The organism is Trabulsiella odontotermitis (genome assembly GCF_001188485.1).
In the GTDB taxonomy this organism is placed as follows: domain Bacteria; phylum Pseudomonadota; class Gammaproteobacteria; order Enterobacterales; family Enterobacteriaceae; genus Trabulsiella; species Trabulsiella odontotermitis_A.
This window is the reverse complement of record NZ_JNGH01000073.1, coordinates 1-57,671: the sequence shown is the minus strand read 5'-3', so window position 1 is coordinate 57,671 and position 57,671 is coordinate 1. Positions and strand designations below refer to the sequence as shown.

At 56.1% G+C, this 57,671-nt stretch carries 44 protein-coding genes, 6 tRNA genes and 9 pseudogenes (1 of these 59 running past the window's edge); 45 read left to right on the top strand and 14 right to left on the bottom strand.

Features of this window, described 5'->3' with window-relative positions:
- The 6 genes and pseudogenes from pxpC to GM30_RS07625 all read right to left on the bottom strand — a co-directional run.
- Positions 1 to 314: pseudogene (gene pxpC, locus GM30_RS07650) on the bottom strand (5-oxoprolinase subunit PxpC) (it extends 588 nt beyond the left edge of the window).
- On the bottom strand, positions 308 to 925 hold the full coding sequence (pxpB, locus tag GM30_RS07645) for a 5-oxoprolinase subunit PxpB (RefSeq protein WP_049848131.1): 618 nt from the start codon (positions 923 to 925) through the stop codon (positions 308 to 310). The pseudogene pxpC and the gene pxpB overlap by 7 nt, the downstream one beginning before the upstream one ends.
- A 13-nt stretch (positions 926 to 938) precedes the next feature.
- Positions 939 to 1,666, bottom strand: a pseudogene (locus GM30_RS07640) (type 2 GTP cyclohydrolase I).
- 64 nt (positions 1,667 to 1,730) lie between these two features.
- Positions 1,731 to 3,112, bottom strand: a pseudogene (phrB, locus tag GM30_RS07635) (deoxyribodipyrimidine photo-lyase).
- 12 nt (positions 3,113 to 3,124) lie between these two features.
- Positions 3,125 to 3,579, bottom strand: a pseudogene (locus tag GM30_RS07630) (DUF1722 domain-containing protein); the annotation flags it as partial.
- A gap of 94 nt (positions 3,580 to 3,673) precedes the next feature.
- Complete coding sequence (locus GM30_RS07625) at positions 3,674 to 3,880, bottom strand: YbfA family protein (RefSeq protein WP_049848130.1); 207 nt, start codon at positions 3,878 to 3,880, stop codon at positions 3,674 to 3,676.
- Between the two features lie 309 nt (positions 3,881 to 4,189).
- Here GM30_RS07625 and kdpF point away from each other — a divergent pair, with 309 nt between their 5' ends.
- From kdpF to GM30_RS07575, 10 genes and pseudogenes are all read left to right on the top strand, one after another.
- Positions 4,190 to 4,279, top strand: coding sequence for a K(+)-transporting ATPase subunit F (gene kdpF / locus GM30_RS25465; protein ID WP_080993401.1), 90 nt, complete (start codon positions 4,190 to 4,192; stop codon positions 4,277 to 4,279).
- On the top strand, positions 4,279 to 5,958 hold the full coding sequence (gene kdpA / locus GM30_RS07615; RefSeq protein WP_049848128.1) for a potassium-transporting ATPase subunit KdpA: 1,680 nt from the start codon (positions 4,279 to 4,281) through the stop codon (positions 5,956 to 5,958). The genes kdpF and kdpA overlap by 1 nt, the downstream gene beginning before the upstream one ends.
- 20 nt (positions 5,959 to 5,978) lie before the next feature.
- A pseudogene (gene kdpB, locus GM30_RS07605) lies at positions 5,979 to 8,028 on the top strand (potassium-transporting ATPase subunit KdpB).
- The gene (kdpC, locus tag GM30_RS07600; RefSeq protein ID WP_049848125.1) at positions 8,025 to 8,564 is read left to right on the top strand and encodes a potassium-transporting ATPase subunit KdpC; all 540 of its coding nucleotides are present in this window, start codon (positions 8,025 to 8,027) and stop codon (positions 8,562 to 8,564) included. Before kdpB ends, kdpC begins: the two are co-directional and overlap by 4 nt.
- Position 8,565: 1 nt before the next feature.
- A pseudogene (gene kdpD, locus GM30_RS07595) lies at positions 8,566 to 11,206 on the top strand (two-component system sensor histidine kinase KdpD).
- Positions 11,203 to 11,880, top strand: coding sequence for a two-component system response regulator KdpE (gene kdpE, locus GM30_RS07590; protein WP_049848124.1), 678 nt, complete (start codon positions 11,203 to 11,205; stop codon positions 11,878 to 11,880). Before kdpD ends, kdpE begins: the two are co-directional and overlap by 4 nt.
- Before the next feature lie 280 nt (positions 11,881 to 12,160).
- Positions 12,161 to 12,265, top strand: a complete 105-nt coding sequence (gene speFL, locus GM30_RS26055; RefSeq protein ID WP_006819052.1) for a leader peptide SpeFL — start codon at positions 12,161 to 12,163, stop codon at positions 12,263 to 12,265.
- Positions 12,266 to 12,525: 260 nt separating this feature from the next.
- Positions 12,526 to 14,709 carry an ornithine decarboxylase SpeF gene (speF, locus tag GM30_RS07585; protein ID WP_049848123.1) on the top strand — a complete coding sequence of 728 codons (2,184 nt, stop codon included), beginning with the start codon at positions 12,526 to 12,528 and terminating at the stop codon, positions 14,707 to 14,709.
- On the top strand, positions 14,703 to 16,022 hold the full coding sequence (gene potE, locus GM30_RS07580; protein WP_124965811.1) for a putrescine-ornithine antiporter: 1,320 nt from the start codon (positions 14,703 to 14,705) through the stop codon (positions 16,020 to 16,022). The genes speF and potE overlap by 7 nt, the downstream gene beginning before the upstream one ends.
- Before the next feature lie 57 nt (positions 16,023 to 16,079).
- The gene (locus tag GM30_RS07575; RefSeq protein ID WP_049848121.1) at positions 16,080 to 16,556 is read left to right on the top strand and encodes a pyridoxamine 5'-phosphate oxidase family protein; all 477 of its coding nucleotides are present in this window, start codon (positions 16,080 to 16,082) and stop codon (positions 16,554 to 16,556) included.
- Positions 16,557 to 16,588: 32 nt separating this feature from the next.
- Here the strand turns inward: GM30_RS07575 and pgm are convergent.
- Positions 16,589 to 18,222: pseudogene (gene pgm / locus GM30_RS07570) on the bottom strand (phosphoglucomutase (alpha-D-glucose-1,6-bisphosphate-dependent)).
- Between the two features lie 24 nt (positions 18,223 to 18,246).
- A complete protein-coding gene (gene seqA / locus GM30_RS07565) occupies positions 18,247 to 18,801 on the bottom strand; it encodes a replication initiation negative regulator SeqA (RefSeq protein WP_049848120.1) in 555 nt (184 codons plus the stop codon).
- 183 nt (positions 18,802 to 18,984) lie between these two features.
- On the opposite strand from seqA, the pseudogene GM30_RS07560 reads away from it, so the two are divergent.
- The 4 genes and pseudogenes from GM30_RS07560 (at position 18,985) to fur (ending at position 21,501) form a co-directional block, all read left to right on the top strand.
- Positions 18,985 to 19,646 (top strand): annotated as a pseudogene (locus tag GM30_RS07560) (alpha/beta fold hydrolase).
- A 133-nt stretch (positions 19,647 to 19,779) separates the two neighbouring features.
- Positions 19,780 to 20,073, top strand: a complete 294-nt coding sequence (ybfE, locus tag GM30_RS07555; RefSeq protein WP_049848119.1) for a LexA regulated protein — start codon at positions 19,780 to 19,782, stop codon at positions 20,071 to 20,073.
- A gap of 150 nt (positions 20,074 to 20,223) precedes the next feature.
- A complete protein-coding gene (gene fldA, locus GM30_RS07550) occupies positions 20,224 to 20,754 on the top strand; it encodes a flavodoxin FldA (protein ID WP_049848118.1) in 531 nt (176 codons plus the stop codon).
- A 294-nt stretch (positions 20,755 to 21,048) separates the two neighbouring features.
- On the top strand, positions 21,049 to 21,501 hold the full coding sequence (fur, locus tag GM30_RS07545; protein ID WP_004885952.1) for a ferric iron uptake transcriptional regulator: 453 nt from the start codon (positions 21,049 to 21,051) through the stop codon (positions 21,499 to 21,501).
- A 101-nt stretch (positions 21,502 to 21,602) separates the two neighbouring features.
- Here fur and GM30_RS07540 read toward each other — a convergent pair whose 3' ends face one another.
- The 4 genes from GM30_RS07540 to nagE all read right to left on the bottom strand — a co-directional run bounded on the left by GM30_RS07540 (position 21,603) and on the right by nagE (position 27,685).
- Positions 21,603 to 21,938, bottom strand: coding sequence for a ChiQ/YbfN family lipoprotein (locus tag GM30_RS07540; protein WP_049848117.1), 336 nt, complete (start codon positions 21,936 to 21,938; stop codon positions 21,603 to 21,605).
- Positions 21,939 to 21,984: 46 nt separating this feature from the next.
- Positions 21,985 to 23,397 (bottom strand): chitoporin ChiP, encoded by a 1,413-nt coding sequence (gene chiP / locus GM30_RS07535; RefSeq protein ID WP_049848116.1) that lies wholly within the window; start codon positions 23,395 to 23,397, stop codon positions 21,985 to 21,987.
- 420 nt (positions 23,398 to 23,817) lie between these two features.
- Positions 23,818 to 25,485 carry a glutamine--tRNA ligase gene (gene glnS / locus GM30_RS07530; protein ID WP_049848115.1) on the bottom strand — a complete coding sequence of 556 codons (1,668 nt, stop codon included), beginning with the start codon at positions 25,483 to 25,485 and terminating at the stop codon, positions 23,818 to 23,820.
- 184 nt (positions 25,486 to 25,669) lie between these two features.
- Positions 25,670 to 27,685 (bottom strand): N-acetylglucosamine-specific PTS transporter subunit IIBC, encoded by a 2,016-nt coding sequence (gene nagE / locus GM30_RS07525; RefSeq protein WP_072094067.1) that lies wholly within the window; start codon positions 27,683 to 27,685, stop codon positions 25,670 to 25,672.
- A 326-nt stretch (positions 27,686 to 28,011) separates the two neighbouring features.
- Between nagE and nagB the strand changes: the two genes are divergently transcribed.
- The 11 genes from nagB (at position 28,012) to GM30_RS07465 (ending at position 34,928) form a co-directional block, all read left to right on the top strand.
- Entirely contained in the window at positions 28,012 to 28,812 is an 801-nt protein-coding gene (nagB, locus tag GM30_RS07520; protein WP_049848114.1) for a glucosamine-6-phosphate deaminase, read from the top strand.
- A 57-nt stretch (positions 28,813 to 28,869) separates the two neighbouring features.
- Positions 28,870 to 30,018: an N-acetylglucosamine-6-phosphate deacetylase gene (gene nagA / locus GM30_RS07515; RefSeq protein ID WP_049848113.1), complete on the top strand. Its 1,149-nt coding sequence runs from the start codon at positions 28,870 to 28,872 to the stop codon at positions 30,016 to 30,018.
- An 8-nt stretch (positions 30,019 to 30,026) separates the two neighbouring features.
- A complete protein-coding gene (gene nagC / locus GM30_RS07510) occupies positions 30,027 to 31,247 on the top strand; it encodes a DNA-binding transcriptional regulator NagC (protein WP_049848112.1) in 1,221 nt (406 codons plus the stop codon).
- A gap of 50 nt (positions 31,248 to 31,297) precedes the next feature.
- The gene (locus tag GM30_RS07505) at positions 31,298 to 32,050 is read left to right on the top strand and encodes an HAD-IIA family hydrolase (protein WP_049848111.1); all 753 of its coding nucleotides are present in this window, start codon (positions 31,298 to 31,300) and stop codon (positions 32,048 to 32,050) included.
- A gap of 248 nt (positions 32,051 to 32,298) precedes the next feature.
- Positions 32,299 to 33,963 carry an asparagine synthase B gene (gene asnB / locus GM30_RS07500; protein WP_049848110.1) on the top strand — a complete coding sequence of 555 codons (1,665 nt, stop codon included), beginning with the start codon at positions 32,299 to 32,301 and terminating at the stop codon, positions 33,961 to 33,963.
- A gap of 218 nt (positions 33,964 to 34,181) precedes the next feature.
- A tRNA-Met gene (locus GM30_RS07495) sits at positions 34,182 to 34,258 on the top strand.
- A gap of 7 nt (positions 34,259 to 34,265) precedes the next feature.
- Positions 34,266 to 34,350, top strand: a tRNA-Leu gene (locus GM30_RS07490).
- A gap of 23 nt (positions 34,351 to 34,373) precedes the next feature.
- A tRNA-Gln gene (locus tag GM30_RS07485) sits at positions 34,374 to 34,448 on the top strand.
- Between the two features lie 31 nt (positions 34,449 to 34,479).
- Positions 34,480 to 34,554 (top strand) — tRNA-Gln (locus GM30_RS07480).
- 189 nt (positions 34,555 to 34,743) lie between these two features.
- Positions 34,744 to 34,812, top strand: a tRNA-Met gene (locus GM30_RS07470).
- Between the two features lie 41 nt (positions 34,813 to 34,853).
- A tRNA-Gln gene (locus GM30_RS07465) sits at positions 34,854 to 34,928 on the top strand.
- An 81-nt stretch (positions 34,929 to 35,009) separates the two neighbouring features.
- Here GM30_RS07465 and ubiF read toward each other — a convergent pair.
- A complete protein-coding gene (gene ubiF / locus GM30_RS07460; RefSeq protein WP_049848109.1) occupies positions 35,010 to 36,185 on the bottom strand; it encodes a 3-demethoxyubiquinol 3-hydroxylase in 1,176 nt (391 codons plus the stop codon).
- A 137-nt stretch (positions 36,186 to 36,322) separates the two neighbouring features.
- Between ubiF and miaB the strand changes: the two genes are divergently transcribed.
- The 10 genes and pseudogenes from miaB (at position 36,323) to rihA (ending at position 46,608) form a co-directional block, all read left to right on the top strand.
- A complete protein-coding gene (gene miaB, locus GM30_RS07455; RefSeq protein WP_049848108.1) occupies positions 36,323 to 37,747 on the top strand; it encodes a tRNA (N6-isopentenyl adenosine(37)-C2)-methylthiotransferase MiaB in 1,425 nt (474 codons plus the stop codon).
- A gap of 171 nt (positions 37,748 to 37,918) precedes the next feature.
- Positions 37,919 to 38,883: pseudogene (locus GM30_RS07450) on the top strand (PhoH family protein).
- The gene (gene ybeY / locus GM30_RS07445; protein WP_049848107.1) at positions 38,880 to 39,347 is read left to right on the top strand and encodes an rRNA maturation RNase YbeY; all 468 of its coding nucleotides are present in this window, start codon (positions 38,880 to 38,882) and stop codon (positions 39,345 to 39,347) included. Before GM30_RS07450 ends, ybeY begins: the two are co-directional and overlap by 4 nt.
- Positions 39,348 to 39,420: 73 nt before the next feature.
- Positions 39,421 to 40,299 carry a CNNM family magnesium/cobalt transport protein CorC gene (gene corC / locus GM30_RS07440; protein WP_049848106.1) on the top strand — a complete coding sequence of 293 codons (879 nt, stop codon included), beginning with the start codon at positions 39,421 to 39,423 and terminating at the stop codon, positions 40,297 to 40,299.
- Between the two features lie 22 nt (positions 40,300 to 40,321).
- Positions 40,322 to 41,860, top strand: coding sequence for an apolipoprotein N-acyltransferase (lnt, locus tag GM30_RS07435; RefSeq protein ID WP_049848105.1), 1,539 nt, complete (start codon positions 40,322 to 40,324; stop codon positions 41,858 to 41,860).
- 364 nt (positions 41,861 to 42,224) lie between these two features.
- Positions 42,225 to 43,130: an amino acid ABC transporter substrate-binding protein gene (locus GM30_RS07430; protein WP_049848104.1), complete on the top strand. Its 906-nt coding sequence runs from the start codon at positions 42,225 to 42,227 to the stop codon at positions 43,128 to 43,130.
- A gap of 282 nt (positions 43,131 to 43,412) precedes the next feature.
- Positions 43,413 to 44,153, top strand: coding sequence for an amino acid ABC transporter permease (locus tag GM30_RS07425; RefSeq protein ID WP_049848103.1), 741 nt, complete (start codon positions 43,413 to 43,415; stop codon positions 44,151 to 44,153).
- The gene (gene gltK / locus GM30_RS07420) at positions 44,153 to 44,827 is read left to right on the top strand and encodes a glutamate/aspartate ABC transporter permease GltK (protein ID WP_049848102.1); all 675 of its coding nucleotides are present in this window, start codon (positions 44,153 to 44,155) and stop codon (positions 44,825 to 44,827) included. Before GM30_RS07425 ends, gltK begins: the two co-directional genes overlap by 1 nt.
- Positions 44,827 to 45,552, top strand: coding sequence for an amino acid ABC transporter ATP-binding protein (locus GM30_RS07415; RefSeq protein ID WP_049848101.1), 726 nt, complete (start codon positions 44,827 to 44,829; stop codon positions 45,550 to 45,552). Before gltK ends, GM30_RS07415 begins: the two co-directional genes overlap by 1 nt.
- Positions 45,553 to 45,672: 120 nt before the next feature.
- Positions 45,673 to 46,608 carry a pyrimidine-specific ribonucleoside hydrolase RihA gene (gene rihA, locus GM30_RS07410; protein WP_049848100.1) on the top strand — a complete coding sequence of 312 codons (936 nt, stop codon included), beginning with the start codon at positions 45,673 to 45,675 and terminating at the stop codon, positions 46,606 to 46,608.
- Here rihA and GM30_RS07405 read toward each other — a convergent pair.
- Positions 46,605 to 47,087: a zinc ribbon-containing protein gene (locus tag GM30_RS07405; protein WP_049848099.1), complete on the bottom strand. Its 483-nt coding sequence runs from the start codon at positions 47,085 to 47,087 to the stop codon at positions 46,605 to 46,607. The genes rihA and GM30_RS07405 overlap by 4 nt on opposite strands.
- 214 nt (positions 47,088 to 47,301) lie before the next feature.
- On the opposite strand from GM30_RS07405, the gene leuS reads away from it, so the two are divergent.
- From leuS to rlpA, 10 genes are all read left to right on the top strand, one after another.
- Positions 47,302 to 49,884 (top strand): leucine--tRNA ligase, encoded by a 2,583-nt coding sequence (leuS, locus tag GM30_RS07400; protein WP_155483941.1) that lies wholly within the window; start codon positions 47,302 to 47,304, stop codon positions 49,882 to 49,884.
- Between the two features lie 14 nt (positions 49,885 to 49,898).
- A complete protein-coding gene (gene lptE / locus GM30_RS07395; RefSeq protein WP_049848097.1) occupies positions 49,899 to 50,486 on the top strand; it encodes an LPS assembly lipoprotein LptE in 588 nt (195 codons plus the stop codon).
- Positions 50,486 to 51,517, top strand: coding sequence for a DNA polymerase III subunit delta (gene holA / locus GM30_RS07390; protein ID WP_049848096.1), 1,032 nt, complete (start codon positions 50,486 to 50,488; stop codon positions 51,515 to 51,517). Before lptE ends, holA begins: the two co-directional genes overlap by 1 nt.
- Entirely contained in the window at positions 51,510 to 52,166 is a 657-nt protein-coding gene (gene nadD / locus GM30_RS07385; RefSeq protein WP_049848095.1) for a nicotinate-nucleotide adenylyltransferase, read from the top strand. Before holA ends, nadD begins: the two co-directional genes overlap by 8 nt.
- A gap of 2 nt (positions 52,167 to 52,168) precedes the next feature.
- Complete coding sequence (locus GM30_RS07380) at positions 52,169 to 52,783, top strand: adenosylcobalamin/alpha-ribazole phosphatase (RefSeq protein ID WP_049848094.1); 615 nt, start codon at positions 52,169 to 52,171, stop codon at positions 52,781 to 52,783.
- Between the two features lie 255 nt (positions 52,784 to 53,038).
- A complete protein-coding gene (rsfS, locus tag GM30_RS07375) occupies positions 53,039 to 53,356 on the top strand; it encodes a ribosome silencing factor (protein ID WP_049848093.1) in 318 nt (105 codons plus the stop codon).
- Positions 53,357 to 53,359: 3 nt separating this feature from the next.
- Complete coding sequence (rlmH, locus tag GM30_RS07370) at positions 53,360 to 53,827, top strand: 23S rRNA (pseudouridine(1915)-N(3))-methyltransferase RlmH (protein ID WP_038159501.1); 468 nt, start codon at positions 53,360 to 53,362, stop codon at positions 53,825 to 53,827.
- Positions 53,828 to 53,854: 27 nt separating this feature from the next.
- Positions 53,855 to 55,756, top strand: coding sequence for a peptidoglycan DD-transpeptidase MrdA (mrdA, locus tag GM30_RS07365; protein WP_049848092.1), 1,902 nt, complete (start codon positions 53,855 to 53,857; stop codon positions 55,754 to 55,756).
- Positions 55,757 to 55,758: 2 nt separating this feature from the next.
- A complete protein-coding gene (mrdB, locus tag GM30_RS07360) occupies positions 55,759 to 56,871 on the top strand; it encodes a peptidoglycan glycosyltransferase MrdB (RefSeq protein ID WP_049848091.1) in 1,113 nt (370 codons plus the stop codon).
- A gap of 10 nt (positions 56,872 to 56,881) precedes the next feature.
- The coding region (gene rlpA, locus GM30_RS07355; protein WP_049848090.1) for an endolytic peptidoglycan transglycosylase RlpA at positions 56,882 to 57,671 on the top strand (790 nt) is incomplete at its 3' end.

The window sequence follows — 57,671 nt, the reverse complement described above, 5'->3', positions numbered from 1 at the left end:
ATGCCATGAATCGGGCGTTTAAGCACCAGCCGCTGCCCGGCACGCGCCGGTTGCCGCCAGCCGCTCCACACCGGGCTGCCATCAAGCTGCGCGTCACACCCTGCCCCGGTCAACGCAAACCAGACGTCGCGTTCGAACTCCACGGTCATCTGNNCGTTGCCCGCCGCATCCGGCGCGTTCCCCACCAGCAGATTGGCGGTGATAAGCGCAGGTTTATCCAGCGCGCCACAATGGCTGACGCCAGACTGGCGCAGACCGTAGCGCCCGATATCCTGAATGGAGGCATACAGCCCGGCGCGAATAATCTTCAGCATACGCCCTCCCGCTGCGGGATAAAGCGCACCACGTCGCCGGGGCGCAATAGCGCCGGTTCGGCACGGTCAGGATCAAATAATCGTTGTGACGTGTGGCCAATAAGCTGCCAGCCACCCGGCGTTTCCAGCGGGTAAATGCCGGTCTGCGCGCCGCCAATGCCCACCGTTCCGGCGGGTACGCTCAGGCGTGGCTCCGCACGACGTGGGGTGATGAGTGGCTCCGGCAGTCCGCCGAGGTACGGAAACCCTGGCTGAAAGCCAAGAAACCACACCACATACTCCACCGAGGCATGCAGCTCGACCACCTGTTTTTCCGTGAGCCCGCTGTGCTGCGCCACGACGCCGAGATCCGGCCCGGCGTTGCCGCCATACACCACCGGGATCTCCACGTAGCGGGACTCCGGCTGCAGCGCCTCGCTCTCTTCCCACCAGCGCTGAAGACGCTCGATGGCATCCAGCGCCAGCGCCTGCGGATTTCGCAACACCACGGTGATGTTATTCATGCCCGGAATGGCTTCCACCACCTNTTTCTGACTTTCCAGCGTCACCGGCGGCTCCAGTTCCAGCACGACGGCGGTTTCGCCTAACAGATAACAACGCGCTCGCTGCACTTTACGTCTCCACTCAGGCAGGGTTCGGAATATCGATAAAGGTGACGTCCAGATCGGTGGTCTCATTCAGCCACTCGCTGAGCGCCCTGATCCCGCCGCGCTCGGTGGCATGATGCCCGGCCGCATAAAAATGCAGCCCCTGCTCACGCGCCGAGTGAATGGTTTGCTCGGAAACTTCACCGGTAATAAACGCGTCGACGCCAAAACGCGCCGCGCTGTCGATAAAGCCCTGACCGCCGCCGGTACACCAGGCGATGCGGGTCACTTTCTCCGGCCCGGTATCGCCGCTCCACAGCGGTTTGCGGCCAAGACGAGCTTCGATNGCCCGGGCCCCGCCATAGAAAGCTCGCCCCACGGCACCAGCGGCTCGATTTCGCCCATGATGTTAATGCCCAGCAGCGACGCGAGCTGGACGTTGTTGCCTAACTCCGGGTGTGCATCCAGCGGCAGATGCCAGCCATACAAATTGATATCGTTTTCCAGCAGCGTTTTCAGGCGGCGGCGCTTCATGCCGCTGATCACCGGCGATTCCCCTTTCCAGAAATAGCCGTGGTGGACGATGACCGCGTCCGCCTGCAGACGCACCGCTTCGTCCAGCAGCGCCTGGCTTGCCGTCACGCCGGTCACAATCTTGCTGACCGTCTCACGCCCTTCCACTTGCAGACCGTTAGGTGCGTAATCGCTGAACGCCCCGCTGTTAAGCTTTTCGTTAATCAGTTGCTCAAGCTCGGTGTTTTTCATCGTTACTCCTCTATCCACAAAACGATCCAAAATAAAAAAGATTCACAGGCACACCATAGCGATCTCAGCCGCCCGCGACAACGGATCGCGTTCCCTTTCTGGCGGCGTCATAGGCCGCGAGGGTCGCCTCGCGCGCCCGTTTGTGATCAACAAGGGGATGCGGATAATCCAGCCTGATGTTCGCCTTCTCCGCCCATTGCCACGGCGTATGGATCGATGCCGCCGGAACCGCTGACAGTTCAGGGATCCAGTGGCGAATAAATTCACCCGCTTTATCGAATTTCTCACCCTGGGTGGTGGGATTAAAAATACGAAAATAGGGTGCGGCGTCGGTACCGGTTGACGCCGCCCACTGCCAGCCGCCGTTGTTGGCCGCCAGATCGCCGTCGATCAGCTGCGACATAAAATAGTGTTCTCCTTCACGCCAGTCGATCAGCAGGTCTTTCACCAGAAAACTGGCGACGATCATTCGCAGGCGGTTATGCATCCACCCCGTCGCATTGAGTTGTCGCATAGCGGCATCGACAATCGGAAAACCGGTGTTGCCGTTTTGCCACGCGGTAAACGCCGCGTCGGGCGTTTTCCACTGCACGTTGTCCGTCCAGCCGATAAACGGCTTGTGCTTACACAATTCAGGATAACGGGTCATCAGGTGACGGTAGAACTCGCGCCAGATCAGTTCGCTCAGCCAGACCGCGCCCGTTCCTCCGTTCAGCGCCTCGGGGTGCGTTTTCAGCAGGCGATGCAGACACTGGCGCGGCGACAGGACGCCCAGCGTCAGGCAGGGGGAAAGCCGACTGGTGCCGTCGATGGCCGGAAAATCGCGATCGGCGTCGTAGCGCGCCAGGTCGTGCTGGCAGAAATCGCGCAACCGGGTCAGGGCGCTCTGCTCATCGGCAGGAAAACGTTCCGCATCGAACGGCTGCTGCGGGTAATCGACGGTCACTGGTGAACCCGGCTCGCTCAGCGCCCCACTCTGCCGCATTGCCGGGGCGCGGTGGCATTCCGGGAGGTCTTCGCGCAAACGGCGCAGAAAGGCGTTTTTGAACGGCGTAAACACTTTATACATCTCGTTATTGCCGGTGGTGACGCTGCCGGGCGCAAGCAGCACGCTGTCATCAAAGCCCTGACAAATGACATCACTCAGCGCGCGCTCCACGGCGACATCGCGCTGCCGTTCGTTAAATTCGTACTGATAATTATAGAAAAGCGCGCGGTTTGCACCAACAGCGGAATGCCTCGTGCCGCCAGCGCCTGCTGTAACGCGTTCAAATGGCTGACCAGAAACGCGGCCTGTCGCGGTGCCATCTGATGCTGCCGCCACTGTTCCGGCGTGGCGATATACAGCGCCAGCACTCTCGCATTCGGTTGACGACAGGCGGCGGTGAGCGCCAGATTGTCATGCACGCGCAGATCCGTGCGAAACCAGACCAGATGGGTGGTCATACTGCTCCTGAATTAAGGTTTATCGTGTAAAGGCGACGTCTCAGACCAGAACTCAAAATAGCGCTGGCTGCTCAGATAAGCGTCAGGAAATTCAGTCATATAGTGTTTGATGAGGGTGACGGGCGCNCCGCCGCCAGCGCCTGACGCTGTGGCGATGAAAGGTGCGGGCGAAAATACCCCTGCACGTGCATCAGCACGTTGGTGTGGTCGTTGCGGCTGGCAGGCTGTGACAGCAGATCGGCCAGGCGTTTGCGGTATTCGGCATAAAAATCCTCCAGCGAAGACCACTGCGCAATGTCCGCCATAAAGCGCCCCAGTGCGCGATATTCTGGTTGTGAATGGGCGAGCAGCACCAACTTGTAGCGGCTGTGAAAAGCCACCAGCGCGCCGCGCGTTAATCCCTGTTCATGCAGGTCGTTAAGTTCCTGAAGCGCATAAGTACGCGCATAAAAATTCTCACACATAGCGGCTCCCTTTCAGTGGTTACCCTAAGTGTAAACCGGGAGATAAAAAAAGCCGCCACAGGGGTGACGGCTTTTGTATTGCTGTGTGTATCTTCGTTTAGTAAAAATCGCAGGTCACTTTTTCGGCCTGATCCATCCACACCGGTTTATCGCTGGTTTTTGACCAGACGCGATGCAGATAGCTATAAAAACGGGCGCGGTCTTTCCAGAACAGCATGACCGGCAGCGCGGCAATCCCCGCCACCACGGCGAAAGCGCGACGCAGAAAAACAATATGTGCAGGATACGCTTTGTAAAGCTCCATGATTCTCTCCCCTTTAGTCGCCGGTAATATTCACCGGTAAAATAGTTAAATGGTATCTGGTTAAAATAGTACCGCCTTGCCTGTAATTTTACTACTCATCCGACCACTTTTTTTCATCTGTTTTGCCGTTATTTACATTCATTGCGTAATTAAGTTACATAAAAGTTAAATTAATACTAAACATTAGTTAAATTGTGGCTATTAGCCATTTTTATACTTTTTTTACACCCTCCCCGACGATTTTTGCGAAATCTTTGCGCCGCGATTTCTACCATCCGGGTAATAACTCAACTCCCCCGGAGGTGGACTGTGACTGCAGGTGTGTTAGCCGGCGTTGTGCTGGTTTTCCTGTTACTGGCGTATCTGGTTTATGCCTTGATTAATGCGGAGGCATTCTGATGGCCGCGCAGGGATTTTTACTGATCGCCGGTTTTTTACTGGTGCTGTTTATACTGTCGCGCCCGCTCGGGACTGTGCTCGCGCGCATGATTAACGATACCCCGCTGCCGGGACTGGCGGGTGTGGAACGCGGGATCTGGCGCCTTCTCGGTGTTCGCCCACAGGAGATGGGCTGGTGTCAGTATCTGGTGGCCCTGTTGTTGCTCAATATCTTTGGCCTGATTGTATTATTCGCCCTGTTGATGTTTCAGGGCGTGCTGCCGCTGAACCCGCAGAACCTGCCAGGCCTCTCCTGGCATCTGGCGCTGAATACCGCCGTCAGCTTTGTGGCGAACACCAACTGGCAGTCCTATGCCGGTGAAACCACCATGAGCTATCTGAGCCAGATGGCGGGGCTGACGGTACAGAACTTTCTTTCTGCCGCCACCGGCATCGCGGTGATCTTCGCCCTGACGCGCGCCTTCGCCCGCCAGAGCGTCACCACGCTCGGCAACGCCTGGGTGGATTTAACCCGCATCACGTTATGGGTGCTGCTGCCGCTGGCACTGATTATCGCGCTGTTCTTTATTCAGCAGGGCGTGCTGCAAAACGTGCTGCCGTATCAGCCTTTTACTTCCCTCGAAGGAGTAAAACAGCTGCTGCCAATGGGACCGGTGGCCTCGCAGGAAGCGATCAAAATGCTCGGCACCAACGGCGGCGGTTTCTTTAATGCCAACTCATCGCACCCGTTCGAAAACCCCACGGCGCTGACCAATTTCGTTCAGATGCTGGCGATTTTCCTGATCCCTGCCGCGCTGTGCTTCGCGTTTGGCGATGCCGTTGGCGACCGTCGTCAGGGACGCACCCTGCTGTGGGCGATGTCGATTATCTTCGTCGTGGCCGTGGCGGTGGTGATGTGGGCGGAAACCCAGGGCAATCCGCATCTGATGGCGTTGGGCGCAGACAGTAACATCAATATGGAAGGCAAAGAGAGCCGCTTCGGCATTCTCGCCAGCAGCCTGTTTGCGGTGGTAACGACCGCGGCCTCCTGCGGCGCGGTGAACGCCATGCACGACTCCTTTACCGCGCTCGGCGGCATGGTGCCACTGTGGCTGATGCAGATTGGTGAGGTGGTGTTCGGCGGCGTTGGCTCTGGCCTGTACGGCATGCTGTTGTTCGTGCTGCTGGCGGTGTTTATTGCCGGGCTGATGATCGGCCGTACGCCGGAATACCTCGGTAAAAAAATCGACGTGCGCGAAATGAAGATGACCGCCCTGGCGATTCTGGTCACCCCGGCGCTGGTGCTGCTCGGCACGGCGCTGGCGATGATGACCGACACGGGTCGCAGCGGCATGCTCAACCCCGGTGCCCACGGTTTCAGCGAAGCGCTGTACGCCGTCTCCTCTGCCGCTAACAACAACGGCAGCGCCTTTGCCGGCCTGAGCGCCAACACGCCGTTCTGGAACTGCCTGCTGGCTTTCTGCATGTTCTTCGGCCGTTTCGCGGTCATTGTGCCGGTAATGGCGATCGCCGGTTCGCTGGTGAATAAAAAAATACAGCCCGCCAGCATCGGGACGCTCCCGACCCACGGCGCGCTTTTTGTCGGGTTGTTGATCGGCACCGTGCTGTTAGTCGGCGCGCTGACCTTCATTCCCGCACTGGCGCTGGGGCCGGTGGCTGAACATCTCTCGTTATTTTGAGTCGTACGGAGCCTTATTTTATGAGTCGCAAACCTATGGCCCTGTTTGAACCCTCGCTGGTTCGCCAGGCGCTGATCGATTCTGTCAAAAAACTGAGCCCTGCTATCCAGTGGCGCAATCCGGTGATGTTTATCGTCTGGATCGGCAGCGTACTGACCACCGTGCTGGCCATCGCGATGGCCACCGGGCATCTCACCGGCAACGCCGGATTCACCGCCGCCATCAGCGTGTGGCTGTGGTTTACCGTGCTGTTCGCCAACGTTGCGGAAGCGATGGCGGAAGGCCGCAGCAAGGCGCAGGCCAACAGCCTGCGCGGGGTGAAGAAAACGGCGTTCGCCCGCAAACTGCGTGCGCCGCATCATGGCGCTCAGGTCGATCATGTTCCGGCAAGCGAGCTGCGTAAAGGCGACGTGGTGCTGGTCGAAGCCGGGGATATTATCCCCTGCGACGGTGAAGTGATCGAAGGGGGCGCGTCCGTGGACGAAAGCGCCATCACCGGGNGAATCGGCACCGGTGATCCGCGAGTCCGGCGGTGACTTTGCCTCTGTGACTGGCGGCACGCGTATTCTCTCCGACTGGCTGGTGGTGCAGTGCAGCGTCAACCCAGGAGAAACCTTCCTCGACAGAATGATCGCCATGGTCGAAGGTGCGCAGCGTCGCAAAACGCCGAACGAGATCGCATTGACCATTCTGCTGGTGGCGCTGACCATCGTCTTCCTGCTCGCCACCGCCACCATCTGGCCGTTCTCCATCTGGGGCGGTGCGGCGGTCAGCGTGACCGTGTTGGTAGCGCTGCTGGTCTGTCTGATCCCGACCACCATTGGCGGCCTGCTGTCAGCGATTGGCGTCGCCGGGATGAGTCGGATGCTCGGCGCTAACGTGATCGCCACCAGCGGTCGCGCCGTGGAAGCCGCGGGTGATGTGGACGTACTGCTGCTGGATAAAACCGGCACCATCACCCTCGGTAACCGTCAGGCGTCTGATTTCCTGCCCGCGAAAGGCATTGATGAACGCACCCTGGCCGATGCCGCCCAGCTGGCGTCACTGGCGGATGAAACGCCGGAAGGCCGTAGCATTGTGGTGCTCGCCAAACAGCGTTTTAATCTGCGCGAGCGCGACGTGCAACAGCTGCACGCCACCTTTGTCCCCTTCACTGCCCAGACGCGCATGAGCGGTATTAACATCGACAACCGCATGATCCGTAAAGGCTCTGTCGATGCTATTCGTCGCCACGTTGAGGCCAACAACGGCCACTTCCCGGCGGATGTCGATCAACGAGTGGAAAACGTGGCCCGTCAGGGCGCCACGCCGCTGGTGGTGGTGGAAGGCGCGAATGTGCTCGGCGTCATCGCCCTGAAGGATATCGTCAAAGGCGGTATTAAAGAGCGTTTTGCTCAGCTGCGCAAAATGGGCATTAAGACAGTGATGATCACCGGCGATAACCGGCTGACCGCTGCGGCGATTGCCGCCGAAGCCGGGGTGGACGATTTCCTCGCCGAAGCGACGCCGGAAGCCAAGCTGGCGCTGATCCGTCAGTATCAGGCGGAAGGTCGTCTGGTGGCGATGACCGGCGACGGCACCAACGATGCGCCCGCGCTGGCGCAGGCTGACGTGGCGGTGGCGATGAACTCCGGGACCCAGGCGGCGAAAGAAGCGGGCAACATGGTGGATCTTGATTCCAACCCCACCAAGCTGATTGAAGTGGTGCACATCGGTAAACAAATGCTGATGACGCGCGGTTCGCTCACCACCTTCAGTATCGCCAACGACGTGGCGAAATACTTCGCCATTATTCCGGCGGCGTTCGCGGTGACCTATCCACAACTGGGCGTGCTGAACGTGATGCATCTGCACTCCCCGGCGTCGGCGATTTTAAGCGCGGTGATCTTCAACGCGCTGATCATCGTGTTTCTGATCCCGCTGGCGCTGAAAGGCGTGAGTTACAAACCGCTGACTGCCTCGGCGATGCTGCGCCGCAACCTGTGGATTTACGGCCTCGGCGGCCTGCTGGTGCCGTTTGTCGGCATCAAGCTGATTGATCTTTTGTTAACCCTGCTGGGTCTGGTGTGAGGAAAGGCGCCCTCTACCCGCTACTGACCACCGCGCTAGGTCAGTGGTGGTTTCAGGATCAAGCCACCGGCTCCTTGATTCGCGAGGGTGATACCATTCGCGGATCGCGTCTGATTGGCCAGAACTTTACCGTGCCGGGCTATTTTCACGGCCGTCCGTCTGCTACCGCTGAGACGCCTGACAATCCGATGGCCTCTGGCGGCAGCAATCTGGCGGTGAGCAACCCGGCGCAGGACAGCGCCATTGCCGACCGCGTGAAAGCACTGCGTCTCGCGAACCCGGACGCGCCGGATCAGGTGCCGGTGGNNCGGGTGGAACTGGTACCCGCCTCCGCCAGCGGACTGGACAGTCAGCTCACCCCGGAAGCGGTGCTGTGGCAGGTACCGCGCGTCGCGCGCGCGCGTCATCTGTCCGCAGAGCAGATCACGCAACTGGTGAATAGCCTGACCGAGAAACCGCTGGTCAGCGTGCTCGGGCAATCTGTGGTAAATATTAATGAGCTGAATATGGCACTGGATGCCCTGAAGGAAGAGTGAAATGACCGAAGAGCCACTGCGCCCGGATCCTGACCGGTTACTGGAACAGACCGCCTCCCCCCATCGCGGTAAGCTGAAAATCTTTTTTGGCGCCTGCGCCGGGGTGGGGAAAACCTACGCCATGCTGGCGGAAGCGCAACGACTGCGGGCGCAGGGGCTTGATATTTTAATTGGCGTCGTGGAGACCCATGGCCGCAAGGAAACCGCGGCCATGCTGAAAGGCCTGGCGACACAGCCGCTAAAACGTATCGCCCATCGCGGGCGCTATGTGCTTGAGTTCGATCTCGACGCCGCCCTTGCGCGGCGTCCGGCGTTGATTCTGATGGATGAGCTGGCGCACAGCAACGCGCAGGGCTCCCGCCATCCCAAACGCTGGCAGGATGTGGAAGAGCTGCTGGAAGCCGGGATCGACGTCTTTACAACCGTTAACGTGCAGCACCTGGAAAGCCTCAACGATGTGGTCAGCGGCGTCACCGGCATTCAGGTGCGCGAAACGGTACCCGACCCGTTCTTTGATGCCGCCGATGAGGTAGTACTGGTCGATTTGCCCCCAGACGATCTGCGTCAGCGCCTGAACGAAGGCAAAGTGTATATCGGCGGTCAGGCCGAACGGGCAATTGAAAATTTCTTTCGCAAAGGCAACCTGATTGCCCTGCGCGAACTGGCGCTGCGCCGTACCGCCGATCGCGTTGACGATCAGATGCGTGCCTGGCGCGACCGGCAGGGACAGGAAAAAGTCTGGCATACCCGCGACGCCATTCTGCTGTGCATCGGCCATAACACCGGCAGTGAAAAACTGGTGCGCACGGCGGCACGGCTGGCAGCGAAACTCGGCAGCGTCTGGCATGCGGTGTATGTGGAAACCCCTGCCCTGCACCGCCTCCCTGAAGAACAGCGACGGGCAATCCTTGGCGCCCTGACGCTGGCGCAGGAGTTGGGCGCGGAAACCGCCACGCTCTCTGATCCTTCGGAAGATCGCGCCATTCTGCGTTACGCCCGCGAACACAACCTCGGCAAAATCGTCATTGGCCGCCACAGCAAACGGCGCTGGTTCAGCCGCAACAGCTTTGCCGACCGGCTCGCCGCGCACGCGCCCGATCTTGATCTGATGGTCGTCGCCCTGGACGAAAAACCGGCGAACGTACCGGCACGCACCAGCGACACCCGTCCATGGCGGGAGAAATGGCGGGTTCAGCTGCGCGGCTGCGCGGTGGCAGTGGCGCTCTGTGCCCTTATTACGCTGGTGGCGTCGCAGTGGCTGGGGGCGTTTGATGCCACCAACCTGGTGATGATCTACCTGCTCGGCGTGGTGATTGTCGCGCTGTTTTACGGTCGCTGGCCGTCGGTACTGGCGACGTTCATTAACGTCATGAGCTTTGACCTCTTTTTTATTGCGCCCAGAGGCACGCTGGCGGTGTCGGATGTGCAGTANTGCTGACTTTTGGTGTGATGCTGACCGTCGGGCTGGTGATCGGCAACCTGACGGCGGGCGTCCGCTATCAGGCGCGCGTCGCCCGCTATCGAGAACAGCGCACGCGCCATCTGTATGAAATGTCGAAAGCGCTCGCCGTCGGGCGCAGCGTGACCGATATCGCCATCACCAGCGAGCGGTTTATTCAGTCCACTTTCGATGCCCGCAGCCAGGTGCTACTGCCTGACGCGAACGGCAAAATCGTGCCATTGACGCCGCAACAGGGCATGACGCCCTGGGACGACGCCATTGCGCGTTGGAGCTTTGATAAAGGGCTACCCGCCGGGGCCGGTACCGATACCCTGCCCGGCGTGCCCTATCAGATTTTACCGCTCATTAGCGCCGACAAAACTCACGGGCACAGCAGCGGCTGCTGGAAACCTTTACCCTGCTGGTGGCGAACGCGCTTGAGCGGCTGACGCTCACTGCCAGCGAAGAGCAGGCGCGCCTTGCCAGCGAGCGCGAAAGCATCCGAAATTCGCTGCTGGCGGCGCTGTCGCACGACTTGCGCACTCCGTTGACCGTGCTGTTTGGTCAGGCGGAGATCCTGACGCTGGATCTCGCCAGCGAAGGGTCAAAACATGCTCCGCAGGCCAATGAAATCCGTCAGCACGTGCTGAACACCACCCGGCTGGTGAACAATTTGCTCGATATGGCGCGTATTCAGTCCGGCGGGTTTAATTTGCGTAAAGAGTGGCTAACGCTGGAAGAGGTGGTGGGCAGCGCGCTAAAAACGCTGGAGCCGGGGCTCGGCGGGCGGCATATCGCCCTCTCCCTGCCCGATCCGCTGATGCTGGTTCATGTCGACGGACCGCTGTTTGAGCGCGTGCTGATCAACCTGCTGGAAAACGCGGTGAAGTACGCCGGGCATCATTCGCAGATTGGCATTACGGCTAAAACCGGGAGCGACCATCTGCTGCTGGATGTCTGGGATGATGGTCCCGGCATTCCCGACGGTCAGGAACAGGCCATTTTTGGCAAGTTTGCCCGCGGTACGAAGGAGTCGGCGATCCCCGGTGTCGGGCTTGGGCTGGCGATTTGTCAGGCGATTGTGGAAGTGCATGGTGGCACGATTTCGGCGTGGAACCGCCCTGAAGGTGGTGCCTGTTTTCGTGTTACACTGCCGCTGACGTCTCCGCCCGAACTGGACGATTTTCAGGAAGAACTGTGATTAACGTACTGATTGTTGAAGATGAACAGGCTATCCGTCGCTTTCTGCGCACCGCGCTGGAAGCCGAAAACATGCGCGTGTTCGAGGCCGACACCTTACAGCGGGGTTTGATTGAAGCGGCCACCCGCAAACCCGACCTGGTGATCCTCGATCTCGGCCTGCCGGATGGCGACGGCATCGATTTTATTCGCGATTTTCGTCAGTGGAGCCAGACACCGGTGATTGTTCTATCCGCCCGGGTGGAAGAGACGGATAAAATCGCCGCGCTGGATGCCGGTGCGGATGATTATCTCAGCAAGCCGTTTGGTGTCGGCGAACTGCAGGCGCGTCTGCGCGTGGCGCTGCGTCGCCATGCCGGGAGCCAGCAGAACGATCCGCTGATTCATTTTGCTGATGTCGAGGTTGATCTCGTCTCGCGGCATATCGTCCGGGGCGGCGAGGAAATTCACCTCACCCCCATTGAATTTCGTCTGCTTGCGGTTTTACTCAATAACGCGGGAAAAGTACTGACCCAGCGCCAGCTGTTAAATCAGGTCTGGGGACCGAATGCGATTGAACACAGCCATTATTTGCGTATTTATATGGGTCACCTCAGACAGAAACTGGAAGCCGATCCCGCGCGACCACAGCATTTATTAACCGAAACGGGCATTGGTTATCGTTTTATATTTTGAATAACTATTCATTTTACTAAACGTCTGCCCTCCCTTTATTTTCATGTAAATAAACTCGCCGCTAAAAATTAATTCCTCGCGCGGAGAGTTAATATATTAAATAAAGGAAAAACATTCTATTTACATAAAAGTCACAATACAGCATATTGACCTGTGATATGCATAAGAACTGACTAATTATTTCTGCGATGATCGATATTTATTGATCTTCTTCACAGAATAAGCCGCCATCCTGGATAAAATGACCATACCTTCAGTTAATCAGTGAAAGGTACATATCATGGAAAACAATAACCGAATGATGCCACACATAAGGCGGACAACACATATTATGATGTTTGCCCACCGCAACAGCTTTGATTTTCACTTCTTTAATGCCCGGTAGTCATCCGACTACGACGGGCGCTTCAGCATACAGGTCATCCTGAATCCTCGTTAATGCAGGCTCACGCCTGTAGCTCACTGCGCTCATCCGAATAGATCCTTTATTTCCAGCAACCGGGCTGGCGGGATTTATTGCATCTAAAAAAAGCAACCTACTGATATTTATTCATCAGCGGAGTGGTATTGCTTTTTTCCGGAATAATCAGTTTCTCATCAGGGAAATTGAGGACCTGTTATTACCTGAAATTAAAGAGATTAAAAATGACTGAATTAAAGATCGCTGTTAGCCGTGCTTGCCCTGACTGTTTTTCAACTCAGCGCAACATTGTAAATACCTCTGAAACCGATTTTATCGACGTTGCCGCCGTGGTCATGACCATCGAAGACGTTGAGTGCGGGATGCTCGATAAATTAAACTCCACCGGCTATAACATCCCGGTATTTATCTCTATTAATAAAGACGAAGTGGTCCCGTCAGAATATCTGGCACGCGTCCAGGGGGTATTCGAACACGACGAGACCCGCAACGAGTTCTACGGTCGTCAGTTGGAAGCGGCGGCACACAAATATGAAACTCAGCTGCGCCCACCGTTCTTCCGTGCGCTGGTCGATTACGTAAAACAGGGCAACAGCGCGTTTGACTGCCCGGGGCACCAGGGCGGTGAATTTTTCCGCCGTCACCCTGCCGGTAACCAGTTCGTTGAATTCTTCGGCGAAACCCTGTTCCGCTCTGACCTGTGCAACGCCGACGTCGCTATGGGCGACCTGCTGATCCACGAAGGCGCGCCATGCACCGCACAACAGCATGCGGCGAAAGTGTTTAACGCAGATAAAACCTACTTCGTTCTGAACGGCACATCGTCCTCTAACAAAGTGGTGCTGAACGCGCTGCTGACCCCGGGCGACCTGGTGCTGTTTGACCGTAACAACCACAAATCCAACCACCACGGTGCGCTGCTGCAGGCAGGCGCGACGCCGGTGTACCTGGAAACCGCACGTAACCCGTACGGCTTCATCGGCGGTATCGATGCGCACTGCTTCGAAGAAGAGTATCTGCGTAATCTGATCACCGAAGTGGCACCGAAACGTGCGCACGATGCGCGTCCGTTCCGCCTGGCGGTCATTCAGTTAGGCACCTACGACGGCACCATTTATAACGCCCGTCAGGTAGTGGATAAGATTGGTCACCTCTGCGATTACATCCTGTTTGACTCTGCGTGGGTGGGCTACGAGCAGTTCATTCCGATGATGGCGGATTGTTCCCCGCTGCTGCTCGAACTGAACGAAAACGATCCGGGTATCCTGGTCACGCAATCCGTTCATAAGCAGCAGGCTGGCTTCTCTCAGACCTCGCAGATCCATAAAAAAGACAGCCATATTAAAGGCCAGTCTCGCTACGTTCCACATAAGCGTCTTAACAACGCCTTTATGATGCACGCCTCCACCAGCCCGTTCTACCCGCTGTTTGCTGCCCTGGACATCAACGCCAAAATGCACGAAGGCGAAAGCGGCCGCAACATGTGGATGGATTGCGTGGTGAACGGCGTCAACGCCCGTAAGATGATCCTCGACAGCTGTAAACACATTCGCCCGTTCGTTCCGGCGATGGTCGACGGCAAACCGTGGCAGTCTTACGATGCGGCCACCATTTCCAGCGACCTGCGTTTCTTCCAGTTTGGTCCTGGTGAACACTGGCATGCCTTTGAAGGTTATGCCGCAAATCAGTACTTCGTTGACCCATGCAAACTGCTGCTTACTACCCCTGGCATTAATACCGCCAGCGGCGAATATGAGTCGTTTGGCGTTCCGGCGACTATCCTTGCCAACTTCCTGCGTGAAAATGGCGTGGTTCCGGAAAAATGCGACCTTAACTCCATCCTGTTCCTGCTGACCCCGGCTGAAGATATGGCCAAGCTGCAGCAACTGGTGGCGCATCTGGTGCGTTTCGAAAAACTGCTCGAAACCGATGCGCCGCTGAAGGATGTTCTTCCATCCATCTACAATCAACATAAAGCGCGTTACGCCGGCTATACGCTGCGCCAGCTGTGCCAGGAGATGCACGATCTGTACGCCCGCAACAACGTTAAGCAGTTGCAAAAAGAGATGTTCCGTAAATCACACTTCCCACGCGTCAGCATGAATCCGCAGGAAGCCAACTACGCCTACCTTCGTGGCGAAGTTGACCTCGTGCCGCTGCCGCAGGCCGAAGGCCGCATTGCCGCTGAAGGCGCACTTCCTTACCCGCCAGGCGTGCTGTGTGTAGTTCCAGGCGAAATCTGGGGTGGTGCCGTTCTGAAGTATTTCACAGCACTGGAAGAAGGTATCAACCTGCTGCCTGGTTTCGCGCCAGAGCTGCAAGGGGTCTACATCCAGGAACATGAAGGTCGCAAAGAAGTGTGGTGCTACGTCATCACACCTCGCGATACCAAAGGGGAAAAATTATGAGCAGCAAATCCAATAAGATGGGCGTTGTTCAGCTCACCATCCTGACGATAGTGAACATGATGGGCTCCGGCATCATCATGTTGCCCACCAAGCTGGCGGAAGTGGGGACCATCTCCATTATCTCCTGGCTGGTCACTGCGGTAGGATCGACGGCGCTGGCGTACGCTTTCGCGAAATGCGGGATGTTCAGCCGCAAATCAGGCGGTATGGGCGGCTATGCTGAATATGCGTTCGGCAAATCCGGCAACTTTATGGCGAACTACACCTACGGCGTATCACTGCTGATCGCCAACGTGGCTATCGCCATCTCCGCGGTCGGTTACGGCACCGAATTACTCGGTGCCACCCTGTCGCCGGTGCAGATTGCGCTGGCAACTATCGGGGTACTGTGGCTGTGTACCGTTGCTAACTTCGGTGGCGCGCGTATCACCGGTCAGATCAGTAGCGTGACTGTGTGGGGCGTGATTATTCCGGTTGTGGGTCTGTGCATTATCGGCTGGTTCTGGTTCAGCCCGACCCTGTACGCCAACTCCTGGAACCCGCATCACGTACCGTTCTTCAGCGCAGTGGGCTCGTCTATCGCCATGACGCTGTGGGCCTTCCTCGGTCTGGAATCCGCCTGCGCCAACATGGACGTGGTGGAAAACCCGGAACGTAACGTACCGATCGCTGTACTGGGCGGTACGCTGGGCGCGGCGGTGATCTACATCGTCTCCACGAACGTGATTGCCGGTATCGTGCCAAACATGGATCTGGCGAACTCTACTGCACCGTTCGGTCTGGCGTTTGCGCAGATGTTCACTCCGGAAGTTGGTAAAGTGATCATGGCGCTGATGGTCATGTCCTGCTGCGGCTCGCTGCTCGGCTGGCAGTTCACCATCGCACAGGTCTTTAAATCCTCAGCGGACGAAGGCTATTTCCCGAAAGTCTTCTCCCATGTCTCTAAAGCGAATGCACCGCTGAAGGGGATGCTGACCATCGTGATTCTGCAGTCTGTCCTGTCGCTGATGACCATTAGCCCGTCGTTGAACAGTCAGTTCAACGTGCTGGTTAACCTGGCGGTGGTGACCAACATCATTCCTTACATTCTGTCGATGGCCGCGCTGGTCATTATTCAGAAAGTGGCGAATGTGGATGCAGGCAAAGCCCGTGTCGCGAACGTGGTGGCGTTCATCGGTGCCCTGTACAGCTTCTATGCGCTCTACTCTTCCGGGGAAGAAGCAATGCTGTGGGGCGCACTGGCGACCTTCCTCGGCTGGACGCTGTACGGACTGGTATCTCCGCGCTTTGAACTGAAAAACAAACACAGTTAATCTGTTCCCCCGGTGGCGGCATTGCCCGCTGCCGGGGCCTTTCTGAAGATAATCCCCATGAGTCATACAGAACGAGACGTTGAAGCGCTCGCCGATATTCTCGCCATTATCCAGCGCCATCAGGTTTGTCGGTTAGCGATAAACGATGACGTGGCCCCGTACATTGTGCCGGTCAATTATGGCTATGAATGTGAAGACGGACGCTGGTTTATCTATTTTCACGGCGCAAGAACCGGGAAAAAGATGCGCCTGCTGCGACGGAACCCGGCGGTGAGTGTAGAAATCGATGGCGATCATGGACTGATTACGGCCGACGAGGCCTGCGACCACAGCTACGCCTTTACCAGCATTATCGCCAGCGGGCGCGCCGACATCCTGCGCGAGCGCGAGGCGATGCAGCATGGACTGGACGTTATCATGCGGCAGGTCAGGCCTGGCGAACGGTTTAGCTACCAGGAAAAAATGATGAAAGCGGTGTGTGTGGTGCGGATTGCGTGTGATTCGTTAACCTGCCGACGGCACCCGGCACCGTAACGTAAAACAGGCTCCTTGCGGAGCCTGTTTTTTTACGCGTTTTTCAGCACTTCGCTGACAATTTCTACCGCTTCTTTTTCAATCTTGCGGCGATGTTCTTCGCCGAGGAAACTTTCACAGTAGATTTTGTACGCATCTTCCGTGCCTGACGGACGTGCGGCAAACCAGCCGTTGTCGGTCATCACTTNCCGATGGACGCGCCGTTGCCCGGAGCGGCCGTCAGACGGGCGGTGATCGGGTCACCCGCCAGCGTGCTGGCGCTCACCATTTCTGGCGAAAGCTTAGACAGCGCGGCTTTCTGCGCGGACGTTGCCGCGGCCTGCAGACGGTTGTAGCTCGGTGCGCCGAAGCGCTGCGCTAGCTCATCGTAGTGCTGCTGCGGGTTCTTGCCGGTGACCGCGGTGATTTCTGCGGCCAGCAGGCACATGATGATGCCGTCTTTATCCGTTGACCACGGCGTACCGTCGAAACGCAGGAAAGACGCCCCCGCACTCTCTTCGCCGCCGAAGCCGAAGCTGCCGTCGAACAGACCATCAACAAACCATTTGAAGCCGACCGGCACTTCCACCAGCTTACGGCCCAGGTCGTTGACCACGCGGTCAATCATTGCAGAAGACACCAGCGTTTTACCGACAGCCACCTCTTTGCCCCACTGCGGACGATGCTGGAACAGGTAGTTGATCGCCACCGCCAGGTAGTGGTTCGGATTCATCAGCCCTGCCGGGGTGACGATGCCGTGACGGTCGTAATCCGGGTCGTTAGCAAACGCCAGGTCGAACTTGTCGCGCAGCGCCAGCAGACCCGCCATAGCGCACTCGGAGGAGCAGTCCATACGGATCGCGCCGTCTTTATCGAGGTGCATGAAACGGAAGGTTTGATCGACCTGATCGTTAACAATCGTCAGATCAAGCTTGTAATAGTCAGCGATGCGTTTCCAGTATTCGATCCCGGAACCGCCGAGCGGATCCACGCCCAGCTTCAGACCCGCTTTCTGAATAGCCGCCATGTCGACGATATCCGCGAGGCCTTCCACAAACGGCTGCACCAGATCCAGCGCCTTCACGCGGCCACTTTTCCAGGCCTCATCCAGGGTGATGCGTTTAACGTCTTTCAGGCCGTTCGCCAGCAACTGGTTCGCGCGGTCTTCAACAACTTTAGTGACGTTGGTATCCGCCGGGCCGCCGTTTGGCGGGTTGTATTTGATGCCGCCGTCTTCCGGTGGGTTGTGAGACGGAGTGATGACAATGCCATCCGCCAGCGGGCCGCCTTTTTTGTTGTGCACCAGAATGGCGTTTGAGACGGCAGGCGTCGGCGTAAAACCGTTCTCTTCCTGCACGATGATATCAACGCCGTTGGCGGCTAACACTTCGAGCACCGAAATGAACGCCGGCTCTGACAGCGCGTGAGTATCCTTACCCACAAAGCACGGTCCGGTGATGCCATTTTTGGCGCGATCTTCAGCAATCGCCTGGGCAATCGCCAGAATATGCTGTTCGTTAAAGCTGTGACGCCCGGCGCTGCCACGGTGACCGGACGTGCCGAATTTCACCGCGTGTTCGACGTTATTCACATCCGGTTTCAGCACATAGTACTGAGACGTCAACTGAGCGACGTTAATCAAATCACTCTGTTGTGCAGGCTGACCTGCACGCTGATGGTTTGCCATTGCCTGGTCCTTCTCATGCAAGGGTTAAATTGTGCCGCAAACCTTTTCAATCAATTCCGCGGGGAACTGCATTGACTGCATGATGTGCTCGATCATGCTGCATTTACGGCCCGTATTGGTGTTAGTTATTACCCAGTATGGCGTATCAGGAACCTGTTTGGGTTTTGTTTGATTGCCATTTTTCAGCAGCGTTTGCTCGTCCGCGGCGAAATAGACCCGGGTACGACCGTGCAGCGATTCCGTCGCATCGGCAAACGCAATGCTGTCCAGCGACCAGAGGGTGGAGAGCACCAGCATAAAGCGGTTTACCGCTTTCTTCTGTTCCGCATATTCATCAGAAAGCAGCAGCTCGCGCATGGCGCGGACTTTGTCTTTCGTCTGACTTGCAGGCTTAGCGTCGGTAGACGGCGCCTGAGCGGTGGCGGGTGCTGAAACCGTGCGGGTGGCCGGAGCAGCGGATTGCGTTACGGCGGAAAACTTGAGCATACGCCGTAAAATGTCAGATGCGGTCTCGCCAATGTGCTGCGTGTGGCTGGCAATATAGCGATAGAGTTCGTCATCAACTTCGATCGTTTTCATCTTAATCCAGTGATATATCTTTTCTGAATACAAGTCGTTGGGATTATAAGTACAAAACCCAACCGCGGATAGCGTCAAACCAGGATGGCGGCAAAATCCAGATTAGTTCCTGATCTTGCAGCCGGGCGGCAGAATGTTCACCATAATACCCTAACCCGACAGAGCGAATTAAAGAACTTTACTATGATTTTGAATACCCGAGCGCAAACTGCACAAAACCCGCACAAGAATTCTCCCATCATGCTGGTGCATGGTCTGTTTGGTAGCCTGGACAACCTCGGCGTGCTGGCGCGCGACCTGATGAGTGACCACGATGTTTATCAGGTTGATATGCGCAACCACGGCCTGTCGCCGCGTTCAGAGGTCATGAACTACCCGGCGATGGCGCAGGATCTGCTCGACACACTTGACGAACATAATCTGGAAAAAGCGATCGTTGTCGGTCATTCGATGGGCGGGAAAGCGGCGATGGCGCTGACCGCCCTGGCCCCGTCGCGGGTCGAAAAGCTGGTGGCGCTTGATATCGCGCCGGTGGATTATCAGGTTCGTCGTCATGATGAGATCTTCGCGGCCATTCGTGCCGTTACCGAGGCGGGTGCCACCANGTGCTGTGGCAGCAATATCCGCACATCGTCGGCTGGGAAACCATTCCGGCGTGGGATCACCCTGCCCTGTTTATCCCTGGCGGCAACTCGCCGTACGTGACCGACGCGTACCGCGATGCACTGCTCTCCCAGTTCCCACAGGCGCGCGCACACGTGATTGCCGGAGCCGGTCACTGGGTGCATGCAGAAAAACCTGAGGCGGTGCTGCGCGCCATTCGTCGCTACCTTGCCGACGCCTGAATGCTTAAAAACTCAGCGACCGCGCGCCAGAATGGCTGCGGTCGTTGGCGTGGGGGTTTCGCTGATGTATGATGGCGCGCTATCCATCCGGGCAATGGCCTGGTTGTTTGTTTCCCCGAAGTCACTCTGAATCATGGCAAAAGAACAAACGGACCGTACGACATTAGATTTGTTCGCAAATGAGCGTCGCCCGGGAAGACCGAAAACCAATCCGCTCTCGCGTGACGAACAGTTGCGCATCAATAAGCGCAATCAGCTCAAACGCGATAAAGTTCGCGGCCTGAAGCGTGTTGAGCTAAAACTCAACAGCGACGCCGTGGACGCGCTAAATGAACTGGCCGATGCCCGCAATATGAGCCGCAGTGAACTCATTGAAGAGATCCTGTTGAGCCAGCTGGCCAGCCTGCATCGCCAGGATAACGCCTGAAACACCACAAAAAACACATTTTCATGTAGCAGAGAGTGCAGTCCGGCATGATTGCTGTTTCCGTGCACTTCTCTGTTCTGCTATGATTGCCCTTATCTGTGGGCAATAAGCCACCACCATATCATTTAGTTTCAAGAGGTTATTTTACTCATGGCAATCGTAGGCATCTTTTTCGGCAGCGACACCGGTAATACCGAAAATATCGCGAAAATGATTCAAAAACAGCTTGGTAAAGACGTTGCCGACGTGCATGACATTGCGAAGAGCAGCAAAGAAGATATCGAAGCGTTCGATCTCCTGTTGCTGGGGATTCCGACCTGGTATTACGGTGAAGCACAGTGCGACTGGGACGACTTTTTCCCGACGCTGGAAGAGATAGACTTTAACGGCAAACTGGTGGCCCTGTTTGGTTGTGGTGACCAGGAAGACTATGCTGAATATTTCTGCGACGCGCTGGGAACCATCCGCGACATCATCGAGCCGCGCGGCGCGATTATTGTCGGTCACTGGCCGACCGCCGGTTATCACTTCGAAGCCTCCAAAGGCCTGGCGGATGATGACCACTTCGTTGGTCTGGCGATTGACGAAGATCGTCAGCCGGAACTGACCGCCGAACGTGTTGAAAAATGGGTTAAACAGGTGGCAGAAGAGCTGAACCTGGACGCGATCAAAAACGCGTAAGCATTGAGCGGTGTGATTAATAAATCGCACCGTATTAATAGATAAAAGCAATCAAATTAATCGCTACAAATTTTTAACTTTTGAGCGCATGCCTGTACAATAACGGCTGATTTAACGAGGAATGAGTGACAGCTTTGCTGGTAGTGCCTCGTTTTTGAAAGCATAGTATGCCAGGCGCTTGCAGTTTTCATTTATACATGGCAGTTCTATAATTGAGACGCATTCTACCGGGCGCATTCTCTGTGAGACTTCCGCTTAAGGAAGTGAATCGTTTAGCAACAGGACAGATTCCGCATGACTGACAACAATACCGCATTAAAGAAGGCCGGCCTGAAAGTCACGCTTCCACGGTTGAAAATTCTGGAAGTGCTCCAGGAGCCGGATAACCACCATGTCAGTGCGGAAGATCTATACAAGCGTCTGATTGACATGGGTGAAGAGATTGGGCTGGCAACGGTCTATCGCGTACTCAACCAGTTTGACGACGCCGGTATCGTAACCCGCCACAATTTTGAAGGCGGCAAATCGGTTTTTGAACTGACGCAGCAGCACCACCACGATCACCTGATCTGCCTGGATTGCGGCAAAGTGATTGAGTTCAGTGATGACTCGATCGAAGCGCGTCAGCGTGAAATTGCATCACGCCATGGCATCCGCCTGACCAACCACAGCCTGTACCTGTATGGTCACTGTGCTGAAGGCGATTGCCGCGAAGATGAACACGCGCACGACGCCGTGGAAAAGTAATCTTCAGTGACTCAGAAGCCAGCCTCCGGGCTGGCTTTTTTATTGCCTTTTTCAGACAAAAAAAGACCCGCAGCGCGGGCCTCTCCTGATGGTCATTACCATTACTGCTTATTGTTGCTACGGATTTCCTGCCAGATACGATCGCATTTGGCTTTAACCGCCTGGTCGTTACCGGTACGCGTGGCCTGAATGCACTGCTGGTAATCCAGCGTGCGCACGGTTTCCTGCGTCGCGAACTGCTCGTGTGCCTTCTCTTTGCGCAGCACGTTCAGCACGCTCTGGCAGGCTTCGATTTTATCCGGGTTACCTTCCGCCGTGTTAATGCAGGCGCTGTAGGCTTCTTTCAGGCGGCTGTCTTCCTTCGGCGCTGGTGTCGTCGGCTGCGCGCAGGCCACCAGACCGGATGCCATGATGGCGATAAGAATGAGTTTCTTCATTATGTCGTCCTTATGTCAGGAGCGGGTTTCCCCGCCCCTGCGGGCATCAGAAAATGGTGAACGGTGCAATGACGATGAATTTCACGTCGCGCTCATCCTGGAAGATGTTGCCGTAACCGCCGCCCCAGCTCGGAATGTCGGAGTGGTTGTCATACTGCGTGAAGTGGAGTTTGAACATCGTGCCTTTGGCACGGCCTTCCTGCACGGTGTACATTGCGTCCAGGCTGTAGGCAGATTCTTTGATTTTGTTGGAAGCCATGTCTTCGCGCTGGCCTGCCCCGTTGATAAACCAGTCCGACGGTTTCGCATCCCACGCGTAGACGTAAGAAGCGCCAACCGCCCAGCCAGGCAGATCCCAGTTTTTCAGGTCATACATCGCGCCGAAGAAGACCGCTTTTTCGCCGTTGGCGTTGAAGTCTGAGCGGTTATCCCACCAGATATCCAGACGACCGTTGGAGGAGGCGTAGGTTGGCGTCATACGCTGCAGGAAATAACCCTGCTGGCCTTCCGCACGCACCCAGGTGCCTTCCAGTCGCAGATCAACCACATCCGCTATTTTGTAGCCGAAGGTCAGCGCCTGTAACCATGCAGTGCCGTCGTAGATATCATTGATGGTGTTGTTGTCCGCTTTATCGCGCGCGCCATAGAACTGATAGCTGGTAGAGAGCGGAGAGCCCGCGACGTCAAATTTGTAGCTGGCTTTAGCGAAGTACTGATCGACAAACCCTTCAGACTGACCAAACGCCGCTTCCAGCACCAGGTCGTTTTTGAAATCGTATTTAGCGCCGAGGGAGTGCAGGTAATCGACTTTGGTTTTCTTGTCGTTCTGATAGAACTTGTCGGTTTCAATGTGCCACGGCGCTTTGTACTCGTTGGTCCACATGTAGGAGAAGCTCAGCGCGCCAGCATCGCCGTAATCAAAGTTCGCCCCGGCTTCCGCGCCCTGGTAAGTCCCCGGCATGAAGCTCCAGTGTGGCGCTAACAGAGTCTGCCCGGTCGGCTGAATGTAACCGGCACGTGCCCACACCGGGCCATATTTGAATTTTGCCGCCGCTTTATACAGGCTGATCCCGCTCTTATCGCCGGAGTAGTCTTCGTCATAGCCCTTATTGATCGAGGAGAACGCGATTTCGTTCGGGTGTCCGCTCTCGGCGGATTCCGCCATTTCGATCGCCGTGAAGGCCGCGATGTCCAGACCGAACATGTCAGCGGCATAACCGGACTGGAAGTCCAGGTTGGCGTTCCAGGTGGAGTGAGAAAGGTTGGTTTTGTATTTGTCGCCGTCGGTCACGTCTTTACGGTCACGCTCACGCTGCCAGTAATAGACGCCGCCGGTTAAGGTTGAATCATCGATGAAGCCTGCTGCACTGGCCTGCGGAACCGCAACCCAGCCCGACAATGCGGTGACGCCTGCAATAGCCAGCGCCAGCGTACTACGTTTGCCACTGAACGTACGCATGTGTATATCCTCTTTGACTTTTAAAAACGCCACTCAACAAAGCTGAGCGACGATAAATAGAAAAATGTAAAAAAGTAGTCGGGGAAATTCCCGTGCTTCTACTATGAGTAGACTATTTTTCGCGACGCGAATTATCAATCACTTTATGGCACGAAATGACAAGACTATGACAAAGCGCACATAATTGATTGCACTTTGTAACAAAGAACAATTTCAGGATATTGATGCAGAAAACGTTGCAGATTCAGCAAAATGCGGGAATCAGAGGATGAGAGGTAAGATTTTATTATTAAATTCAGATTTAACGGTGTTGTTTGCAAATGGTATTAATTCGCATCGCGAATGTTAATTAAAAGTAACATTCTGATTGGTAAGCGAAAAAAACGCCGCGCTAAGCGGCGTCTTTACTGGAACAGCGAATTACTCGCCGATTTTCGTCCAGGTATCACGCAGACCGACGGTGCGGTTAAACACCAGTTTGTCAGCCGTCGCGTAACGGCTGTCGAGACAGAAATAGCCTTCACGTTCAAACTGGAACGCTTTACCCACTTCCGCCGCCTTCAGGCTCGGCTCCGCGAAGCCCTGTTTGATCACCAGCGATTCCGGGTTAATGGTGGCAAGGAAATCGTCCGCTGCGCCCGGGTTTGGCACGCTGAACAGGCGATCGTACAGGCGAATCTCAACCGGCAGCGCATGTGCCGCGCTGACCCAGTGGATCACGCCTTTTACCTTGCGACCGTCAGCCGGATCTTTGCTCAACGTATCGGCGTCGTAGGTGCAGAAAATCGTGGTGATGTTGCCTTCCGCATCTTTCTCAACGCGCTCTGCTTTGATGACATACGCGTTACGCAGACGCACCTCTTTACCGAGCACCAGACGCTTGTACTGCTTGTTGGCTTCTTCACGGAAGTCAGCACGGTCGATCCAGATTTCACCGCTGAACGGCACTTCACGGCTGCCCATTTCCGGTTTGTACGGATGATTCGCCATGGTGACCATTTCGCTTTCGCCCTGCGGGTAGTTTTCGATAACCAGTTTTACCGGATCGATCACCGCCATCGCGCGTGGGGCGTTTTCGTTGAGATCTTCGCGAATGCAGGATTCCAGCGAGGCGATCTCGATGGTGTTGTCCTGTTTGGTCACACCAATGCGTTTGCAGAATTCGCGAATAGACGCCGGGGTGTAGCCACGACGACGCAGACCGGAGATGGTCGGCATGCGCGGGTCGTCCCAGCCTTCAACGTGCTTGTCGGTCACCAGCAGGTTCAGCTTACGCTTGGACATGACGGTGTATTCCAGGTTCAGACGAGAGAACTCGTACTGACGCGGATGGACCGGGATAGAAATGTTATCCAGCACCCAATCGTACAGGCGGCGGTTGTCCTGGAATTCCAGCGTACACAGCGAGTGGGTGATGCCTTCCAGCGCATCGCTGATGCAGTGGGTGAAATCGTACATCGGGTAGATGCACCACTTGCTGCCAGTCTGGTGGTGATCGGCAAACTTAATGCGGTACAGCACCGGATCGCGCATTACGATGAACGGCGAGGCCATGTCGATCTTCGCACGCAGACAAGCTTTACCCTCTTCAAAACCCCCGGCACGCATTTTTTCGAACAGCGCCAGGTTCTCTTCAACGCTGCGATCGCGGTACGGGCTGTTTTTACCCGGCTGGGTCAGCGTGCCGCGATACTCGCGAATTTCATCCGCAGAGAGTTCATCAACGTAGGCCAGGCCTTTGTTGATCAGTTCAACCGCATACTGGTGCAGCTGATCGAAATAATCCGACGAATAGCAGACTTTGCCTGCCCAGTGGAAACCTAACCATTGCACGTCGTTCTGGATGGACTCGACGTATTCGATGTCTTCTTTTACTGGGTTGGTGTCATCGAAACGCAGGTTGCACAGCCCGTGGTAATCCTGGGCGATGCCAAAATTCAGGCAGATAGACTTCGCGTGACCGATGTGCAGATAACCGTTCGGCTCAGGCGGAAAACGCGTGTGGATCGTGGTGTGCTTACCACTGGCCAGATCCTCATCAATGATCTGACGAATAAAGTTTGTCGGGCGGGCTTCAGCCTCACTCATCGTGGGTTCCTCAAGGCGTAAACAACGTATAACGGCATATGATCTTATAAGCCAGTCGAAGAGACAACCATTAGTTGCGGAAATTACCGCTCTGAAGAACGATCTTGGGGCTGATTGCTGCAAAAAAAAGCGGCGGAGGTTTCCCTCCGCCGCTTAAGGCATGTACGTGCTTGCTCAGGAGCGATTACTTGCCTTTAATCTCATACAGCGCGGTTTCGCCCGCCACGACATGACCCTGCGCCTTAATCACCAGGCCGCTGAAGTCATCGATGTTGCTGCAAACCACCGGGCTGATCATTGAGCGCGCGTTGGCATTCAGGAAGTCCAGATCCATCTCCAGGATGGGCTGACCTGCCGTCACTTCCGCACCCTCTTCCACCAGGCGCTTAAAGCCTTCACCGTTCAGTGCGACGGTATCGATACCCATGTGGACAACGATTTCCGCGCCTTTGTCAGTTTCCAGGCAGAAGGCATGGTTGGTGTTGAAGATTTTCACGATAGTGCCCGCTGCCGGAGAAACCACAACGCTTTCCGTCGGTTTCACCGCCACGCCGTCACCGACCGCTTTGCTGGCGAAGGCTTCGTCAGGCACCTGATCCAGCGCAACCACTTCACCGGTCACCGGAGAAACCAGCGCAGCGATGGTCGTTGCGTTCGGCACGGCCTGCGGTTTTACCGCCGCCTGTGCTGGCGCTGCAGCCGGAGCCGGAGCCGCTTCTGCTGCCGCAACAGGGCCCGTGGTGTGCATGGCGTTAGCGATTTTCTCCGCCACAAAGCCAACGATGATCTGCACGCTGGTTTTGTTCAGACGGATAACACCGGTTGCGCCGAGGCGTTTCGCCAGCGCTTCGTTCACTAGGCTGGAATCTTTTACAGACAGACGCAGACGGGTGATGCAGGCGTCGATACCGGTCAGGTTGTCAGAACCACCGACAGCGGCGATGTACTGACGCGCCAGACCGGCAACGTCCTGGTCTTTACCATTGCTCAGATTCACATCCTGACCATCCGCTTCGCTGCCGGCAACCGCCAGTTCGCGACCCGGGGTCATCAGATTGAATTTGGTGATGGTGAAGCGGAACACCAGGTAGTAGATCACGAAGAACACCAGGCCCTGCGGGATCAGCATGTACCATTGTGTTGCCAGCGGGTTACGCGAAGACAGCACCATATCCACCAGACCGGCGCTGAAGCCGAAGCCCGCAATCCAGTGCATGCTCGCGGCGATGAACACGGAGATACCGGTCAGCACAGCGTGAATAACGTACAGTACCGGCGCAACGAACATGAAGGAGAATTCCAGCGGTTCGGTGATACCGGTGAAGAAGGCCGCGAATGCGCCCGCCATCATGATACCGAGGACTTTCGCTTTGTTTTCCGGACGTGCGCAATGGTAGATAGCCAGTGCCGCGCCAGGCAGACCGAACATCATGATCGGGAAGAAGCCTGCCTGATAACGACCAGTGATACCGACCACCGCTTTACCTGCTTCGATGGACTGTGCGCCACCGAGGAAGTTAGGAATGTCGTTAATGCCCGCAACGTCGAACCAGAATACGGAGTTCAGCGCGTGGTGCAGACCGACCGGGATCAGCAAACGGTTGAAGAACGCGTAAACGCCCGCACCGATGGAGCCCAGTTTCTGGATATGCTCACCAAAGTTCACCAGACCATCAAAGATCACCGGCCAGATGTACATCATGATGAACGCTACAACGATCATCACAAAGGAGGTGAGAATCGGCACCAGACGACGACCACTAAAGAAGGAGAGCGCTTTTGGCAGCTCTACGCTTGAGAAGCGGTTGTACAGTTCAGCGGAGATGATACCCACCAGGATACCCACGAACTGGTTGCTGATTTTACCGAACGCCGCCGGAACCTGGTCCGCCGGAATTTTTTGGATCATCGACACGGCAGCTGGCGAGCAGAGTGTCGTTAATACGAGGAAACCGACGAAACCGGTGAGTGCTGCGGCACCGTCTTTATCTTTGGACATACCGTATGCAACACCGATGGCGAACAGTACGGACATGTTGTCGATGATGGCAGAGCCGGATTTGATAAAGAACGCCGCCAGCGCGTTCTCACCGGGGTCGATCCAATAGCCGACACCCATCAGGATGGCTGCGGCTGGCAGCGTGGCCACTGGCACCATCAGTGCGCGGCCTACTTTTTGTAAATAACCTAGAATACTCACTTTCTTCCCCCTATGAGACCCCGTTCAGACTCTTTCAAAGTCGTTTTTTTATTGTGTAACAAACCTTGAAGCGTGGCGATTTATCACCTACGTTCAGAGTGTGTGGAAAATTAATTCGTACCGCAAATTAAACACCTGCTTTTTGTGATTATAATCACCAAATATCGTAATAACCCCTCCCATTCACTGGCTAACAGCGAAAACTTATTTTATCATTCAAAAAATCAAGACGGATTGTCCCCTCTCGCTGACAAAACCAGGTTAGGCTTAACAGAGTATCGGTAGCAATCCGCCCACGCTTTAAATTAACTCTATTGAGGTGAACAATGAGACTGATCCCCCTGGCGACCGCTGAACAAGTAGGTAAATGGGCCGCACGCCATATCGTTAATCGTATCAATGCGTTCAAACCTACTGCGGATCGTCCGTTTGTGCTCGGCCTCCCGACCGGCGGCACGCCGCTCACCGCGTACAAAGCTCTGGTTGAGATGCATAAAGCAGGCCAGGTCAGCTTTAAGCACGTTGTCACCTTCAACATGGACGAATATGTCGGCCTGCCGAAGGAACACCCGGAAAGCTATCACAGCTTCATGCACCGCAACTTTTTCGATCATGTTGATATCCCGGCAGAAAACATCAACCTGCTGAATGGTAACGCGCCAGACATCGATGCGGAATGCCGTCAGTACGAAGAAAAAATCCGTTCTTACGGTAAAATCCACCTGTTCATGGGTGGCGTGGGCAACGACGGCCACATCGCGTTCAACGAGCCGGCCTCTTCTCTGGCCTCCCGCACCCGCATTAAAACCCTGACCCATGACACGCGCGTGGCAAACTCCCGTTTCTTCGACGGCGACGTCAACCTGGTGCCGAAATATGCGCTGACCGTTGGCGTGGGTACCCTGCTGGATGCCGAAGAAGTGATGATCCTGGTGTTGGGCTCGCAGAAAGCGCAGGCGCTGCAGGCCGCGGTAGAAGGCAACGTTAACCACATGTGGACCATCAGCTGTCTGCAACTGCACCCGAAAGCGGTTATGGTTTGCGACGAGCCGTCCACCATGGAGCTGAAAGTGAAAACGTTGAAATACTTCAATGAATTAGAAGCAGAAAACGTTAAAGGTGTTTGATTCAATACCGTCTCTCCTGCGGGGGAGACGGTCGTATTTTTGTAACCGGGGGTCGTAATGTATGCATTAACCCAAGGTCGGATTTACACCGGCCATGAAATTCTGGATGACCATGCGATTGTCGTCGCCAATGGCCTGATCGAACGTCTCTGTCCGCTGGCGGACTTACCGTCTGACATTGAGCAACACACCGTCAATGGCGCCATTATCGCCCCGGGTTTTATTGATGTTCAGTTGAACGGCTGCGGCGGCGTACAGTTCAACGACACCATGGACGCGGTCAGCGTGAAGACGCTGGAAATCATGCAGAAGGCCAATGAAAAATCGGGCTGCACCAGCTATCTGCCTACCCTGATCACCTCCAGCGATGAACTGATGAAACAGGGCATCCGCGTGATGCGCGAGTATCTGGCGACACACCCGAATCAGGCGCTGGGTCTGCATCTGGAAGGTCCGTGGCTGAACATCGTCAAGAAAGGCACCCATAACCCGGATTTCGTGCGCAAGCCGGACGGCAAACTGGTGGATTTCCTCTGTGAAAACGCTGACGTCATCACGAAAGTGACGCTCGCGCCGGAAATGGTTGAGCCTGAGGTGATCCACAAGCTGGTGAATGCCGGGATCGTGGTCTCCGCCGGTCACTCCAACGCCACGCTGAAAGAGGCGAAAATCGGTTTCCGTGCCGGGATCACCTTCGCCACGCACCTTTATAACGCGATGCCGTACATCACCGGTCGTGAGCCGGGTCTGGCGGGCGCGATTTTTGACGAGCCGGACGTGTACTGCGGCATTATCGCCGATGGTCTGCACGTCGATTTCGCCAACGTGCGTAACGCGAAACGCCTGAAAGGCGACAAGCTGTGTCTGGTGACCGATGCCACCGCACCAGCAGGCGCAAATATTGACCAGTTCATTTTTGCCGGGAAAACAATATACTACCGGAATGGATTGTGTGTAGATGAGAATGGCACGCTGAGCGGCTCCTCTCTGACCATGATTGAAGGGGTTCGCAATCTGGTTGAGCATTGCGGCATTGCGCTGGAAGAAGTTCTGCGCATGGCGACGCTCTACCCGGCGCGTGCGATAGGTGTCGACAAGCAACTGGGCAGCATTGCCCCAGGCATGATCGCCAACCTGACCGCATTCACTCGCGACTATAAGGTAACCAAGACCATCGTTAATGGTAACGAGGTCGTCACTGAGTAAGTAAAAGTATGACACCTGGCGGACAAGCTCAAATTGGCAATGTTGACCTCGTAAAACAACTGAACAGCGCGGCCGTCTATCGCCTGATCGATCAGCATGGCCCTATCTCGCGCATTCAGATTGCGGAACAAAGCCAGCTTGCCCCTGCCAGCGTGACAAAAATTACGCGCCAGTTAATTGAACGCGGCCTGATCAAAGAAGTCGATCAGCAGGCCTCCACCGGGGGTCGCCGCGCCATTTCCATCGTCACCGAAACCCGCAATTTCCACGCCATCGGCATTCGCCTCGGTCGTCACGACACCACGTTAACGCTCTACGATCTGAGCAGCAAAGTGGTGGCAGAAGAGCATTATCCGCTGCCGGAACGCACCCAGGAAACGCTCGAACACGCCCTGCTGAATACCATTTCGCTGTTTATTGCCTCCTGCCAGCGCAAAATCCGCGAACTGATTGCGATCTCGGTGATCCTGCCGGGGCTGGTTGATCCCGACAGCGGCGTGATCCGCTATATGCCGCACATCCCGGTGGAAAACTGGGCGCTGGTCGAGGCGATGGAAAAACGCTTCAACGTCACCTGTTTTATTGGTCATGATATCCGCAGCTTAGCGCTGGCGGAGCACTATTTTGGTGCAAGTCAGGACTGCGAAGACTCCATTCTGGTGCGTGTCCACCGCGGCACCGGTGCCGGGATCATCTCCAACGGGCGTATCTTTATCGGCCGTAACGGCAACGTCGGTGAAATCGGCCATATTCAGGTTGATCCGTTGGGCGAACGCTGCCACTGCGGCAACTTCGGCTGTCTGGAAACCGTTGCTGCCAACGCCGCCATTGAGCAACGCGTCCGTCATTTGCTTGAGCAGGGCTATCAGAGCCGTGTGACGCTGGAGGACTGTTCGATCAGTGCCATCTGCAAAGCCGCAAATAAAGGCGACCCGCTGGCCAGCGAAGTCATCGAACACGTTGGCCGCCAGCTCGGCAAAACCATCGCTATCGCCATTAACCTGTTTAACCCGCAGAAGGTGGTGATCGCCGGTGAAATTATCGAAGCCGAGCGCGTGCTGCTGCCCGCCATTGAAGGGTGCATTAATACGCAGGTGCTGAAGGCGTTTCGCAAGAATCTGCCGGTGGTGCGTTCCACGCTGGATCACCGGTCCGCCATTGGCGCGTTTGCGCTGGTAAAACGCGCTATGCTTAACGGCATCCTGCTACAGCGTTTGCTGGAAAGCTAAAGCGGTTTTATAGTACGCCTCTCTTTTAAGCTGTTGAGCCTGGGTAGTCCATGACCATTAAGAACGTAATTTGTGATATCGATGGCGTGCTGATGCACGACAACATCGCCGTTCCCGGAGCTGCGGAGTTTGTGACGCGCATCCTTGAGAAAGGGATGCCGCTGGTCCTGCTGACCAACTACCCTTCCCAGACCGGGCAGGATCTGGCAAACCGCTTCGCTACCGCCGGTGTCAACGTGCCGGACAGCGTGTTTTATACCTCGGCGATGGCCACTGCAGATTTCCTGCGTCGTCAGGAAGGCAAAAAAGCCTATGTCGTCGGCGAAGGCGCGTTGATTCATGAATTGTACAAGGCCGGATTCACTATCACTGACGTTAACCCGGATTTCGTTATCGTCGGCGAAACGCGTTCCTATAACTGGGAAATGATGCATAAAGCGGCATTCTTCGTCGCCAACGGCGCGCGCTTTATCGCCACCAACCCGGACACCCACGGCCGCGGCTATTATCCGGCCTGCGGCGCGCTCTGCGCCGGTATTGAGAAGATCTCCGGCCGCAAACCGTTTTACGTCGGCAAACCGAGCCCGTGGATCATTCGCGCGGCGCTCAACACCATGCAGGCACACTCCGAGCAGACGGTGATTGTCGGCGACAACCTGCGCACCGATATTCTGGCAGGCTTCCAGGCCGGTCTCGAAACCATCCTGGTGCTCTCCGGCGTGTCAACGATCGATGACATCGACAGTATGCCGTTCCGCCCTTCCTGGATTTACCCGTCCGTTGCGGAAATTGACGTTTTCTGATGACGGTGCCGGATAACGCATAACGTATCCGGCCCTGAATTATCGTTTATCTAATCATTTACGCCTTTCGCTGATAAATCATCAACAGATGAACAGCATCACCGCGCCTTTTTCATCAATCGACAACTCTCATTGCATTATTTTCTGATAAGCCGGCAAACCCCTTGCGCCCGTTGCTCGCTTTGCGGCAAAGTCTTCCTCAGAGCAATTGACACAACAGCATACGCAACAGGTTAACGGAGAAGGTTATGTGTTCTATTTTTGGTGTACTGGATATCAAAACTGACGCGGGAGAGCTGCGCAAAAAAGCGCTGGAGCTTTCCCGCCTGATGCGCCATCGCGGCCCGGACTGGTCCGGCATTTATGCCTGCGATAAAGCGATCCTCGCCCACGAACGTCTGTCGATTGTTGACGTCAACGCTGGTGCCCAGCCGCTGTATAACGAAAAGAAAACGCATGCGCTGGCGGTTAACGGTGAGATCTACAACCATCAGGCGCTGCGCGCCGAGTATGGCGATCGCTACGCGTTCCAGACCGGTTCTGACTGCGAAGTGATCCTCGCCCTGTATCAGGAAAAAGGGGCTGAATTTCTCGACGATTTGCAGGGCATGTTCGCCTTCGTCCTTTATGACAGCGAAAAAGACGCGTACCTGATTGGCCGGGACCATATCGGCATTATTCCGCTGTATATGGGTTACGACGAACACGGTAACTTCTACGTGGCTTCTGAAATGAAAGCGCTGGTGCCAGTGTGCCGCACCATTAAAGAGTTCCCGGCAGGTAGCTATCTGTGGAGTAAAGACGGTGAAATCCGCACTTACTATCAGCGCGACTGGTTTGATTATGACGCCGTCAAAGACAACGTGACGGACAAAGCCGAGCTGCGCCAGGCGCTGGAAGACTCCGTAAAAAGCCATCTGATGTCTGACGTGCCGTACGGCGTGCTGCTGTCCGGCGGGCTGGATTCCTCCGTTATCTCCGCAATCACCAAGAAATTCGCGGCGCGTCGCGTGGAAGATCAGGAGCGTTCAGAAGCCTGGTGGCCGCAGCTGCACTCCTTCGCCGTGGGTCTGGTCGGTTCGCCGGATCTGAAAGCCGCGCAGGAAGTCGCTAACCACCTCGGCACCGTGCACCATGAAATCCACTTCACGGTGCAGGAAGGTCTCGACGCCATTCGCGACGTGATCTATCACATCGAAACGTATGATGTGACCACCATTCGCGCCTCGACGCCGATGTACCTGATGTCGCGTAAAATCAAAGCGATGGGCATCAAAATGGTGCTTTCAGGCGAAGGGTCTGACGAAGTGTTCGGCGGCTACCTCTATTTCCATAAAGCGCCGGATGCGAAAGAACTGCATGAAGAGACCGTGCGTAAACTGCAGGCGCTGCATATGTTTGACTGCGCCCGCGCCAACAAAGCGATGTCCGCCTGGGGCGTTGAAGCCCGCGTGCCGTTCCTCGACAAGAAATTCCTCGACGTGGCGATGCGCATCAACCCGCAGGACAAAATGTGCGGCAACGGCAAAATGGAAAAACACGTCCTGCGTGAGTGTTTCGAATCCTATCTGCCGGCAAGCGTCGCCTGGCGTCAGAAAGAGCAGTTCTCCGACGGCGTCGGTTACAGCTGGATCGACACGCTGAAAGAGGTCGCGGCGAAGCAGATCACCGATCAACAACTGGAAACCGCGAGCTTCCGTTTCCCGTACAACACGCCATCCTCTAAAGAGGCGTATCTGTATCGCGAGATTTTCGAAGAGCTGTTCCCGGTGCCGAGCGCGGCAGAATGTGTGCCTGGTGGCCCGTCCGTCGCCTGCTCTTCCGCCAAAGCAATCGAGTGGGATGAAGCCTTCAAAACCATGAACGATCCATCGGGTCGTGCGGTCGGCGTACACCAGTCTGCTTACCAGTAAAAGTGATGAAAAATCGCATCGGGCCCTGCGGGGCCCTTTGTTGTTTTTCCTCAGCAAATTTGAGAAATAACCAATAATTGCCGAATAATGCGCCACGCTGTTCGCAACCTAACCAAACAGTCACATTCCGGCGATTTTCCGTCAAAAAGAGGTTGACGCTACAGGGCTCAATACGCATAATGCGCCCCGCAACGCCGATAAGGTAACGCGAAAAAGATGGCTACGTAGCTCAGTTGGTTAGAGCACATCACTCATAATGATGGGGTCACAGGTTCGAATCCCGTCGTAGCCACCATCTTTTTGCGGGAGTGGCGAAATTGGTAGACGCACCAGATTTAGGTTCTGGCGCCGCAAGGTGTGCGAGTTCAAGTCTCGCCTCCCGCACCATTCCCAGGACAGCGTTGCACGGATGGGGTATCGCCAAGCGGTAAGGCACCGGTTTTTGATACCGGCATTCCCTGGTTCGAATCCAGGTACCCCAGCCATATTTCATCGACTTACTGACGTACCTGTTGTTGGGGTATCGCCAAGCGGTAAGGCACCGGTTTTTGATACCGGCATTCCCTGGTTCGAATCCAGGTACCCCAGCCAGTCGATGAAAAGGAAGTTNTCGCCAAGCGGTAAGGCACCGGATTCTGATTCCGGCATTCCGAGGTTCGAATCCTCGTACCCCAGCCAAATTTGAAAGACGTTTTAGAACGCACCTGTTGGGGTATCTCCAGGCTTGAAGGCACCGGTCTGATTGCGGCACAAAAGCAGAGATAAACCACATACAACATACGCTCAGTTGGTTAGAGCACATCACTCATAATGATGGGGTCACAGGTTCGAATCCCGTCGTAGCCACCAAATTATTACGTTTTTCCCTGAGTGGGGATGACAAAGATAATTGGGGTATCGCCAAGCGGTAAGGCACCGGATTCTGATTCCGGCATTCCGAGGTTCGAATCCTCGTACCCCAGCCACTTCAATGCAAAAAAGCTCGCTTCGGCGGGCTTTTTTGTTTCTTTTATTTCCCCCTCCGCAAAGGAGAGGGAACCCCTGAGCTACAACCCTAACGCATACTTCAGCGCCTGACGCTTCAGAACGCCCGCACGCTCGGCCGCCATCAGGCCGATATTGCGTAGCACCCGCACGGGCGCCAGGTCATTGCTGAATCCGGCATAAAACAGATCCATCCCCGACTGCATGAGGTAGTTATCCGCCATACGGCGTGTCTGGTAGCGTTTCAGAATCGGGTAGCTGCTCCACGCCTCACCATGGCTGCGCGCGCTGGTTAAGACATCCAGCAGAGCCTCGACGTCGCGATAGCCGAGGTTGACGCCCTGCCCCGCCAGCGGATGAATGGTATGCGCGGCATCGCCCACCAGCGCCAGCGATGGCTGAACGTATTGCAGCGCGTGGCGACGGGTCAGCGGAAATGCGCCCGCAGCCACCGGTTTCACCTTGCCCAACCGCGTCGGAAAGACTCGCGTGATCTCCTGCTGCAGCTGTTCCATGGTCAGCGTCTGCAACTGGCGAATGCGGGCGGGATGGTCATACCATACCAGTGACGCCCAGTGTTCAAACAGCGGCAGGAACGCGCGCGGCCCGTCAGGGGTGAACTGCTGCCAGGTGCTGTCACCGGGATCGTCTTCGCATTCGACGGTAATTAACATGCAGGCTTGCTGATACTGCCAGGAATGGGTGCCGATGCCCGCCATCTGCCGCACCTGCGAATTCGCGCCGTCAGCGCCCACTACGAGTGTCGCCGACAGTTCGCTGTCATCGGCAAACAGCAGTCGGTAACCCTCGTCCTGGCGTAACATAGAGCCAAGCCCGGTCGCCACGCGGAGCGTCACCTGCGGATGGGCTTCCAGTGCCTGCCAGAGCGCCCGCTGCAATACAACGTTTTCGACCATATAGCCAAGCTGCGGCAGCTTCAGCTCTGCGGCGTCGAAAATTACATGAGCATTTTCCCACTCCCAGGTTTCAAGCCGACGCCAGGGATGGCAACGCATCTCCCGCACGGCGTCCCAGACGCCTAACCCGCGCAGCAACCCGACCGACGCGGCGCTGATCGCCGAAATACGTACGTCCGGCTGCGACTGCGCGTCAAAGACGGGCGGCTCCGCCTGCTCGATTACTGTTACCGTAAAGCCCTGCTGCGCCAGCCCTAACGCCAGTGCGCTGCCGACCATCCCACCGCCGACAATAGCGACATCAGTTGGTTGATTGTTCATGGTCACGTATCCTTAAACCTGAATACCGTAAGTTTACCGGATTTTTCACGTCTTGAGGCCAGGCTGGTCACAACGACGGCAAAGCATTACAATACGCGCCCTGCAATCCTGGCTTTACACTGAGCATGAGCAAGTCGATGACGAAAAAACTCCATATTAAAACCTGGGGCTGTCAGATGAACGAATACGATTCATCGAAGATGGCCGATCTGCTGGATGCCACTCACGGGTATCAACTGACCGACGTGGCGGAAGAAGCGGATGTGCTGCTGCTTAATACCTGCTCAATCCGCGAGAAGGCTCAGGAAAAAGTCTTCCATCAGTTAGGTCGCTGGAAGCTGCTTAAGGAAAAAAATCCCGAGTTGATTATCGGCGTGGGCGGCTGCGTGGCATCGCAGGAAGGCGATCATATTCGCCAGCGCGCGCACTACGTCGATATTATTTTTGGCCCGCAAACGCTGCACCGTCTGCCGGAGATGATTAACTCCGTGCGCGGCACCCGCAGCCCGGTAGTGGATATCAGCTTCCCGGAAATCGAGAAGTTTGACCGTCTGCCGGAACCGCGCGCCGATGGCCCGACCGCGTTTGTCTCCATCATGGAAGGCTGCAACAAGTACTGTACGTACTGCGTGGTGCCGTACACTCGCGGTGAAGAGGTCAGCCGTCCGTGCGACGACATCCTGTTTGAAATCGCCCAACTGGCGGCGCAGGGCGTGCGTGAAGTTAACCTGCTCGGCCAGAACGTAAACGCCTGGCGTGGTGAACTCTACGATGGCACCACCGGCACGTTTGCCGAGCTGCTGCGTCTGGTGGCGGCGATTGACGGCATTGACCGTATCCGCTTCACCACCAGCCACCCGATCGAATTTACCGATGACATCATCGACGTGTATCGCGACACGCCGGAACTGGTGAGCTTCCTGCATCTGCCGGTGCAGAGCGGCTCGGATCGCATCCTTAACCTGATGAGCCGTACCCATACGGCGCTGGAATATAAAGCGATCATCCGTAAGCTGCGCGAGGCGCGTCCGGACATCCAGATTAGCTCCGATTTTATCGTCGGCTTCCCGGGTGAAAGCACCGACGACTTCGAAAAAACCATGAAGCTCATCGCTGATGTGAATTTCGATATGAGCTACAGCTTCATTTTCTCTGCCCGTCCAGGCACACCGGCCGCCGATATGGTGGACGATGTGCCGGAAGAGGAGAAAAAGCAGCGTCTGTATATTCTGCAGGAGCGCATTAACCAGCAGGCGATGGCGTGGAGCCGCCGCATGCTGGGCACGACGCAGCGCATCCTGGTGGAAGGCACGTCGCGTAAGAGCATCATGGAACTTTCCGGTCGTACCGAAAATAACCGCGTGGTGAACTTTGAGGGCACGCCGGAGATGATCGGCAAATTTGTGGATGTGGAAATCGTCGACGTTTATCCGAACTCCCTGCGCGGCAAACTGGTGCGCACCGAGGACGAGATGGGCCTGCGCGTGGTGGAATCCCCGGAATCCGTCATCGCCCGTACCCGTAAAGAGAACGACCTCGGTGTGGGGATGTATCAGCCCTGATCCCGGCGGCCTGCCCGCTCGGGCAGGCCCTTGCTTTTTCCCCTCCCTGACCACATCTACAGTGAGTCGCTTGCGCCTTTTTCAAGCACCGTGAATAATTCCCTTAAGAGGCTCGCCGCCCCAGGCCGGAGAAGCGAAACGCGTCCGGCAATACTGTAAAAGAGGAACAGTTTGAACATAGAAACCCGAGAAATTACCCTGGAGCCAGCAGATAACGAACGTCTGCTGGGCCTGTGCGGCCCGTTTNCGACGTCTTGGCATCGAGATCAACCGCCGCGATAACCACTTCAAACTCACCGGACGCGAGATTTGCGTCAACGCCGCCGCAGACATTCTGCGCACCCTGTACGTCGATACCGCCCCGATGCGCGGTCAGATTCAGGATATTGAACCCGAGCAGATCCACCTCGCCATCAAAGAAGCGCGTGTGCTGGAGCAGAGCGCGGAGAGCGTGCCGGATTACGGCAAGGCCATCAATATCAAGACCAAGCGCGGCGTGATTAAACCACGTACGCCGAATCAGGCGCAGTACATCGCCAATATTCTCGACCACGACATNTGCGCTCGAGCGTCAGGAGATCCGCCGTATTCTGCTTACCCGCCCGGCGGTGGAAGCCGGTGAAAAACTGGGCTTCCTGCCAGGCGATCTGAGTCAGAAAGTTGACCCGTATCTGCGCCCGCTGTACGACGCCCTGTTCGAGATGCTCGGCTTTGAAAAAGTCGAAAAACTGATTGAGCGTAACGTGATTGAAGTCGCGCCGCTGGCCTACATGCGCGGTCGTACGCTGAACGACGCCTTCATCATTCTTGATGAGAGCCAGAACACCACCATCGAACAGATGAAAATGTTCCTGACCCGTATCGGCTTTAACTCGAAAGCGGTGATAACCGGTGACGTGACGCAGATTGACCTGCCACGCAATACCAAATCCGGCCTGCGTCACGCCATTGAAGTGCTGGCGGAAGTGGATGAAATCAGTTTTAACTTCTTCCACAGCGAAGATGTGGTTCGCCACCCGGTCGTTGCACGCATTGTGAATGCCTATGAAGCCTGGGAAGAGGCGGAACAAAAACGTAAAGCCGAACTGGCCGCCGAGCGTAAACGCGAAGCCCAGCTGGCGCAGGAGCAGAAATGAGTCAGGTGATCCTTGATTTACAGTTGGCCTGTGAAGACACCACCGGTTTGCCGGACGAAGCGCGTTTTCAGACCTGGCTGGATGCCGTTATCCCGCAGTTTCAGGAAGAATCAGAGGTTACGATTCGTCTGGTGGATGAAGCCGAAAGCCACGATCTGAACCTGACCTACCGTGGAAAAGATAAATCCACTAACGTGCTCTCTTTCCCGTTTGAAGCACCGCCGGGCATCGAAATGCCGCTGCTCGGCGATCTCATCATCTGCCGTCAGGTGGTTGAGCGGGAAGCTGAAGAACAGGGAAAACCGCTGGAGGCGCACTGGGCGCATATGGTCATTCACGGCAGTCTGCACCTGCTCGGCTATGACCATATTGAAGACGATGAAGCAGAAGAGATGGAAAGTCTGGAAACAGAGATAATGCTTGCTCTGAAGTATGATGATCCGTACATTGCCGAGAAAGAATAGTCAGTCATGCCGTCTGCGCTGTGTTTACGCGGGACGGCGAATTTTTCATTAACATGAGACCCCACACGACGCCATGAGCGACGACAATTCACACAGTAGTGACACAATAAACAGCAAGAAGGGATTTTTCTCCCTGTTACTGAGCCAGCTTTTCCACGGTGAACCGAAAAACCGTGATGAGTTGCTGGCGCTGATCCGTGATTCCGGGCAGAACGATCTTATCGACGAAGATACGCGCGATATGCTCGAAGGGGTAATGGACATCGCTGACCAGCGCGTCCGCGATATCATGATCCCCCGCTCGCAGATGATTACTCTGAAACGCAACCAGACACTGGACGAATGCCTCGATGTGATCATCGAATCCGCCCACTCGCGTTTCCCGGTCATCAGCGAAGACAAAGATCACATTGAAGGGATTCTGATGGCGAAAGATCTGCTGCCGTTTATGCGCAGCGATGCCGAAGCCTTCAGCATGGACAAAGTGTTACGCCAGGCGGTTGTCGTACCTGAAAGCAAGCGGGTTGACCGCATGCTGAAAGAGTTTCGTTCGCAGCGTTATCACATGGCGATCGTCATTGACGAGTTCGGCGGTGTCTCCGGTCTGGTGACCATTGAAGACATTCTTGAGCTGATCGTCGGTGAAATTGAAGACGAATATGACGAAGAAGAAGATATCGATTTTCGTCAGCTAAGCCGCCACACCTGGACGGTGCGCGCGCTGGCGTCCATCGAAGACTTCAATGATACCTTTGATACCCATTTCAGCGATGAAGAAGTGGATACCATCGGCGGGCTGGTGATGCAGGCCTTCGGCCATCTCCCGGCGCGTGGGGAAACCATTGACATCGATGGTTACCAGTTTAAGGTCGCCATGGCCGACAGCCGTCGTATTATTCAGGTTCATGTCAAACTTCCGGACGACGCACCACAACCGAAACTGGAAGACTAAATTAACGGGACGACAACGCTAAATGGCATTTGCCTCTCTTCTTGAACGCCAGCGCGTGCGCTTGCTGCTGGCGCTACTCTTCGGAGCCAGCGGAACGCTGGCTTTTTCTCCTTATGACTTCTGGCCCGCCGCGCTGGTTTCGCTGTGTGGGCTGCAGGCGCTCACGCTCAACCGCCGCCCACTGCAAAGCGCATGGATAGGCTATGCCTGGGGCATGGGGCTGTTTGGCAGCGGTATCAACTGGGTTTACGTCAGTATCGCCCAGTTCGGCGGCATGCCCGGCCCGGTTAATATTTTCCTCGTGGTACTGCTGGCGGCGTATTTGTCGCTCTACACGGGCTTGTTCGCCGGTCTTCTTTCCCGTCTGTGGCCGAAAACCAGTTGGCTGCGCGTGGCGATTGCCGCGCCGGTGGTCTGGCAGATCACCGAATTCCTGCGCGGCTGGGTGCTGACCGGTTTCCCGTGGCTGCAATTCGGCTACAGCCAGATTGACGGCCCGCTGAAAGGGCTGGCGCCGGTGATGGGCGTGGAAGCCATTAACTTCCTGCTGATGATGGTCAGCGGCCTGCTGGCGCTCGCCGTCGTTCGCCGCCACTGGCGTCCGCTGGTCGTCGCGCTTGTGCTGTTTGCGCTCCCCTTCCCGCTGCGCTACATCCAGTGGTATCAGTTGCTGCCTGAGCGCGCCACGCGGGTATCGCTGGTGCAGGGCAACATTCCGCAGTCGCTGAAGTGGGAGGAAGATCAGCTTATTAATACGCTGAAAATTTACCTCGACGCCACGCAAAAGGTGATGGGCACGTCGCAGCTGATTATCTGGCCGGAATCCGCCATTCCCGATCTTGAAATCAATCAGCAGCGCCTGCTGAGCATGATGGACGATATGCTGCGCGCCAAAAACAGCTCGCTGATAACCGGCATCGTCGATTCGCGGCTGAATCAGAAAAACCGCTACGACACCTACAACACCATTATCACGCTGGGCAAAGATAATCCGTACAGCTACAACTCGACCGATCGCTACAACAAAAACCATCTGGTGCCATTTGGTGAGTTTGTGCCGCTGGAGTCGATTCTGCGCCCACTGGCACCGTTCTTCGATCTGCCGATGTCCTCTTTCAGCCGTGGCGCGTACGTTCAGCCGCAAATCAGCGCCCATAACCTGAAGCTGACGGCGGCTATCTGTTACGAAATCATCCTTGGCGAGCAGGTTCGCGATAACTTCCGCCCGGACACTGATTTTCTGCTGACGTTGTCGAACGATGCCTGGTTCGGGCAATCCATCGGCCCGTGGCAACATTTCCAGATGGCGCGGATGCGTGCGCTGGAGCTGGCGCGCCCACTGTTGCGCAGCACCAATAACGGCGTCACCGCAGTGATTGACCCGCGCGGCGACGTGCAGGCCATCATTCCTCAGTTTACCCGAGACGTGCTGACCACCACCGTCACACCAACGCGTGGACTGACGCCGTATGCCCGCACCGGCAACTGGCCGCTGTGGATCCTGACCGCGCTGTTTGGCTTTGGCGCGCTGCTGGTGAGCCTGCGTCAGCGTCGTCATTAATCAACTCCCCTGATGTCTGCCCGGCGGCGCATTGCCTGCCGGGCCCGCTTTTCCCCTCTCACTCCACCACTTCTGGCACGTCTATTGCTTTGTTAAATCAGGCAATCCGCTTTTGGGCTTATTGTGCAACCTGGTTGCACCAAAGCGGTACGCAGGTAGCACCAGCCTGGTGCAATCGGCGATTTTTGCTTCAGAATGGTGCGGTGCGCCTCGCAAAAATAAACAAAAAAGCATCATTATCTTTACAATAAGCCAAACTAAATGCTAACAAACAGGCATAACACTGCACATTTAAGCGGCAGACCATAACAACATCACAATGGGTATCAATAGCGTCCCTGGCGCTGACGATAAGGAGTTGGATATGCAATTACGTAAACTGACCACAGCAATGCTCGTCATGGGGCTGACCGCCGGTCTGGCCCATGCAGAAGACGCGCCTGCTGCGGGCAGCACCCTGGACAAAATCGCTAAAAACGGCGTGATTGTCGTTGGGCACCGTGAATCTTCCGTTCCGTTCTCTTACTACGACAACCAGCAAAAAGTGGTGGGTTACGCTCAGGATTACTCCAACGCCATCGTTGAAGCCGTTAAAAAACAGCTCAACAAACCTGACCTGCAGGTGAAACTCATCCCTATCACCTCTCAGAACCGTATTCCGCTGCTGCAGAACGGCACTTTTGATTTCGAGTGCGGCTCCACCACCAACAACCTGGAGCGCCAGAAACAGGCAGCGTTCTCTAATACCTTTTTCGTGGTCGGTACCCGTCTGCTGGTCAAGAAAGGCGGTCCGATCAAAGACTTCCCGGATCTGAAAGACAAAGCGGTCGTCGTCACTTCCGGTACCACCTCTGAAATTCTGCTGCACAAGCTGAATGACGAGAAAAAAATGAACATGCGTATCATCAGCGCCAAAGACCACGGCGACTCTTTCCGTACGCTGGAAAGCGGTCGTGCCGTGGCGTTTATGATGGATGATGCGCTGCTGGCCGGTGAACGTGCGAAAGCGAAGAAACCGGACAACTGGGAAATCGTCGGGACGCCGCAGTCCAAAGAAGCTTATGGCTGCATGCTGCGTAAAGACGACGCTTCCTTCAAGAAACTGTTGGATGACACCATCGCTCAGGCGCAAACCTCTGGTGAAGCCGCCAAATGGTTTGATAAATGGTTCAAAAATCCTATCCCACCGAAAAACCTGAACATGAATTTCGAACTGTCTGACGACATGAAAGCGCTGTTCAAAGAACCAAATGACAAAGCATTAAACTAATTAAAAGAACAGGGGCAGGACAGCCTGCCCTCTCGATTGCAAGGAAACACGGACAGACTATACGTTGAGTGGTCGTTCCCCACTGAACATGAAAAACAATACCCACAATCATTCGCGCTGTATCACGGCGGCAACTGAGTGAATCCCCGGGAGCTTACATCAGTAAGTGACCGGGGTGAACGAAGGCGACCAACAAAGAAACAGCGTGAATGATGAAGGGTAAGGTTTCCTTAGCAGTCTTCGAGGGTAGCCCTGCTACCCTTTTTTTTCTGGAGTCGATTTATGTCAATAGACTGGAACTGGGGTATCTTCCTGCAACAGGCCCCGTTCGGCAACACCACTTATCTGGGCTGGCTATGGAGCGGCTTCCAGGTGACCGTCGCCCTGTCGGTTTGCGCCTGGATTATCGCCTTCCTCGTGGGCTCTCTTTTTGGCATTCTGCGTACCGTCCCCAACCGTTTTCTTTCCGGCATCGGCACGCTGTATGTAGAACTTTTCCGTAACGTTCCGCTGATTGTTCAGTTCTTTACCTGGTATCTGGTGGTGCCGGAGCTGCTGCCGGAAAACCTCGGCATGTGGTTTAAAGCCGAACTGGATCCGAACATTCAGTTTTTCCTCTCTTCACTGTTCTGCCTGGGGCTGTTTACCGCCGCCCGCGTCTGCGAACAGGTACGTGCCGCGATCCAGTCGTTGCCGCGCGGACAGAAAAATGCCGGTCTGGCGATGGGGCTGACCCTGCCGCAAACCTACCGCTACGTGCTGCTGCCTAACGCCTATCGCGTGATCGTGCCGCCAATGACCTCCGAGATGATGAACCTGGTGAAAAACTCGGCCATCGCCTCAACCATTGGTCTGGTTGATATGGCCGCCCAGGCGGGCAAGTTGCTGGACTACTCCGCACATGCCTGGGAATCATTTACCGCCATTACCCTGGCCTATGTGCTCATTAACGCTGTGATTATGCTGGTGATGAATCTGGTTGAACGTAAGGTTCGCCTGCCTGGCAATCTGGGAGGCAAATAATGTACGAATTTGACTGGAGTTCCATCGTTCCTTCGATGCCTTACCTGCTGGCGGGACTGGTGATCACCCTGAAAATCACCGTTACGGCGATTATCATCGGGATCGTCTGGGGTACGCTGCTGGCGGTGATGCGACTATCAAGCTTCCTGCCGCTGGCGTGGTTTGCTAAAACCTACGTGAACGTGTTCCGCTCCGTGCCGCTGGTAATGGTGCTGCTGTGGTTTTACCTGATTGTGCCGGGTTTCCTGCAAAACGTGCTCGGCCTGTCGCCGAAAACCGATATCCGCCTGATCTCGGCGATGGTGGCGTTTTCGATGTTCGAAGCCGCTTACTATTCTGAAATCATCCGTGCGGGGATCCAGAGTATTTCCCGCGGGCAGTCGAGCGCAGCGCTGGCGCTGGGGATGACCCACTGGCAGTCCATGAAGCTCATCATTCTGCCGCAGGCGTTCCGCGCGATGGTGCCGCTGCTGCTCACGCAGGGCATCGTGCTGTTCCAGGATACCTCACTGGTTTACGTATTGAGCCTGGCGGACTTTTTCCGTACCGCCTCCACCATTGGCGAACGTGACGGCACGCAGGTCGAAATGATCCTCTTTGCCGGTGCCGTGTATTTTGCCATCAGTTTAAGCGCCTCGTTGTTGGTCAGCTGGTTGAAGAAAAGGACAGTGTAATGATTACCCTGAAAAATGTTTCTAAATGGTATGGTCACTTTCAGGTGCTGACCGACTGCTCCACGGAAGTGAAAAAAGGTGAAGTGGTGGTGGTTTGCGGGCCGTCCGGCTCCGGCAAATCGACCCTGATTAAAACCGTCAACGGTCTCGAGCCCGTGCAGAAAGGCGAAATCGTCGTCAACGGCACCAAAGTGAACGACAAGAAAACCAATCTGGCGAATCTGCGTTCGCATGTCGGCATGGTTTTCCAGCACTTCGAGCTGTTCCCGCACCTGTCGATCATTGAGAACCTGACGCTGGCGCAGGTGAAGGTGCTAAAACGCGACAAAGCCTCGGCACGCCAGAAAGGGCTCAAGCTGCTGGAGCGCGTGGGCCTGTCGGCGCATGCGAATAAATACCCGGCGCAGCTTTCCGGCGGTCAGCAGCAGCGTGTAGCGATTGCGCGCGCGCTCTGTATGGATCCGGTCGCCATGCTGTTCGACGAACCGACCTCCGCGCTCGATCCGGAAATGATCAACGAAGTGCTGGACGTCATGGTTGAACTGGCGCAGGAAGGGATGACGATGATGGTGGTAACGCACGAAATGGGCTTCGCCCGTAAAGTGGCGAACCGCGTCATCTTTATGGATGAAGGGAAAATCGTGGAGGATTCCGAAAAAGAAGCCTTCTTCGCCAACCCGAAATCCGAACGCGCGAAAGATTTCCTCGCCAAAATCCTGCACTAAGCCATCTCCCGGCGCGCACGTTCCAGAGTGCGCGCCACTTCACGCTTTCCGCTCTGTTTTCTCGTCTGTCATACTTGCTGGCGTTACCCTTGTCACAAAATCCATCCACAAGGAGCCGCTATGACGCTGCCCATTATTCTTGACTGCGATCCGGGGCACGATGACGCGATCGCCATGGTGCTCGCCCTCGCCTCGCCAGAACTCGACGTCAAAGCCATTACCTCATCCGCCGGAAATCAGACGCCTGATAAAACCCTGCGCAACGTGCTGCGGATGCTGACGCTGTTAAAACGCACGGATATTCCGGTGGCCGGCGGTGCGATAAAACCGCTGATGCGCGAATTGATTATTGCCGACAACGTGCATGGCGAAAGCGGTCTCGACGGCCCTGCGCTGCCGGAGCCGGGCGTTGCGGCGCAGAGCTGCACCGCCGTTGAGCTGATGGCAAAGGTGCTGCGGGAGAGCCCGACGCCGGTCACGATAGTCTCCACCGGGCCACAGACCAACGTCGCGCTGCTGTTGAACAGCCATCCTGAACTGCATCGCAACATTGCCCGCATCGTGATGATGGGCGGTGCCATGGCGCTGGGTAACTGGACGCCAGCCGCCGAATTCAACATTTTTGTCGATCCGGAAGCAGCGGAAATCGTCTTCCAGTCAGGCATTCCGGTAGTCATGGCGGGCCTCGATGTGACGCATAAAGCGCAGATCCGCCGGGACGACATTGAGCGTTTCCGCGCGATTGGCGGTGAGGTGGCGAATGTGGTCGCAGAGTTGCTGGATTTCTTTATGGAATACCACAAACAGGAAAAATGGGGCTTCACCGGCGCGCCGCTACACGACCCGTGCACCATCGCCTGGCTGCTGAAACCCGAGATGTTCACCACCGTCGACCGCTGGGTTGGCGTTGAAACCCAGGGCAAATATACCCAGGGCATGACGGTGGTGGATTTCTTCTTCCTCACCAGCAACACACCCAACGCCACGGTGATGGTGGACATCGACCGCCAGGCATTTGTGGATCTGTTAGCGGAACGCCTCGCGTTTTACCGTTAAGGTTCGAACGGGCGTCGCTGAAACTGATCGTGCCCGCATTTCGGGCACAACGGCAGCACGTCCGGGGTGTAGATAGCCAGGTGGTAATGGCATTTCTCACACACCAGATTTCCCAGCCCCACCACCTCGCCGCTGTGGTAGACGCCGTGGTGGTTGAGATCCTGAAACACTTCGCGCCACTCGAGCTGCGTTTTGTCAGTGATGTCCGCCAGCTCCTGCCACAGGCTTTCTTTAATGACGCGCATAAACACGCTGTCATTAAGTTCGTCCTGACTCTCTTCATAGCTGCGGGCGAACTCTTCGAGGTCACGACGCACCGCGCGCGTGACCTCCTCAATTTCGGTACGCGTTAACTCCCCGGTTTGACTGACCCGTACTCGCGCATGTTCCACCAGCGCGTCGATATCGCGCTCTCCGTTGCGTAGACGCTCGGTCAGCGTCGTTACCAGTTCACGATAATAGTGAGCAACCTTGTTCATTGTGTCGTCTCCTGGGTCGTTAACTCTCTCTAATGATAGACCTTATTTGCAATCTGCTGTGTCAGCCTGCCCACAGACTCGGTAAATAAACGCCAGCGCTTAATGTGTGAAAGGCTGTTTTGCCGGGGACGTTTGGGCTATGCTATGCGGATCTGAAATAACACATCCATTGGCTACGTTTGTAGCTGTATTGAAAACAGGACCACTGGCTGCCATGCAAGAGCAATACCGCCCGGAAGAGATAGAATCGAAAGTCCAGCAACACTGGGATGAGAAGCGCACATTTGAAGTCACTGAAGACAACAGCAAAGAGAAATACTATTGCCTGTCGATGCTCCCCTATCCTTCTGGTCGACTACACATGGGCCACGTGCGTAACTACACCATCGGTGACGTGATCGCGCGTTATCAGCGCATGCTGGGTAAAAACGTCCTGCAGCCTATCGGCTGGGATGCGTTCGGTCTGCCGGCTGAAGGTGCCGCGGTGAAAAACAACACCGCGCCAGCGCCGTGGACCTACGACAACATCGCTTACATGAAAAACCAGCTCAAAATGCTTGGCTTCGGTTATGACTGGAGCCGCGAGCTGGCGACCTGCACCCCGGAATACTACCGCTGGGAGCAGAAATTCTTCACCGAGCTGTATAAAAAAGGCCTGGTCTACAAGAAAACCTCTGCGGTGAACTGGTGCCCGAACGACCAGACCGTACTGGCGAACGAACAGGTTATTGACGGCTGCTGCTGGCGCTGCGACACCAAAGTCGAGCGCAAAGAGATCCCGCAGTGGTTCATCAAAATTACCGCCTACGCTGACGAACTGCTGAACGATCTGGACACGCTGGATAACTGGCCGGACACGGTCAAAACCATGCAGCGCAACTGGATCGGCCGTTCTGAAGGGGTAGAAATCTCCTTCGACGTGACCGGCTACGCCGACAAACTGACCGTTTACACCACCCGCCCGGATACCTTCATGGGCTGCACCTACCTGGCCGTGGCGGCGGGTCATCCGTTGGCGCAGCAGGCAGCCGCGAACAATCCTGCGCTGGCGGCGTTTATCGACGAATGCCGTAACACCAAAGTGGCCGAAGCCGACATGGCGACCATGGAGAAGAAAGGCATCGACACCGGTTTCAGAGCGATTCATCCGCTGACCGGCGAAGCTATTCCGGTGTGGGCGGCAAACTTTGTGCTGATGGAATACGGCACCGGCGCCGTGATGGCCGTTCCGGGTCACGATCAGCGCGACTACGAATTTGCCAGCAAANNCGGCCTGTCCATCAAGCCGGTCATTCTGGCGGCGGACGGCTCTGAGCCGGATCTCTCCGAACAGGCGCTGACCGATAAAGGCACCCTGTTCAACTCCGGTGAGTTCAGCGGTCTCTCTTATGAAGACGGCTTCAATGCCATTGCTGACAAACTGGCATCCATGGGCGTTGGTGAGCGCAAGGTCAACTTCCGTCTGCGCGACTGGGGCGTTTCCCGTCAGCGCTACTGGGGCGCACCGATCCCGATGGTCACCCTGGAAGATGGCACCGTGATGCCAACGCCGGAAGATCAGCTGCCGGTGATCCTGCCGGAAGACGTGGTGATGGACGGCATCACCAGCCCGATCAAAGCCGATCCGCAGTGGGCGAAAACCACCGTTAACGGCAAGCCAGCGCTGCGTGAAACCGACACCTTCGACACCTTTATGGAGTCGTCCTGGTACTACGCGCGCTACACCTGCCCGCAGTATAACGAAGGCATGCTCGATTCTGACGCCGCCAACTACTGGCTGCCGGTGGATATTTACATCGGTGGTATCGAACACGCCATCATGCACCTGCTCTACTTCCGCTTCTTCCACAAGCTGATGCGCGATGCGGGCATGGTGAATTCTGACGAACCGGCAAAACAGCTGCTTTGTCAGGGCATGGTGCTGGCAGACGCGTTCTATTACGTCGGCGAAAGCGGCGAGCGTAACTGGGTCTCTCCGGTTGATGCTATCGTTGAGCGCGACGACAAAGGCCGCATCGTGAAAGCGAAAGATGCCGCGGGCCACGAGCTGGTGTATACCGGTATGAGCAAAATGTCGAAGTCGAAGAACAACGGCATCGACCCGCAGGTAATGGTTGAGCGCTACGGCGCGGACACCGTGCGTCTGTTTATGATGTTTGCCTCTCCGGCCGATATGACGCTGGAATGGCAGGAATCCGGCGTCGAAGGGGCAAACCGCTTCCTGAAACGCGTCTGGAAACTGGTTTACGAGCACACCGCGCTGGGTGCAGTTGCGCCGCTGAACGTCGCCGCGCTGACGGAAGACCAAAAAGCGCTGCGCCGCGACGTACATAAAACCATCGCCAAAGTCACCGATGATATTGGCCGCCGTCAGACCTTCAACACCGCCATTGCGGCGATCATGGAGCTGATGAACAAGCTGGCGAAAGCTCCGCAGGACGGTGAGCAGGACCGTGCTCTGATTCGCGAAGCACTGCTGGCGGTGGTACGCATGCTTAACCCGTTCACCCCGCACGTCAGCTTTACGCTGTGGCAGGAGCTGGGCGGCGAAGGCGATATCGACCACGCGCCGTGGCCGGTCGCTGACGAAAAAGCGATGGTGGAAGACAGCACGCTGGTCGTGGTCCAGGTAAACGGTAAAGTTCGTGGTAAAATTACCGTTCCGGTGGATGCCACCGAAGAACAGGTTCGTGAACGTGCGGGCCAGGAACATCTGGTAGCGAAATATCTTGACGGTGTTACCGTACGTAAAGTGATTTACGTACCGGGTAAACTGCTCAACCTGGTCGTTGGCTAAGCGCGGGAGGAAGCGTGCGACATCTGGCAACATTATTGTTATCTCTGGCGGTGCTGGTCACTGCCGGATGCGGCTGGCACCTGCGTAGTACAACGCAGGTTCCGGACACGATGAAAACCATGATTTTCCAGTCTGGCGACCCCAATGGCCCGTTGAGCCGTGCGGTGCGTAACCAGCTGCGTCTGAATGGCGTAGAGCTGGTGGATGGCAGCACGCTGCGTAAGGACATCCCGTCCCTGCGCCTGCTGGGCTCCGCCATCAGTAAAGATACGGCGTCTATTTTTCAGGATGGTCGTACGGCGGAATATCAGATGGTGCTGACCGTCAGCGCCAGCGTGCTGATTCCGGGCCATGACATCTACCCGATCAGCACGAAGGTGTATCGTTCCTTCTTCGATAACCCGCAAACGGCGCTGGCAAAAGACGCAGAACAGAGCCTGATCATTCAGGAGATGTACGACAAGGCCGCGGAGCAGTTGATCCGCAAACTGCCAAGCGTACGGGTTGCTGATGCTCAGGAAACGAAAAACGACACAGTGCCGGTGACCACTACCGAAGAAATGTCATCCGACTCGCGTGTCTCCACGACGCTGGGTAACTGATGATTCGGTTGTACCCGGAACAACTCCGCGCGCAGCTCACTGAAGGGCTGCGCGCGGCGTATCTGCTGCTCGGCAATGATCCGCTGCTGCTGCAGGAAAGCCAGGACGCGGTGCGTCAGGCGGCTGCGGCGCAGGGGTTCGAAGAACACCACACCGTCAGCATTGACGCCAGCACTGACTGGAATGCCCTTTTCTCTCTCTGCCAGGCGATGAGTCTTTTCGCCAGTCGGCAAACTATTCTGCTGCTGTTGCCGGAGAACGGCACCAACGCGGCGATCAACGAACAGCTCACTACGCTTATCAGCCTGCTGCATGACGATCTGCTGCTGATCTGCCGTGGCAACAAGTTCACCAAAGCGCAGGAAAATGCCGCGTGGGTGACGCAACTTGCCAACCGTTCGGTATTGGTCACCTGCCAGACGCCGGAACAGGCGCAGTTGCCGAAATGGCTGGCGGCGCGCGCCCGGCAGCTTAAGCTGCAACTTGATGACGCCGCAAGCCAGCTGCTGTGCTACTGCTATGAAGGTAACCTGCTGGCGCTGTCGCAGGCGCTGGAACGGTTGGCGCTGCTGTGGCCGGACGGCAAACTGACACTGCCGCGCGTCGAAAAAGCAGTAAACGACGCCGCCCATTTCACCCCCTTCCACTGGCTCGATGCGCTGCTCGCCGGGAAAAGCAAACGGGCGCTGCACATTCTTCAGCAGTTGCGTCTGGAAGGCAGCGAACCGGTGATTCTGTTACGTACCCTTCAGCGCGAACTGCTGATGCTGGTCACGCTCAAACGCCAGTCGGCACACACTCCGCTGCGTACGCTGCTCGATAAGCATCGCGTCTGGCAGAATCGTCGACCGCTCATCACCGACGCGCTGAACCGCCTGAGTGCCGCCCAGTTGCGGCAGGCCGTGACGCTGCTGAGCCGTACCGAGTTAACGCTGAAAAAGGATTACGGTCAGTCCGTCTGGGCTGAGCTGGAAAGCCTTTCTCTGCTACTCTGTCATAAGGCACTGGCTGACGTATTTATTGATGGATGATATGACATCGTTGCAGGCAATTTATGGTGGCACCTTTGATCCGGTGCATTACGGGCATCTGAAACCGGTAGAAATTCTGGCAAACCAGATTGGTCTGTCGAAAGTGATCATCATTCCCAACAATGTGCCGCCACACCGCCCGCAGCCGGAAGCCAGCAGCGAACAGCGTAAGCGGATGGTCGAACTGGCGATCGCCGATAAGCCGCTGTTTGTGCTCGATGAGCGGGAGCTGAAACGCGATACCCCTTCCTGGACCGCGCTGACCTTAAAAGAGATGCGTGAAGAAGCGGGGGCGCAAAAGCCGCTGGCGTTTATCATCGGCCAGGATTCACTGCTGAATTTCCCCACCTGGCACCAGTACGAAACGATCCTCGATAACGCGCATCTGATTGTCACCCGCCGTCCTGGTTATCCGTTAGAAATGGCGCAAGAGCAGCATCAGCGGTGGCTGGAAAATCATCTGACCTGGGATATCGAGAATCTGCATTCGCAGCCTGCGGGTAAAATCTACCTGGCGGAAACGCCGTGGTTTGATATCTCCGCCACCATTATTCGCGAACGGCTGGAGAAAGGAGAGCCGTGCGACGACCTGCTGCCGGAAGCGGTGCTGGAATACATTCATCAGCACGGTCTGTATCAGGCGGGGTAGTGATGAAACTGTGGCTGGTTCGACACGGTGAAACGGATGCCAACGTCGCAGGCGTATACAGCGGCCATGCGCCAACCTCGCTGACGCCACGCGGCATCGCGCAGGCGGAAACCCTCGCCACGCTGCTTCAGCATGTGCCCTTCGACCAGCTATTATGCAGCGAACTCGAGCGTGCGCAGCATACCGCGCGGCTGGTGCTCGCCGGGCGCACCGTGCCGACGTTCACCACCCCGCTGCTCAACGAAATGTATTTCGGTGACTGGGAAATGCGCCACCATCGCGATCTGACCGTTGAAGACAGCGAAAATTACGCTGCGTGGTGCGCCGACTGGCAGCACGCCACGCCGACCAACGGCGAAGGGTTTCAGGCATTTTCTCGCCGCGTGAAGGATTGCCTTGCCCTGTTGCAGGAACACCACCACCATCAGCATATTCTGGTGGTCAGCCATCAGGGCGTATTAAGCCTGATGATAGCTCTGCTGCTGGGGCTTCCCCCGGCGGCGATGTGGCACTTCCCCGTCGATCAGGGCGCCTGGAGTCTGTTTGATGTAAGGGATGATTTTATCTCGCTTCAGGTGCTTAATAGTCGTGCAATTTACGAGAAAGCATCAGGATAACTCTATTTTCTTTCTTCACCCGCCCCCAGACCATTGACACGCCGGGACAGGCTGCTATTCTCCGCAGCCAGACAGCGCTTCCCGTCAGGTTTACAGAAATTGTTTTACAAAAATGGCGATGCAATCCCCAACGATGAATGGGATGATAGCGCGCCTTAAACCTGTCCGGTGACATTTGTCCCGACATCGCCTTCAGTTCGGGTATACTATCTGGCTGTTTATTGTTATTCATTTTCACGCACCCAGGGGGAACACTTGCAGGGTAAAGCACTCCAGGATTTTGTAATCGACAAAATTGATGACCTGAAAGGTCAGGATATCATCGCCTTAGACGTTCACGGCAAATCCAGCATCACCGACTGTATGATTATCTGCACCGGCACCTCCACACGCCACGTGATGTCTATTGCCGATCATGTTGTCCAGGAATCCCGCGCCGCAGGCATGCTACCGCTCGGTGTGGAAGGCGAAAACGCCGCCGACTGGATTGTTGTCGATTTAGGCGATGTGATTGTCCACGTGATGCAGGAAGAAAGTCGTCGCCTGTATGAGCTGGAAAAACTCTGGGGTTAATGCGTGAAGCTGCAACTGGTCGCCGTTGGCACCAAAATGCCGGACTGGGTACAGACAGGATTTACTGAATATCTGCGCCGTTTTCCTAAAGATATGCCGTTTGAACTGGTGGAAATCCCCGCCGGTAAGCGCGGTAAAAACGCAGATATCAAACGCATTCTTGATAAAGAGGGCGAACTGATGCTGGCCGCCGCAGGCAAAAACCGCATCGTCACCCTCGATATTCCAGGCAAACCCTGGGATACGCCGCAGCTGGCGCTGGAGCTGGAGCGCTGGAAGCAGGATGGCCGGGACGTCAGTCTGCTGATTGGCGGCCCTGAGGGGCTATCCCCCGCCTGTAAAGCCGCGGCAGAGCAAAGTTGGTCTCTCTCCGCCCTGACGCTGCCGCACCCGCTGGTTCGGGTTCTGGTTGCCGAAAGCCTTTACCGGGCGTGGAGCATTACCACCAACCACCCTTACCACCGCGAGTAATGATGACCAGGGTAGATTAAGCAGCGGATGAAACTACAGAATTCTTTTCGCGACTATACGGCTGAGTCCGCGCTGTTTGTGCGTCGGGCACTGGTCGCCTTTACGGGGATTTTGCTGCTTACCGGCGTGCTGATTGCCAACCTCTATAATCTGCAGATTGTCCGTTTCACTGATTACCAGACCCGCTCTAACGAAAACCGCATCAAACTGGTTCCCATCGCCCCGAGTCGCGGCATTATTTACGATCGCAACGGTACACCGCTGGCGCTTAACCGCACCATCTACCAACTGGAGATGATGCCGGAAAAAGTCGATAACGTGCAGGATACCCTTGAGGCCCTGCGCAGCGTCGTCGAACTGAGCGACGATGATATCGCCGCGTTCAAGAAAGAGCGCTCACGTTCACACCGCTTTACCTCGATCCCGGTGAAAACCAACCTCACGGAAGTGCAGGTGGCGCGTTTTGCCGTCAATCAATACCGCTTCCCGGGCGTGGAAGTGAAAGGCTATAAGCGACGCTACTATCCCTTCGGTTCCGCGTTGACTCACGTCATCGGCTACGTCTCTAAAATTAACGATAAAGACGTCGAACGTCTGGATAAAGACGGCAAACTGGCAAACTACGCAGCGACGCATGACATCGGTAAGCTGGGTATCGAACGCTATTATGAAGACGTGCTGCACGGTCAGACCGGCTATGAAGAGGTCGAGGTCAACAACCGTGGACGCGTTATTCGCCAGCTCAAAGAAGTGCCGCCGCAGGCCGGGCACGACATCTATCTGACACTCGATCTGAAACTACAGCAGTACATTGAAACTCTGCTGGCGGGCAGCCGCGCCGCGGTGGTGGTCACCGATCCACGCACCGGGGGAATTCTGGCGCTGGTATCAATGCCCAGCTATGACCCGAACCTGTTCGTTGACGGCATCTCCAGCAAGGACTATTCCGGCCTGCTGAATGACCCGAATACCCCGCTGGTAAACCGTGCCACGCAAGGGGTTTATCCGCCGGCCTCCACCGTGAAGCCATTTGTCGCCGTCTCGGCGCTGAGTGCAGGTGTGATCACCCGCAATACCAGTCTGTTCGACCCGGGCTGGTGGCAGTTGCCGGGCTCGGAAAAACGCTATCGCGACTGGAAAAAATGGGGTCATGGTCACCTGAACGTCACTAAATCGCTGGAAGAATCCGCCGATACCTTCTTCTATCAGGTGGCGTACGACATGGGCATTGACCGGCTCGCGTTGTGGATGGGCAAATTTGGTTACGGCCATTACACCGGTATCGATCTCTCCGAAGAGCGTTCCGGGAACATGCCGACCCGCGAGTGGAAACAGAAACGCTTTAAGAAACCGTGGTATCAGGGCGATACCATTCCGGTCGGCATCGGCCAGGGGTACTGGACCGCCACGCCAGTTCAAATGAACAAAGCGCTGATGATCCTTATCAATGATGGCGTGGTCAAAGTGCCGCATCTGCTGATGAGCACCGTTGAGGACGGTAAAAAAGTGCCGTGGTCACAGCCGCAGGAAACGCCGGTGGGCGACATTCACTCCGGCTTCTGGGAAATTGCTAAAGACGGCATGTTCGGCGTGGCCAACCGGGGTAACGGGACGGCGCATAAATACTTTGCCGGCGCCCCCTACAAAGTGGCAGCGAAATCCGGTACGGCGCAGGTCTTTGGCCTGAAAGCGAACGAAACGTATAACGCGCATAAGATTGCTGAACGTCTGCGTGACCATAAACTCATGACGGCATTCGCCCCTTACGACAATCCTCAGGTCGCTGTGGCGATGATTCTGGAGAACGGCGGTGCGGGCCCGGCGGTCGGGACGATTATGCGTCAGATCCTCGATCACATTATGCTTGGCGATAACAACACGGTTCTGCCTGCGGAAAATCCGGCAGTATCGGCAGCGGAGGACCAATAATCATGACGGATAATCCGAACAAAAAATCGTTCTGGGATAAAGTCCATCTCGATCCGGCAATGTTGCTGATCCTGCTGGCGCTGCTGGTGTATAGCGCGCTGGTTATCTGGAGCGCCAGCGGCCAGGATATCGGTATGACGGAGCGCAAAATCGGCCAGATCGCCATGGGTCTGGTGATCATGGTGGTGATGGCGCAGATCCCGCCGCGCGTCTACGAAGGCTGGGCACCGTGGCTGTACATCTTCTGTATTATCCTGCTGGTCGCCGTGGATGCCTTCGGCGCCATCTCGAAAGGCGCGCAGCGCTGGCTGGATCTGGGTATTGTCCGCTTCCAGCCGTCGGAAATCGCCAAAATCGCCGTACCGCTGATGGTGGCGCGTTTTATCAACCGTGACGTCTGTCCCCCGTCGCTGAAAAACACCGGTATCGCGCTGGTATTGATTTTTCTGCCGACGCTGCTGGTGGCGGCGCAGCCTGACCTCGGAACATCAATTCTGATCGCTCTGTCCGGTCTGTTTGTGCTGTTCCTGTCCGGGCTGAGCTGGCGGCTGATTGCGATCGCCGTGCTGCTCATCGCGGCCTTTATCCCGATATTGTGGTTCTTCCTGATGCACGATTATCAGCGCCAACGCGTGATGATGTTGCTCGATCCGGAAACCGATCCGCTCGGTGCGGGCTATCATATTATTCAGTCGAAAATTGCTATCGGTTCCGGCGGCCTGCGCGGTAAAGGCTGGCTGCACGGGACGCAATCGCAACTGGAGTTTTTGCCGGAGCGCCATACGGACTTTATTTTCGCTGTCCTCGCGGAAGAACTGGGGTTAATCGGCATTCTGATCCTGCTGGCGCTGTATGTTCTGCTGATCATGCGCGGGTTGTGGGTTGCCGCTCAGGCGCAGACCACCTTTGGTCGCGTCATGGCCGGTGGCTTGATGCTGATTTTATTCGTTTATGTGTTCGTAAATATTGGTATGGTGAGTGGTATCCTGCCGGTGGTTGGCGTTCCGCTGCCGCTGGTGAGTTACGGGGGGTCAGCCCTGATCGTGCTCATGGCCGGGTTTGGTATCGTAATGTCGATCCATACCCACAGGAAAATGTTGTCGAAAAGCGTGTAAGGGGTGCGCAATGCGTAAGCTTTGGATTGGAGTCTGCATCGCCGCAGGTGTACTGGCGGGTTGTACGAGCGATGATGGTCAGCAGCAGACCGTCACCACGCCGCAACCGGCCGTGTGTAATGGTCCGGTCACGGAAATCGGCGGCGCCGACCCCCGCTTTGAACCGCTGAACGCCACTGCGAATCAGGATTATGAGCGCGACGGTAAAAGCTACAAAATCGTTCAGGATCCGTCCCGCTTCAGTCAGGCAGGTTTTGCCGCGATTTATGATGCCGAGCCGGGTAGCAACCTGACCGCCAGCGGTGAAGCGTTCGATCCGATGCAGCTGACTGCGGCGCATCCGACACTGCCGATCCCAAGCTATGCACGTATCACTAACCTGGCAAATGGCCGTATGCTGGTGGTACGCATTAACGATCGCGGTCCATACGGCAACGATCGCGTGATTTCGCTCTCCCGCGCTGCCGCCGACCGCCTGAATACGTCGAACAACACCAAAGTGCGTATCGACCCGATTATCGTCGCACAGGATGGTTCACTCTCCGGCCCGGGCATGGCATGTACCACGGTCGCCAAACAGACTTACGCCCTTCCCTCGCGCCCTGATTTGAGCGGCGGTATGGGAAGCGTATCTTCAGCCCCGCAGGCACAAACGCCGGAAACGGACGTTCGCCCGATCAGCAATACGACGCTGAAACCCGAAGACGCCACCGGCGCGCCGGTCAGCAGCGGCGGTTTCCTGGGCGCGGCAACGCCGCTGAACAATGGCGTGCTGGAGAGCAGCGAACCTGCCACGCCTG

Coding starts and splice junctions, on each gene's coding strand:
- GM30_RS07405 (WP_049848099.1), bottom strand. CDS start 47,087: ATGAACAAGGTTGCTCACTATTATCGTGAACTGGTAACGACGCTGACC.
- asnB (WP_049848110.1), top strand. CDS start 32,299: ATGTGTTCTATTTTTGGTGTACTGGATATCAAAACTGACGCGGGAGAG.
- GM30_RS07505 (WP_049848111.1), top strand. CDS start 31,298: ATGACCATTAAGAACGTAATTTGTGATATCGATGGCGTGCTGATGCAC.
- glnS (WP_049848115.1), bottom strand. CDS start 25,485: ATGAGTGAGGCTGAAGCCCGCCCGACAAACTTTATTCGTCAGATCATT.
- ybfE (WP_049848119.1), top strand. CDS start 19,780: ATGGCAAAAGAACAAACGGACCGTACGACATTAGATTTGTTCGCAAAT.
- GM30_RS07380 (WP_049848094.1), top strand. CDS start 52,169: ATGAAACTGTGGCTGGTTCGACACGGTGAAACGGATGCCAACGTCGCA.
- corC (WP_049848106.1), top strand. CDS start 39,421: ATGAGCGACGACAATTCACACAGTAGTGACACAATAAACAGCAAGAAG.
- ybeY (WP_049848107.1), top strand. CDS start 38,880: ATGAGTCAGGTGATCCTTGATTTACAGTTGGCCTGTGAAGACACCACC.
- GM30_RS07540 (WP_049848117.1), bottom strand. CDS start 21,938: ATGAAGAAACTCATTCTTATCGCCATCATGGCATCCGGTCTGGTGGCC.
- GM30_RS07430 (WP_049848104.1), top strand. CDS start 42,225: ATGCAATTACGTAAACTGACCACAGCAATGCTCGTCATGGGGCTGACC.
- kdpA (WP_049848128.1), top strand. CDS start 4,279: ATGGCCGCGCAGGGATTTTTACTGATCGCCGGTTTTTTACTGGTGCTG.
- speF (WP_049848123.1), top strand. CDS start 12,526: ATGACTGAATTAAAGATCGCTGTTAGCCGTGCTTGCCCTGACTGTTTT.
- holA (WP_049848096.1), top strand. CDS start 50,486: ATGATTCGGTTGTACCCGGAACAACTCCGCGCGCAGCTCACTGAAGGG.
- nagB (WP_049848114.1), top strand. CDS start 28,012: ATGAGACTGATCCCCCTGGCGACCGCTGAACAAGTAGGTAAATGGGCC.
- rihA (WP_049848100.1), top strand. CDS start 45,673: ATGACGCTGCCCATTATTCTTGACTGCGATCCGGGGCACGATGACGCG.
- GM30_RS07425 (WP_049848103.1), top strand. CDS start 43,413: ATGTCAATAGACTGGAACTGGGGTATCTTCCTGCAACAGGCCCCGTTC.
- miaB (WP_049848108.1), top strand. CDS start 36,323: ATGACGAAAAAACTCCATATTAAAACCTGGGGCTGTCAGATGAACGAA.
- lnt (WP_049848105.1), top strand. CDS start 40,322: ATGGCATTTGCCTCTCTTCTTGAACGCCAGCGCGTGCGCTTGCTGCTG.
- fur (WP_004885952.1), top strand. CDS start 21,049: ATGACTGACAACAATACCGCATTAAAGAAGGCCGGCCTGAAAGTCACG.
- GM30_RS07415 (WP_049848101.1), top strand. CDS start 44,827: ATGATTACCCTGAAAAATGTTTCTAAATGGTATGGTCACTTTCAGGTG.
- GM30_RS07575 (WP_049848121.1), top strand. CDS start 16,080: ATGAGTCATACAGAACGAGACGTTGAAGCGCTCGCCGATATTCTCGCC.
- chiP (WP_049848116.1), bottom strand. CDS start 23,397: ATGCGTACGTTCAGTGGCAAACGTAGTACGCTGGCGCTGGCTATTGCA.
- nadD (WP_049848095.1), top strand. CDS start 51,510: ATGGATGATATGACATCGTTGCAGGCAATTTATGGTGGCACCTTTGAT.
- gltK (WP_049848102.1), top strand. CDS start 44,153: ATGTACGAATTTGACTGGAGTTCCATCGTTCCTTCGATGCCTTACCTG.
- GM30_RS07625 (WP_049848130.1), bottom strand. CDS start 3,880: ATGGAGCTTTACAAAGCGTATCCTGCACATATTGTTTTTCTGCGTCGC.
- seqA (WP_049848120.1), bottom strand. CDS start 18,801: ATGAAAACGATCGAAGTTGATGACGAACTCTATCGCTATATTGCCAGC.
- ubiF (WP_049848109.1), bottom strand. CDS start 36,185: ATGAACAATCAACCAACTGATGTCGCTATTGTCGGCGGTGGGATGGTC.
- nagC (WP_049848112.1), top strand. CDS start 30,027: ATGACACCTGGCGGACAAGCTCAAATTGGCAATGTTGACCTCGTAAAA.
- mrdB (WP_049848091.1), top strand. CDS start 55,759: ATGACGGATAATCCGAACAAAAAATCGTTCTGGGATAAAGTCCATCTC.
- mrdA (WP_049848092.1), top strand. CDS start 53,855: ATGAAACTACAGAATTCTTTTCGCGACTATACGGCTGAGTCCGCGCTG.
- nagA (WP_049848113.1), top strand. CDS start 28,870: ATGTATGCATTAACCCAAGGTCGGATTTACACCGGCCATGAAATTCTG.
- fldA (WP_049848118.1), top strand. CDS start 20,224: ATGGCAATCGTAGGCATCTTTTTCGGCAGCGACACCGGTAATACCGAA.
- speFL (WP_006819052.1), top strand. CDS start 12,161: ATGGAAAACAATAACCGAATGATGCCACACATAAGGCGGACAACACAT.